This is a genomic window from Methyloceanibacter stevinii (genome assembly GCF_001723355.1).
Lineage (GTDB): Bacteria > Pseudomonadota > Alphaproteobacteria > Rhizobiales > Methyloligellaceae > Methyloceanibacter > Methyloceanibacter stevinii.
The window spans coordinates 452,501-506,982 of record NZ_LPWE01000011.1 but is presented as its reverse complement, the minus strand read 5'-3'; the positions used below and the strand labels follow the sequence as shown (position 1 = coordinate 506,982).

The window sequence follows — 54,482 nt, the reverse complement described above, 5'->3', positions numbered from 1 at the left end:
TTCGGTGGGACCTTCTGCGTCAAGTATCCGGATATCTCGACGAAGATGGTATCCGACAAGATCGCCAATCTCGAAATCACAGGCGCCGACACGGTGCTCGGCGGAGACTTGGGATGCCTTCTCAACATCGCGGGACGCCTGCGCCGTCTTGGTAGGTCCACGCGCGTATTTCACGCCGCCGAAGTCCTGGCCGGAATGGCCGATCGCGCCGGCATTGGAGAATCAGAGAGGCGTTGATGGAAGTCGAAAGCAGCGCCTTCCGCAAGCGCGCCGCGCAAGCGCTCGCCGATCGCAACCTTCAGAAGGCCATCGACGACCTTAAGAGCGGCTTCGTGGCGGCACGTGCGAGGAATGTGGCCGCGCTGCCTGAGTACGCCGCCATGCGTGAGGCGGCACGCAATATCCGGCAACACACGCTAGACCATCTCGACGTCTACCTGCGGCGCTATGAGCGCGAGGTCCTAGAGCGCGGCGGACAGGTGCATTGGGCGCGAACCGCCGGAGATGCGCGCCGTATCGTACGCGAGATATGCCGTAAGGCCGGTGCCAAGGTCGTCGCAAAGGGCAAGTCCATGGTCTCGGAAGAGATCGGATTGAACGACGCTCTTGAGGCGGACGGCTGCGAAGTGATCGAGACCGACGCGGGAGAATATATCCTACAGATCGCGCGGGAAGCGCCGAGCCATATCGTGGTGCCGACGATTCACAAGACGCTGGAGGACATATCCGATCTCTTCTACGATCACCACAAAGCCTACGGATATTCCGATCGCGTGTTTGATGCCGCGTCCTTGATCGCGCAAGTGCGCAGCATCATGCGAGACAAGTATTTCGCCGCCGATGTCGGCATCACCGGGGCAAACTTTCTTGTTGCCGAAACCGGTTCCAGTATCATCGTCACCAACGAGGGAAACGGCGATCTCACGTCCACGTTGGCGCGCGTCCACATCGTCACCGCGGGAATTGATAAAGTCGTCCCCACCCTGAACGATGCGACGGCTTTGCTGCGCGTATTGGCGCGCAGTGCCTTGGGGATGGACACGACCTCCTATACGACGTTCTCGACAGGGCCACGGCACTCCGACGACCTCGACGGCCCAGAGGAATACCATGTGATCCTGATCGACAACGGTCGAACCCGGATGCTTGAAGGCGACTTCCGGTCCATGCTGCGGTGTATCCGTTGCGGCGCCTGCATGAACCATTGTCCGGTCTATTTGTCAGTGGGCGGACAGGCCTATGGCTGGGTCTACCCCGGCCCGATGGGCGCCGTGTTGACGCCGATGATCGCCGGTCTCGACAAGGCGCTCGAACTCCCCCACGCCTGTACGCTCAACGGACGCTGCCAGCAGGTCTGTCCCGTCGACATTCCCTTGCCCGACATGCTGCGACGGCTGCGCGAAGAGCAGTGGGACCGAGGTCTCACCGACGGACGTGTCAGTTGGGGCGTTCGGCTGTGGGCTTGGCTCGCCGCGAGGCCATCCCTGTACCACGGCCTGACGCGTGTGATGGCTTCCGTACTCGGGCTGCTAGGACGTTCGAGAGGCAACTTTCGGCGCTTGCCTTTTGCGAAAAGTTGGACCGCCGGGCGTGACTTTCCAGCGCCCCAAGGTCCGACCTTTCTCGCGGCATGGTCCAAGAGAGCAAAGCAGTCATGAGCTCGTTGGACCGCGATATCGTCTATGCGCGCATTCGGCTGGCACTCGACAAGAGCGGGTCCAACCGGGGATCGCATGAAGCCCGGACCGGCGAATGCCAGCGCGCCCGACTGCGCCACGCCCTGCGATCCCTGGAGACCATGTCGCCGAGTTCATCGCCAAGGCTCGCGTCAATCTCTTTACGGTTGAACAGATCATCTCGCCGCAATTGCTCGTCCCTACCTTGGGGACGCTGCTCTCCGAGATGGAGGCGCCGGTAGAGCTCAGCATAGCGCCCGCCTTAGCTCAGTTGAACTGGCCGCGAGAGTGGCGCGTTCACGTCGGCGCGGCCGCAAGGTCGAGCAGCTCAGCGTGACGCTGGCATGCGCCGGGATCGTGGAGACCGGGAGCGTTGTATTCTCCTCAGGGCAGGACACGCCTACAACACTGAACTTTTTGCCGGACGTCCACGTCGTCGTTTTATACGCATCGACAATCGTGCCCTACCCCGAGGACCTTTGGCCGCGTCTGAAGTCCGCCGGGGGCTGGCCGCGCACCGTCAACTTCATAGCGGGGCCGTCGCGCACCGCCGACGTCGCCGGCACGATTGTCCGGCCGGCCCATGGGCCGAAGTCGGTGCATCTCATCATCGTCGGCGGCAACGAGTCGAACGGCGCCGTCTAACGCCCTTCGTCACCGGGGACGCAGTCTCCAAGCTGTTGTCCCGCGCGAAGGATCTTCTCGACAAGGTTCAGATCGCCGGCGTTCGCATTCGCTTTCCCGAGGGACAGATCGACGGCGATGAGTCCCAGCCACCGGTAGACCTCGCGCACGTCACCGTCGAACGCCGAAAGCCTTTCCAGTTGATTGATGATCGTTCGGGTGTCGCCGCGAGCGATTGGCCCCGTGAGCGCGTGTGCCGGTCCGCTGCTGACGACATTGTCCAAAGTCTCACGCATCAGCGGCTCCAACACACGGACGGCCTGTTCTTGCGGCAGACCAGCTCCTTCCAAACATCGGACTCCGGCCTCGACCAGGGCTGACATGTAGTTGCAAACGATTATCGCGCCCGTGTGATAAAGGAGCTTTTCCGTCGCATCGATCTCGAAGCACCAACCACCAAGGGCGCCAAATGCTTCCTTGACCCAGATTTTTGCCTCTTCGTCACCCTCGAGGCCGACGGGCGTCCCTGCGAAGCTTTCCACGGCACGACCGGCACTGCGGAAAGACTTCAACGGATGAGCCGAACAACACAGCGATCCTCGCTTCCTCAAATCATCGAATATGTTCGACGGCAGGGCACCGCTGCAATGGACTGCTATGGAGTCCTTTGCGGCAATTTCAGTTTGCGCCAACGCCTTCGCCACGTCGGGCAGCGCATCGTCCCGGGTCGTCACCAAATTCACGTCGGCCTTGGTCAAGCTGGCCAACCGTGAGACCGGAACGCCGGCGCCGATGAAATCGACTGCCTCCCGAGCTCTGGAGGCAGTGGCATTGAAAACGCACTGAATATCGCAAATCTTCGCGTGCGAGAGGAGGTATCCGAGCGTCCGCCCGACCACGCCGCCGCCAATGATATTCAAGGTCTGGCTCATTCGCTTGTCCCTGACACATGTCCCTGAGGAAAGAGAGTATCCTCAGAAGCGCGGAAGATTACTGGCCGCAGAGTCTATATTGGCCAAAGCGCCTGCTTCACAGGATCTCTGGTCTGTGTGGCCAACAAGCGCCCACCGTCCCGGTGGGCAGCGGCCACGGCGGTTGTTGGGCCCGCAAGGCATGTGCCCGATCCATGTCCGATGAAGGCACCGATAAACACCCATTCTCAGTTAGTTATGCCTCATGACGACCGTTGATGCTCGCCTGTCGCTGGAAAAAGTTGGGGGAACTTGGCAGAAGGCCAACGCTCCATATGGCATACCGCACTATTTGGACACGCATGGCGCCGGCCCAAGATCTGGACGTGTGGCGAGCCAGTTGTCGGCTCCCCGGGCCACGGCATCGTACACGGCGCGGCCGAGCGCCTCTCCGACTTCCGTATGCAGACCCGCAAAGGCAACCGTCTCTCCATGGCCCTCCATTGGCGCGGCCAAGGCAATGCAGTCCGTGCCCGTCCCCGTCGCAACGCCTTCCGGCAGCGACCAGCGCGCCTCCATCACGGCGGCCGTTCGCGCTTGGGCGGCGATGGTCAACGCCTCCACGAGCGCTGCTTCGGTAAGCCCCGCGGACACACGCACGGCAATATTGATCGTCCCCAAGCGCGCAGGTCCCGGGGGCTGCCGGTAGGGTTGCCTGCAACCGACGCGCCGAATTGGAGAACCCGACCGTGGCCAAGCAATCTGCCGTGACCTCGCCGGCGCGTGTTTGAACCAGATCGAAGGATCGAACAGCGCGCGACGTTAGCAGAGCCGGCGCATCGGACAGTCCCGCCGTTGCGAGTGCGTGCTCCAACCACGCATTGGCGTCGATCCTTTTTGGCAGATCGTGATCGCGGACTTCGCGAAACACGATCCGATGCGCGGCTGCAAATCCCGGGCGATTGAGGGTCCAGCTCAGCACCCGATGGGGGCCGTCCAACTCGGCAATCAGCCATGGCGCATCATAGGTTACCTTCACGGCGCCGCCTCCGCGCGTGCGATCGGCTGGATGACCAGGCCCTCGGGGGTTTCGCTTCGCCAGGCGGTAATGCCGAAGACGTCGCGGAGGCGCGCGGGCGACAAAACGTCTCCCGGAGGCCCATCGGCCACCAGGCGGCCGGCGTCCAGCATGACAAGCCTTGTGCAGAACCGCGCCGCGATACCCAAATCGTGGAGCGAAGCCATCACGGCATGTCCCTGCCCGGCGAGCGCATGGAAGACCTCCATCGTCGCGATTTGGTGCGCGGGATCGAGACCGGCGATCGGCTCGTCGGCCAAGAGCAGCGGCGTCTCCTGCGCCAGGGCGCGGGCGAGAAGCACGCGCGCCTGTTCGCCGCCGGAAAGGCGGGTGGCAATGCGGTGACGAAATCCGTCCAGGTCCATTTGCGCAAGCGCGGCGGACACGGCACGCACATCTTCATGAGAGTCTGCGAACCAACGCGCTCCATGAGGGATGCGGCCGAGCGCGACCAGGGTCTCCACCGAAACCGGCCAGGCAATTTCGCGGGCTTGCGGCAGCCAGGCCGCGTGCCGCGACCGGGCCTCCGTCGGGAGCGCGGCAAGTGTCGATCGTCCCTCATGCGGCAAAAGACCGAGCGCGCCGCGCATCAACGTGGTTTTGCCGGCACCGTTCGGCCCCACGAGACCAACCACTTCGCCAGCCGCAACCGCTAGCGAGACGGCGTCGACGACCTTGCGGTCTCCGCGAAACACCGTCAGATATTCAAGGCCAAGGAGCATCAGGCCTGATCCCTCCTTGTCCGATAGACCAGATGCAAGAACAGGGGCGCTCCGACAATGGCCGTGAGTACGCCGAGCTTGAGGTCGCGCCCAGGCATGATCAGACGCGCGGCAATATCGGCGGCAAGCACCATGGCCGCGCCCCCAAGCGCCGAGGCGAGGAGAAGCCTTCCGGGCCGCGCACCAACGGCGCCGCGCAAGAGATGCGGCACCACCAGACCGACAAAACCGACCGTGCCGGCTACCGCCGTGGCGGCTCCCACCATCGCCGCCACACCAGCAACCAGTGTCACGCGTAGACGCACCAAACGCGTGCCAAGGGCTTCCGCGGCGTCCTCACCGAGCGTCAGCGTATCGAGCCCGCGCCCAAGCGGCAGCAGCAGGACCAAGCCGATCAGAATGAAGGGTAGCGCCAGCGCCACATGGGTGAAGGAACGGTCAGCAAGCGACCCCATCATCCAAAAGACAATCTCCGTGGCGGCGAAAGGATTGGGCGAGAGATTCAGCACGAGGGCCGTGAGAGCACCGGCCAGGGCAGAGATTGCTATGCCTGCCAGGATCAGCGTCAAGGACCCGCCGCGCAAGCCAGCAAGCGAAAACAGGAGCGTGACCGATATGCCCGCACCTGCCAGCGCGGAAAGCGGCAAGGCGAGCGCATAGGCCGCGGTCAGTCCGGTTTGAATGGCGATCACCGCACCGAGCGCCGCCGATCCGCTCACGCCGATCAGACCAGGTTCGGCGAGGGGGTTGCGCAAATAGCCCTGCATCGCCGCGCCGCATAGGCCAAGGCTTGCACCGACCATGACCCCCAGCAGCGCCCGCGGTAGCCGTATCTCCCGCATCACCAAAGAGAGCGGTCCGGAGTCTCCCCAGATCAGCGCGGAAAGGCTCAGCTGGACCGGAATTTTCGCCGGCCCGACGACCAGCGAAACCACGAAGAGCCCCAAGACCAATAGAACCAGCCCGATGATGAGCCCATGATAACGGATCACGGGGCCACCACGTCCTCTTGGCGCGCCTCCACAAGCTCTTTGATCGCGTTGAGGACATGCGGCGTTCCGCAAATCCAATCGCGATCGGTGAGCGGGCTGGTCGACGCGCGCTCGCGCAGTGCAAGAACTGCTGGATGGTGCAGGACTTCTTCCGACCGGGAAGCGCCCGGATAGGGCTGCGGAAGCACTACAACATCGGGGTCGAGAAGGACAAGCCGCTCAAGCGGCAGCAGTCCGCCAACGGGCAAGCCGGCTTCCTTAGCCACGTTGTCGAACCCCGCGGCATCGAGAATAGCCCCGGCCAAACTTTCCGGACCGGACGTATATCCGTTCGCAGAATAAATAGCGGCCCTTGGCCGTGTGGTGAGCGCATCTCTCAACGCCGCCAGATCTGCATCGAACTTGGCCACAAGTTCGGCCGCCGCCGCTTCGCGTCCGAGAAGCTTGCCCATCTCCGTCAATCGCTTGCGCACGTCGTCAAGCGAATAGGCCGGCGCCATCGTCACCACGGGAATGCCAAGCCGCCTCAACATTGCGACCGTTGCCGTGGAGGTAAACTGACCCGCGATCACGAGGTCTGGATCGAGAAGGAAGATTTCTTCGGCCAGGCCATGGTTGACGGGATAGCGCTCCGCCTCCTCCGCCATCGCCGAGGCCCGCTCGTCCCGAGCGAGATAAGACACCGAGACGAGTTGGTCCTCCTCAGCCAGAAGCATGGCCAGCTGATCGGTGCAGAGATTCATCGACACGACGCGTGCCGGTGCGGCGTGGCCCGTGGCGACAGGAGCAATTCCCAGAATTGCCCCTGCCAGGACAAGGCCACGCAGCACTGTCATCCTTAGAACGTTCCCTGCAGGCCGGCAAAGAACACGCGGCCACGCCCCGCGTATCCCAGCACCTCCGAATACCCCGTATCGAAGAGGTTATCGATACGCCCGGTGACGGTCACGTTCGGAAGCAGCTCATGCTGCGCCGTCAGATTCAGCAACGCATAGTCCTTGAGCTGGATCCGCTCCGGATTTGAGGGGTCCACGATACCCGCCGCGGTGTAGTCGAAGTCGAAATTGTCGGCCACGGCTCGCAGTTGTGCCCCAATCAGAGTTTTATCGTTCGGCAATTGGTAAAATGCACGGACACCAACCTCATTCCGCGGACGCCGCACCTCGATTTCGCCATCCGGATCGTGGGCATCGAGATAGGTGTAGTCCACACCGAGCCGGATGCCGTTATCCAAGCGCATCTCGGCCGAGACCTCGAGCCCCTGACGTTCGCTGGTGCCATCTTCATTGATCGGGGTAGACGCGAACGTCACCGGGTCATAAATCGTGGAAATTTCGTCGGTCAGGTCGGAATGGAAGTAGGTGACATCGAGGACCACCCGATCCTGCCAGAGACGCTGCTCAAGCCCGATATCGTAACCGATGCTCTCCTCGGGCGTCAGGTTTGGATTGCCGATGAACGTCGCCGGGTCGTAACCGAACTGCTCGTAGAACGTTGGGTTCTGCACGGCCGTGCCGGCGGACGTATGCAGCCGGCTGGTCTGGTTCGGCAGAAGATAGGACAAGCCTACGGACCATGTATCCGTGTCTTCGAAATCGTCATTCTCGTCGTGACGTCCCGTTGCCTGAATGGTGAGGTTATCGTCGAAGAAGCTGCCGCGATACTCCAACACATATCCATAGAGTTGACGCGACTCTTTCTGGAGCTGCGAGGGACTGTAGACGAGCTGAGCATCGTTATTCTTGAACGTCTCATACTCGCTTTCGATCTGGGTACTGACGAGATGATTCGCGCTCTCAACATCCGCATTATCGAGCGCCACTGTCCCCCGATAATGCAGCTGCTGCCGGGTCGATGTCGTGTCGAAGGTTTTTGCACCGTTGTCGATGTCGATGGTATCGATATCGGCGAGACCGAAGAAGAATTCGCTCCGGAAGCGCTTGTTCCAGGCGTCCATCGTTGCGTACGCGGACGCAAAGTTATTGGTGACGTCGGTCTCGAGGTTCGCATCGGTCACCAAGTCGGCAACCGTCGCCGCACCGTAGTTGAATTGATCGTACTCCGAATTGCGGTCGATCCGCCGAAAGGTCGTCCCGATTACAATATCGTCGTTTACGTCGAACTCGGCGCGCGCGTTGAGCGTGCCGATCGCGTTGCCATCGGCCCCGTCGCTCGGTCCACCGGAAAAATTGTAGCCATCCGTGTTCCGCTGCGCGCCGGAAACCGTCAGCCGCGCATAGTCGTTGGCGTAGTTGAGGGATAGATTCCCGCCGATGCTCTCTTCAGAGCCCAACTCGCCCTCGCCATACGCGTGAAAGCCCGGTTCCGTCGCGGTCTTGGTAATGACGTTGACCACACCGCCGATCGCGTTGGACCCAAAGATTGAGGATTGCGGTCCGCGGAGCACCTCGACGCGTTCAATGCCATCGGACAACATGTTCGCGAAGTCGTATTCGCCGCTCGTGGGATCGGCGACCTTGATGCCGTCGATCAGCACCAGCGTGTGGTTGCCCTCTGAGCCGCGAATGCGAACTTGTGTCAAGCCGCCGACGCCGCCCGTTTGACTGACCTCGACACCGGGCAGCGCCCGCAGCCCTTCCGACGTATGCCGAATCTGTTGCTCTTGCAGATCCTTCGACTCGACCACCGTGACCGAGCGGCCGTAGCGCTCGGCCTCGATCGGCGTCAGACCGCCGCCAACGATGATCGCGTCGAGCTGAAATGGCTCAAAATCTTGCGCCCTTGCGCTATCGGGCAGCGCAGCACCCGCGGCCAAAACGGTCGCACCAAAGGCCCATATAGAATGTCTCATCGAACACCCCCCCGTGTTCCGCGCAGCACTGAAGCCGCGCGGCAGACTATGTAAATGTCATTGGAGGGGGAGACCCCCAGCCGCAGACGGTTGCATTGCGCCACCACTACGGAGGAGTCCGCCGTTCACGCGCGCGCCGCACGGAAACCGGGTGTGCTGTCCTGGCCGGTCTCCTGACTTGCGTGTCGTTGCGAGCGCTGGCCTTCCCGAGATCCCTTCGGTCTCTCAGTGGCGTATTCAGCGCCGCTCTTCGCTTACAGTTGCGGGCGCAGTCGCGGATTCGGCGCAAAGTAGCGCCCCACCGCGTTCCCTTTTCATCGGACGGAGAACCGCCCGAACCAGAACGATTTTAATTTTCGATCAAAGACCTCAGGCTTGCCAAGAACAAAACTATCGTGTGGGTGATCTTCAGCGCACATGTTGCAAATTTGCAACGCTAAGGCCTGCGGGTTTTTCCTCTTTAGAAGCGTATGGACTGTGAGAAGGAGTAGCTCGAATTCGTCAGCCCCTTTGGAGCGGCGGGGAATCGCCCGGCGCCGCGCACCGCGGACATAGCGGCCCGATCCAACGCGGAATTTCCCGAGGACCGGGCCACAGACGCGCTCAAAAGCCGTCCGCTGGTGGCCACGCGCAAATGCACAATTGTCGTACCGTGCGCATTCCCGGCAGGCCTGCGCTTTCGCGCATTGATGCGGGCGCGGATGCGAGCCCCCCAGCTGGCGATGAGGCTGCGCGCGCTCGACTTGGAGACTGTTGCCGGCCGCGACCTGGTCTTGCTCCGGCCGGCGCTTTCGCTTTCTTGCTTGGCGCCAGCGGCGCGCTGGCTTTGACTGCCCCTGCCGGTCGCACTCTCTTTTGTGCTCTGTCCTGACGAGGATTTGCGCTTCGAGGGCGCCCCCGACGGCTCGTTTCGACTGGCGCTGCCAGCAGGCGTCGGCTCTGGTCTCGAAGCGCGTGTCTTGGGTTGCTTGTCTACGTGCTCTTGCGTCTTGCGTTCTGGCCGCTTCGCCGGGGGCTGCTTTGGTTGGGGCTCCGGGCCGCTGAGCTTCTTCTCCGGCGCGCTTCGCTTCTGTTCCGGCACGCTCGGTGTCTTGTCCGGCACGCTTGGCTCGGAGACTTTGCTCGGTGCCGGTAGAGGAACGGGCGCGGCCGTCTCCGTCTTCGGCGCCTCTAGCCGTTCTTGAGTATCGGAGGGCACCTCATTGGGCGCCTCACGTTCGGGCTCGGTATTCGTGTCCGCCTTCTCGGACGGGAGAGGTTCAGGCTCAGCGGTTTCAGCCGGTTCCGATGCGGCCGGGGGAGATTCAGGCTCAGAGGTTTCGGCCGGTTCCGTCTCGGCCGGCGGCACTTTACTCCGGCGTTCTACCTCCTGTTCGGAGCTGTCTTGCGGCTCTGGAACGGCCGCAGGCGGCTCCTCCACAACAGGTTCCGGAGGCTTCTCCCATTCGGCCACCATCCCCGACAGCGCGCTGGACGCCGCCGCGACCGATACGACGACGTCTCCGGCATCTCCCGCGGACTCATCGCTCGGCGCCTCGGAATAGAAGCCAAACACCACCAGATGCAGAACGACGGCGATGGCCACGAAGACCGTCGCCTCAAGCAGCCGCTTCATTTGCGAACCGTCACCAATTGGATGTCGCGCAGACCAAGCGCGGCGAGCTTCGGAAGCAGCGCTGCCAATTTCGATCCGTTGACAGACTTATCCGCTCGCAACACGGCGATGGGGCGCGTGTCATCGCTGCAAGGTCCACCGCACTGGTCGCGCAGTGCATCGTGCAGACCGGCCAGCACAGCCTCATAGCCCACCGCCTCGCGAAAGCCGAGCCGCCCATCGGCGCCGAGATAGAGCACAAGCGTGCCGTCGGCGAGATCCGTTTCGTCCGCGCTCGGAGCCGCAACTTCGAAGGGCGGCGGTGGCGCGATCTGGGCCGTGAGCAGGAAGAATATCAAGAGGAGAAAAACGACGTTGATCATCGGCAAGATGTTCTCCCGTCGCGCGCGGTGCGTAGCTTCTCGGAATCGCACCGCCCTACTCCAACAATACGAAGTTGGAGAATCCCCCTGCTTTGAGCAGTTCCATCGTCTCGATCACCCGTTGAAGCTCGGCATCGTCGCGGGCGCGCAAGATGATCGTGTCGCTGGGCTTCTCCGTCAGTGCTTGCAACCCCCCGACGATCTGGCCGGTTGAGACCGGTTCGCCATTCAGCCTGAGCGTGGTTGGGGCAATGTCCACCAGTCGCGGCGGCCCCCGATAGGCGCTTTGGCCGCCCCCAAGTTTGAGCGGCATGGCCATGTCGTGCCCGAACTGAGCCGCTAGCATGAAGAAGATGAGAAGCAAGAACACCACGTCGATCATCGGCGTCATGTTGGGAGATCGACGGCGTCTTGCTTCGCCGAACGAAAGCCTGGTCACGCCGCAACCTCTTCTTCGCCGCAGGCACTTTCGGCCTCCTGGTCCGGGGCGCGCAGGAGGATAACCGTCGCCGCCGTCCTCATGTCATGACGAACGGCGTCGACAATGCTCTCGAACCAGACCAGCGCGATCATGGCCACGATCGCGACGGCCATGCCTGCGGCCGTGGTCAGAAGCGCCTCCCATATACCCCCCGCCAAGACAGCTGGATCGGCCCGCGTACCGGCATCCTCAAGCGTCTGAAAGGCCTCGATCATGCCAAGGACGGTGCCGAGCAGTCCGAGAAGCGGTGCTAGCGTGGCGATCAGTTCCAGGACGCGGAGCCCACTTCTCGCGCTGGTGAGCAGCCGCGTGCCGACACGGTCCGTCTCAGCCTCGGCTGCCGGTCCATCCAATGCCGGATCCTCCGATGCATGCATGGCAGCCGCGGCGAGCCGTGCGCGAAGCGAGCGGCGTTTGTCCACGAGCGCCAGCGCCTGATCGTGGTCTCCATGACGCCAAAGTCCAGCCGCCCGCGCACTCAACCCGCCGCCGCTGAACGCCCCTTGCAGAAGGAAGCTCCAGACCTTCCACAAGATCAGCGCCACGGTCACGACCGAGAGAGCTGCAATGACCCAAAGTGCAGGCCCGCCCTTGTTGAGGAAATCGCTGAGAACCGTAACAGCGTGCTCAAGCGAGATATCGAGTCCCGGCAACATGCTATGCGCCCTCGCCGCAACGCGACTGGGTCGTCATGCGCGGCGTTCGCTCCAAGCGCCCCCTTCGAAGGGATGGGTAAAGGGAGCAAACGCAGCGTTGGGGTGTCGCTGCCGCACGGAAAGACGCAGCCATGGTCGGCCCTTTGATTGAGGACGAGGGCCGAACAGTCACATGGAAGCAGAGGCAAGACGCCACGCAACCACCGCCGGACTACCCCGCCCGAAGATGTTGAACGCCGTCGTGGCAGGTCTCCTGGCTCGCGGTTTTGCCTGACGTCCGCCTTCCCGAATCTATCGAAGATTCAGTGGCTCGATTGGACGGCAGAAGGCCGCTTACAGTTGCGGGGGCAGCTCCGGCTTGGCGCAAGCGCACCGGATTCCCTCTTAGCTCCGGCACCGCGTCGATGCCGTAGAACCGCGACGAACGCGAGTATGGGGGGCACGCCTGTAGCCGTCAACGGAGACGTGCCGTCTCCCAAGAGCACAAATACCGGCACAAACCCGGCTCTTCGAAGCGCGGACCGGGCTGTGACTTCGCCGGCCGGATACCATACCCACGCCATACCAATGATGCCAAAGGTACATCACTTTGGTCGCTTAAGCGGCTCAGCGCTGACAGAACATATCAGGAACTCATTGGTCAGTCTCCAAAGACCGACAGCGGCGACATCGAAACCAGAGCGGCGGGGTGCAATTCACTGCCGCTTGCTCGCGCGGAATGGTCTGGTAATGCGCCAACTGCTAGTCGAGCAGATCAATCGCAAAATCTTACAGTGAAATACGAGTGCTTATCTCGGCGCCCGTGCGCGCTCAAATCTGTGCTCGAAGTTGCGCTTCGACTGGTCCGACTTTTTGCCGCTGACTATGCAGGAATGACGACCCTGGGCCGGCCAGCTATTCCAATTCGGTGACCGGTCGCGAATATACGTTCTCGCGCGCGCCCCAGTCGGCAACGAGCGATGCATCGGGAATCGAAGGGGGTAGAATTGTGCCGTGATGACGACGGAGGCGCTGCGATGACGTTCACACTGACACGCAAGCAATTATATGAGCTGGTCTGGTCGGAGCCTAAGCAGCGGCTCGCAGCTCAGATCGGTATTTCCGACGTGGCCCTAGCAAAGCATTGCCGAAAGCTGGGTATTCCCGTGCCGGAAAGAGGCTATTGGAACAAGCTTCAGGCGGGGAAGCCCGTCATCCGTGCCCAGCTTCCGGAACGCGACCTGGTGACAATCAACCGCGTGACGATCTCCGGCGAACTTTCGGACGAATTGCGTGCTCGTCTCACCAGCGAGCCCGGCAACACAGGCGAGGAGGAGAGTATCGAGGTCCTGGCGGAGCGGCTGCGGAACAGGCTCGGCAAAGTCGCAGTGCCGCGGGATTTTTCGCGTGCCCACCGTTCGATAGAAGCGCTGCTACGGAAGGACGAAAAGCTCCGGGAAGAGTGCGCCCAGCGGCCGTATTTCTGGAACAAGCCGCGCTTTGATGAACCTTTCGAGAGAAGGCGTTTGCGGTTCCTGAACGGGCTATTCCTGGCCTTTGAAAAGGTAGGTGCACGTCCGTGGTTACGCGGGAATGAGGCTCGGCAACTAGGTGTTCAGCTTGGAGATATCAGTCTCGATTTTCAGCTCGATGAACCGAGTAAGCTTCGGTTGCAGCGTCGGCCACTTGCAAGGAAGGCCAAGAATCCCCAGTCCCTATGTCTTGCCATCACGAACACACGCACCCCGACACCCGGCATGGTAATGGATTGGCAGGACGAAGATGGCCGGCCTCTTGAGAAGCAACTCGTGGAAATTATCGTCGGCATGGCAGTTGCTGGCGAGCAGCTTCACCGGCAGTGGCTCAAAGAGCTAGCCGAGTGGGAGCGCAAGAGAAAGGAAGAAGAACGCAAGGAAGAGATCAGACGGAAGGCGGATGCGGAGAAGCGTGAGCGGGAGCGAATCGCAACTCTGGAAAAGGCGCGCATCGATGGCCTCATTCGAGATGCCGCTTGCTGGCGGGATGCCGCGAACATTCGGGAGTATGTCGAAGCTGTTCGAATGGCAGCATCCACGGGCGACACAATCAACGTTGAGGCTTGGGCGGAATGGGCTCTGTCGGAAGCGGATAAGCTTGACCCTGTCGCCTCAGGCCACGCGATTGAACGCGACGACCAGACCGACCGACGGTCCACCCCTGAGGCGCAGACTCAACGAATGGAGAATAGCGGAGATCCGCTCGATCCCCGCAGCTAGAGATCGCGCCCAGAAGCGTTCGGGACGCCTCCACAAGGCTCACACTTCATAGACGAAATAACCTCTTTGGGGCGCCAAAAGTAAATATTACTGCATAACATTGGTTGCGGGGAGCGGATTTGAACCGCTGACCTCAAGGTTATGAGCCTTGCGAGCTACCAGACTGCTCCACCCCGCACCACAAAGTATAAACAATAACTATTCTTAATCAAGCATAAGCTTTAACTTTACTTGAAAGCGCACTTTGGTTCGGTTTATCAATCTCAGTCTTACTGGCACAACTCAGTCGATCCGATTTCCTGAAACCACTCCCACAGTTCCAGCAACAGTGCTTCGTCCTCACCGGTGAGCACGCGGCTGGCCCCATCGAACCAGTCGAGGAACCAGTATTCGATGCGGTGACAAGAAAGGTCCGGCCCTGCAAAGAAGCGGAACTCGTCGCTAGGCCCGCCCCAGGAAAGTTGCCAGCGAAAATACGCCTCTCGCTGGTTATCAAACGTACCGGCCTCAACGAAGTCGAATGCGAGGCCGTATTCGGAGAGACAGCGAGATCATCCAAAGTGTCGTCGCCTGTTTGCCACGCCTTCCAAAGGCGTCTTAGCTCCTCAAGCCTCCCTCGCAAATGCCCATCGACTCGCCTCTCGCAAGTCATATCTCTTGTACTCACACTCATATCTCTGCCTCCTTGAAAAGCGGGTTGCGCATGCAACCCGACTAGCCAAGCGGCAATGAGCGGGGTGAGGCTGTCACAGGCCGAAATGCGGCGGAGGTGGTGCGGGCCGGGAGCGTAAGCGAACTACACGGCCCGCCGCTTTTTGCCCCAAGGGCTTGGCCTTGACGGCCAGGGGCGCAGCCCCGAAAGAAGAAGAAGGAAAAGGTCAGCGGCAAAGCTGGCAGCTTACGCGCGAGGGATCGTCACCCGAATGGGCCGAGACGCGCGCAGCGGCTCGGTGAGCCAAGGCGAATAGAACCCGGTCCGGCCAAGGCCGGACGCGCCCACGCATCAAACCCATCAGCAAAATTGACAAGGTGTACATTACAGTGATACACTTGTAGACAATGATAAGAAGCTTCAGAAGCAGGGCGCTAAAGCGATTTTTTGAGCGAGGCGAAGACAGGCAGATAAAGCCGGATCACCGTGAGGCACTGCGCGATGTCCTCGCGCGGCTCGACGCCTCCTCAGCTCCTGAAGACATGAACCTGCCCGGCTTTCGGCTGCACCGTCTCAGAGGCGACTATGCGGGCTTCTGGGCGGTAACGGTCCGGGCAAACTGGCGCGTGACTTTCCGCTTCGAAGACGGCGACGCGACTGACGTCGATTACCTCGATTACCATTGAAGGAGACCAAGAGAATGATAATGCATAATCCCCCCCATCCGGGCGAAACGATCAGGCGCCAATGTCTGGAACCCCTCGGCCTGTCTGTGACCGCCGCCGCCGAAGGGCTCGGCGTTTCCCGCAACACGCTCTCGATGGTCCTGAACGGCAGGGCCGGCATTTCACCGGATATGGCGATCCGCCTCTCTAAAGGCTTCGGAGGCTCCCCCGAAAGCTGGCTGCGTCAGCAGATGCAGTATGACCTCTGGCAGGCGGAGCAGCGGGCAAGTGCGATCCAGGTTTCCAAGTTTGAAGCTGCTTAGGTGTCACCCGACTCTGCTCTCATGCTGAAGTTGCGAGCTCCGGCATGTACTGCGCAACAAGCGCTTTGGTGAGCTGCTCGCCGCGCCGGCTGAGCTTATCTATCCATTCATCAGACATGGCCGAAAAATCTGTCGGATAGGAATAGGCCTCCTCGCGCGCGACTAGATCGTCAGGAGCGTGGGCAAGTCGCGCATCGTCCTGGCCGAGATAGGGCAGTAGAAAGCCCTTAAGCCTGCCGGCCGCCTTAAGATCAAACAGGCGGTTCATCGATGCGTTCTGGGCCCGGTCGAATATGCAAGAGAACGCGCTTTCCAGTCGGGCAATCAAGAACTGGCTCGGCGGATCAAACCGTAAGCCATATCCGGCACGGCAACATATAATGGTATCGACTTCGGCGACGTTCAGGCTGACCGAAGGATCGCGATCCGGCCACAGAGGTGCCAACCCTAAGTTATCATAGACGCCGCCATCGGTCAGGATCACGCGCTCCTCTCTGCGCGAGCCATCGCGCTTGTTAAAGGGCAGCGTTTCATCGATTGCGGGCAGCAGCATCGGATAGGCGGCAGATGCCGAAACCGCATGGGCGAGTGAAATCTCCGTGCTCGCCACTTCTCCCAATCGCCACGAGCCAGTGCTTGCCCGTGAAAAATAGAATGCAGAGCCCGTCCTAAGATCCGCAGCGTTCACGATCAACAGAGGCTTGGACCGCGGCAAATCCCGAAGGCGTCGATGCTTGTAAATGTCTTCTTCGAAAACGCGTTGTAGAATGGTGGTTCGGCTGGCGAACCGCGTCAGCGGAGCGCCGCTGCGAATTCGCCAACCGCTACGATGCTCGGACGACACCATAAATGACAGTGCCCAGACCAAGGCCGATAGCACCGAAAAAAATATGCTAGTTGTCGCCAGTAGCAGCCAGCAGCAGAGCGCCTTTAAGCCCTCATTCGTCGTGAATATCTTCCAGAGAGCACGCCGAAGCAAACCTTCAGACAACAGGCTACGTACACGGGCCTCAAAGTCGCCAAAAGACTCGTCCCTCGCAGCGAACAGCGCACCGATCACACTGCCGCCCGAGACTGTCGAGATGACGCTGACGTGGTCGAGAATGCCAAGCTCGTTCAGTGCGCGAAGGCAGCCAAGATGAAACGCAATTGCGCGCGAGCCGCCACCTGACAGGGCCAATCCGATCTTAGGCTTCGTCATGCGTTCGCACCCGCCGGCGTAGGCTCGGTTCCAGCATCGGGTGTAATGGGAGCGGCTTCGCTGTTGGCCAGGATGACGCTGAGGCTATCGTCTGCCGCGATCAGCATGAGAGCCGGCAACGTCTCCATATCGAAAAGCGTGGAAAGCCAATCAATCTGAACCAGATCTATAGCGCTCGGCAGCGGAGCCGATCTTGGCGGATGCGAGTGCCACTCACCGACATAGCGCACCTGCCCCCGCGTCCGCTCCCACACGTTATCGAGGGCGTCTTGAACGCCTTGCGTCCCGCGGGTGAAGCCGTGCCTCGTCTCGACACTGTCAGGCGGCGCCGGGAGAGCCTCGATGACGTGGATGCGCTTGCTGGGGATATCGACGGTTCCAAGAAGCACGCCCCCCGTCTCCACGGGAAGTCGTTCAGCACGCAAGACCAGGATGCGATCTAGCAATCCGGAGTCGATCGTCACCATCCAGGCCATGGCAGAGAAGGACAAAACAGGTTCGGGTGCATAGGTGTGCGCCGTGACATTGCCCCCATCATGGAGCTTCCAGATTCTGATAGCGCCGGCATCCTCGTCTAGCGCACTCCCTACCCCGGTCGCAATCAGACCGCTAAGGACGGTAACGTTCGCAGGAGATGTAAGATTAGTGATGGCGCGGCAAGCACCGGTATAGGCGTAGTCGCCACCAGAGCTTTCCAGATGATCTGCAAATTCCTCCTTCCTTACCAACCATCCCAGATACTGAGCCTCGAGATCCCGAAGGCTAAGGTTGCGGTCCGCAGGTTCCGACAAAAGGACTCCTGCATCGCCTAAGGGATTAAAGAAGATGGAGATCCGCCTCGCCTGTGAGGGGTTATCCGAAAGAAAACGTTCGGCGAGAATGGACGCGGTAGCGTCGATGATAACCTCCGCTTCTGCTAATGCCTCACGGATCTTCTCTCCGACCTCGCCCTGAGCCAGGACGTTGTCTGTGATCGCGTCAGCATTGTCGGGGTCCCCGTCCAGCGTATCGGAGAGGGCTTTGGCAAGGAGGTTCGCCTTGAACTTTGTAGCTTCGGGTGCTCTGAAGATGTGCCTGCCGATGTTGTGCGGCAGCAGAATATCGGGGTCGATCACCGTCCAGCGAAAACGGCCTTCACGGATGAGGCAATCCGAGACGTGCGAGCCGATCGAGCCTGCTCCGACCAACACCGCTTTTCGGTCATCTGCTTTCTTGCGGCCGGCTAGCTGTGTCGCGAGATCCCGATCGAATTCGAGATGCACCTCTGCAGCTTGCATGGATATTGCGCGAACGGCTTCGGCTTCGACAGGGCTCTGCGCGACAGCCTTCACGTAACCAATTTCACTACCTTCATCTGCATCCCGCTGCTCCATAGCGACGCCGAGAGCGACAGCAATCTCGCCGACGGATCTATCGTACACAAACGCCCGAAGATCGGTTCCCTCCTGCTGCTCCCCCGACGGGCCGACAATCGGCATATCAAGGATGACGGCGAAGCGGGCGTGATAGCCCAGCCATTTCCTTGCCCGAACAAGCCTGAGAATTCCTCTGCAAGGTTCTCGAGAAGCTTGATGCCGCGCTCTTCCAGCATGGCGGCCAGGCTGGCGAGATTGTCTGGCGCGAACTGGAGACGCCGCATGTGCTCCGGAGCAACGCGGTAAGCCGTCATGAAAAATGGTTCAAGAGCGTGGCCCGGCGCTGCGCCATCCCGCGTTCGTCTAACACGTATCGTCGAGCGATGGGTGTCGTCGTGTACGCCAACGAGTCTATGTCCATCCGAACCATCGAGAACGGCGCGCGAAACGATGAAGCTGAGAGGGCTACCAAAGAAAACCGGATCAAGTGGCTGTCGAGCGTCATGCAAGCGACCTTCCGCTGCGCGCTTGAACCATGACAGAATCCGCTGAATGAGCTCGGCGGGAGTCCATGTGAGCCGAGCCTCCAGCCAGTTTCGATCATCAATACAAATGGCGCGCGGCATACCCTCTATGGCGAGCTGCTGATGCTCCGTATCCGGGAAATCATCCCGCAGCATGAAAATTAGGGGCATCGACTCCGTATGCCTGAAAAGGACGCCCACCCGTTCCACGCGTCTGATCGAATAGGCGCTGTCTTGCGGACGCCCGGTGCGAAAATCCAGGACGATCAGCTCCCATTCCGACTTGCGGTAAAGTTCCGACACGCCGGCAATGTGCGCGCCGTAAGTTCCAACGAAGGAAGCGAGGGCTTTAGCACCGGGTACTTCCAAGGCCTCCGCCCCCACTGGATCGCCAAAGGCCTGCAGCCAATCCTCTACGCTCATCAACCGGCCCTTGTCGTTGAGGCGGCCGCAACGGTGCTGACCATCGGAGCAGCAAGGTCGAAGGCGATTCCGCGCTCAGTGACCTTATAGGCGAAGCGCTCCGGCTTTTCGGTGGAGGGATGCTCCATCGTCACCGTGAACTCGCCGTTCTTCTCGCCGGAAATGCGCTTGTGATAATTCGCAGCCTGCCGGTGGGGAGGCTGGTTGCTCTTGTCAGCCTCAGAGCCCTTGGAAGGGATCGGGCAGCTCGGCGAAATAATATCACCGCCTTGATTCCGGCGGTCTTCGAAGAGCCACGCCACCTCGGGCACGGGCTTGGTTTCGTCTTCACCGCACTCGTGACTCAAAGCAAGGTAGGAGCAGTGATGCGGCAACTTCATCAGATCCCAAAGCAGCCGGTGCTCGTTTCCATGCTTGCGCGTGGTCTGGACGATCAATGAGAGGGTGTCGTAGTTGACGTCCGAGGCCAGGAACAAATGGGTCTCGCGCCCGCCTCGAGGAAAGTCGCCTGCATGACGATGGAGTCTTCGTTACGCGAGATGACCGTGTTTTCGTCCTGGCGCCAGCCGAAGGGGCAATGGACGAAAAACTCCGCGCGCTCGGGGCCATCCTTGCTGTAACCGGGTACCAGGCTGCCAGCATCGACGATGAGGTGCTTGCGGCTTTCGAAATCGAGGCCCTGATCCTCAAGCCATTTCCGGAGCCGTTCGGGGCGGGAGAAAACACGAATGCCTTTGCCTTCGCGCAGCCGGTGCCGCGCTTCGGCCCTGACGAGCCGCGCATCGCCGACAAGATTTTCCTCCAGGATGGCGGCGGCCGGGACCCACAGCTCGTCAATCTTGATGCGGCCGTCGCCTGATAGAGGGCAGCGTGCCGCAGCCAGAAGAATTCACCTAAGCCCTTGCAGTGATCGGTATCGGTGTGAGTGATGCAGAGGACATCGAAATAGTCCCTCCCGGCCTTCTTGAGATCCTTGCGAAGCTCTTCGGGAAGATCGCAGCGCTTGTCTGCGGCATCGTCGACGTTCCTCATGGCGGCATAATCGACGAGGATCTTCCGCCCGTCGGCGAGATCGATGCAAAGGGTGTCGGCATTGCCGAGAGGAAAGGCATGAATGCGAGCTGTCATATTCGTCTCCAGTATATTTTGGCGCCGGGCCTTCCAGCCAGCGGCGGAACAGTATTCTTGACTGAGGTATTAAAAGTTCGGTACTCTGAACATTACATAGCGAGTCGAATTCGGTAGTCAAGGACAAATTGTTCTGACTAGCGAACCGACCGAAAAGCAAAGAAGGGCTGAAGGATGACCACCGCTCTGGGGGAGAAATTACAGAGCTGCGCAAGGGAAAAAAGCTGACACTGGACCAGCTCGCGGTACGAACCGGCTCCAGCAAGAGCTACATTTGGGAGCTTGAGAACAGGACGCCACCGCGACCATCGGCAGAGAAGCTATCTGCCATCGCGACCGAACTCGGGGTCACGATGGATTATCTGCTGGGTAAAGATCAAACCATCACGGAAACTGACGCCACAGATGAGATGTTTTTTCGCAAGTACCGAGAGATGGATCCTGATGTGAAGAAGAAAATCCGCCGCATGATCGAGTTGTGGGAGGATGAATGAGCAAACCGTTTGGGCCGGAGCGATGGGCCAACGATATCTCGATTATCTTACGGACGGTCCTCGGGGCTGATCGCTTTCCCATAGATGTGAAAGCCGTCGCGCGGGAAATCTCCGCCCAAAAGTTTCCCGCGGATCCGATTACGATGATCCGCGGCGATGCTCTTAACCGCTTTGAAGGCGCTCTGGTGCCCGCGCCGGCGGGTAGAACCGGATGGGGCATCCTCTACAATAACGACATCAAGTCGAACGGGCGGATCAACTTCACGCTCGCTCACGAATTCGGTCACTACCTGCTTCATCGATTCGCATACCCCAAGGGCCTTCGGTGCAGCAGCGAAGACATGAGAAACTGGAAGTCGGAATTCGGTCAGCTAGAGCAGCAAGCAAACACATTTGCCGCGACGCTCTTAATGCCCCTTGACGATTTCAGGGGCCAGATCGGGGCGCGTGACCGTCCCACGCTCGATGAACTTGGAAACTGCGCCGATCGATATGAGGTTTCGCTTATCGCCGCGACACTCCGCTGGCTCCATTTCTGCGACCGGCGCGCAATGCTCGTTCTTTCTAGAGATGGATTTATCCTTTGGGCGCGTCCAAGCGAGCCGGCTCTGAAATCCGGGCTCTACTATCGGACACGCAACGCACCACCGATTGAGCTCCCTTCCCAATCGCTTGCAATGCGCCGCCAGAGCTGTGGGACTTCTTACGCCGAGCACGACGAGCAAGTCTGGCTGGGACAGGCCTGCTCCGAGAACGTGATAGTTTCCGACAACTACGACTGCACGATCTCACTTCTGCATTTCGACGATGCGGCATTTGAGGCGCGCTGGAGTGGACGCGCCGCCGCAATGCAGTAACATCGAGCTTCTTCATGCAGATATCGTTTGCAGACGATGGTTAGGCCGCGCCCTAAGCGGGCGCGGCCCAGAAAGCAGCTAGCATGCTGCTTTAAGATTGGGGCTCTCGTCGCCATGATCCAAGTCGTCAGAGTTTGAGAGGCGAATAGGCTTTGGCAACCACCCGGAACCGGCGATTTCCCGCTCGGCAAGAGCGGCAAGCTCGGCCTTCTTCATTTTCGACCAACCGGGAGCCAGCGTGACGGCCTTCGCCTCGGCAATCGCTGCCCCGATGGCTTTGCCGCTGATGCGGCCAAAGAAGTTGTCCGCCGTGGGCGTAAAATGCCCGGCCATCTCTATGCCAAGAGCCTCGGCTACCGCCGATGCATGAAGTAGCTCGGATGCACCCTCTGCCATGCCTTTGCTTTGCACGGCATCGATGCTACGCGCTGCAATGACGGCCAGGATCTGCAAGAGAACCTCATGGGACTGCTCCAGGCACCAGCCCCAAAGCCCACCCGGGTTTTGCGGTAGCTTTGCGAGCCAGGACTCGCGCACTGTTTCCAGCTCATTCAGGTCAATGCAGCCATCGGCATCATAGAGGCTCTGACCAATGGCAGGAACGGATGCGCTGAGCTCCAGACAGCTATGGCCTCTGGCATAGGTGTAGAACGAACCAAGTGCCAAGGCATGGACAACGACCACCAGGGCCACATCCGGACGCTTGGCCAGCTCTGCGCTGATTGCAGCCGACTTCCGGGCAGACAGGTCTTCAACCAACCGGGCCGAAAGTTTGACCGCAGGCTCGTCCGCATCATGATCGACGTCGGAGCTACCAGCGTCTTCTGCAGGTGCATCTTCCGGGCGCACCAGTCCGCGCTCGATGCGGATATCACCGCCATGACCAACGCTGACAATAGCCCCGGCTAGTTCCAGTACATCATCGGTCCAGCGGAGCGCCTTAGCCGTAAGATCATCGATCCGGCTGTCGATTGCATCAAGCCTTTCGATCTGATCCTCGTCATCGGTGTCCACGATGCCATCGTATTCGGCTGTGAGAGCGTCCAACTCGGCCTGATCTTCATCGGAAAGTTCAGCCGGCTCTGCATAACGCCGCTCGAACGTCGCCAGGCGCCCGTAATCGAGTTCGGATACGATTTCGACCCAGCGCCAGCCTTCTTCGGTGACGGCACTTGCCGCAATGCGCAGCTTGTCCAGAACCAGCCGGTCCAGCAATTCCGGATCAAGGACGTAGCCGCTATCTTCCGCCTCGAAGAGATCGCGGCGAACAGGCCCGCCAAGCTCGATGTAGGTGTCAAGGCCGACAAGGCGCACGCGCTTATCGCTCGACGGAATCTCATCCTCAGTGAGGAGCCGTTTTACGGTACGTGGGTAGCGTTCCCAATCCGGCAGTTCGGACCAGATGCGCTCCTGCGCAGCGTGGTCGTCGCTGATCGCGAAAGCCTGCACGAGCTCAAGGTTGATCTCACCTTTGCGATAAGCATCCAGGATGACGGGGCTGACCCGGCCCAAACGCAAGCGCTGTGCGACGAGCTTTTCGGAAACGCCAAACCGCGCCGCAATGTCGGCAATGGCGCTGCCTCCGTCCATCAGATCACGGAAAGCCTCGAACTGATCGGCGGGATGCATTGCCAGGCGCACGATGTTCTCGGCCAGACTGAGCTCCGTAGCATCAAGCTCTTCGTCCGCGAGCCTGCAGGCCACCGGATAGTCCTTGCCGATGGCGCCGCTTTTCAGGAGCGCTTTCAAGGCCAGGTAGCGCCGCCTGCCCGCGACGACCTCATACTTGCCGCGTTTGCCCTTGCGGACGACAAGCGATTGCAGGAGCCCGTGCGCTTTGATGGAAGCGGCAAGTTCGTCGATGCCCTCCGATGCGCCGGTACGGCGGACATTGCCGTCCCAGGGCGTAAGCTTGGCCAGCGGGATATGCTGGATAGCGGTTTCGTTCGATTTGTTTGTCATGATGTCTCTCCTTTCTTTGAGCGGTTTCTCATTGACGCGCAAAAAGGAGGGACGGGCGGACACGCCGCTCAGTCACCGGAGCAGTAGTGCGAAGGGGAACGGCCCCGCCCGTTGACGGGGCGGCACGCGCGTCCAAAAAAGCGGCTATGGAATGAGAGGCCGCGAAGAACGGAGAGTGAGTGAGGATCGGACGAGGAGGAAGCGTCCAGATTCAATGCCAACGTGCCGGCCGCCACCCGGCGGCCGTGGCTTCGGCCTCATCGCAGAACCAGCGTTCGTCGGCGGCGGTGTCAATTTGCGTCCGGTCGTAAACTGGCGACCAGGGCGTGTGATAGATGTGCTCACCATTGCTGTTGATGTTGCCCTTGATGGGACAGCCCGGACGAGGCGAAGCATCGGCGGCACGCTGCCAGCGGTCTTTTCGGTACTCCCAGGGCGGTTCGGCAGAACCTTGCCAGATGCCGGTCCGCGCCTTGCGGGCTTCACGCTCCATGGCAAGATAGCTGTCCGAGTATTCGAGGAAGGCCCATGCAAGACCGTCCCGGATCATACGCGCATTGAGACTGTCGCCCTCGGCCGTGCATACCGCCAATGGCCGGTTATAAGGATCATGTTCTCTGGCCAGGCATCGGATGCGCTTGTCGCCTACCAACTTTGCGAGGTGCGCGGTCGCCTCATTGCCGCACGACCAGCTTCGCCCGTCGTCCTTCTTGCATGTCTGCGACGCCTCAGGCGCGTCGATGCCATAGAGGCGAATCCTGACCGGTCCCAGTTCGAGCGTATCGCCGTCCGTGACTTGCGCTCGTCCGGAAATCTCGGCCACGCCGCTGTCGCCGAGACAGATCCCGGATGCGTCGTCAAAACACTCGCGCGCAAGGCTCGGCGAAGGGAGAACAAGAACGCCAATGGCAAGCAAAGTCTTGCCCGCCGGGATCCCCCAGGGATGCGCCCGCTTCAAAACAGCCTCAACAGCTTCAGCACGACGATGGCAGGAAGAGCCAGAAGCGCGGCCAATACGAGCACTTGCCTGAACCGCAGCAAAGCTCTCTCGCGAAACGGCATTCGAGCCACCACCGCGCGGCGCTCCTGCTCCGCGGCCTCTTCGTAGTTGTTCCAGGCGCGATAGCCCATCGACCCTGATCTCCCTCGCGTGCAGAGTAACCTCATTGCTGCCGAATCACGACCTCATCGTTCATGTCCGCGATCACGATCGCGGCTCCTCTGGCGTCTGCTGCGTTGCCTTAGCCGCGCAATCGCCGAACCCAGCCTTTCCTCTTTCGAAGGGTCCGGCTGTGCCGCCTTCTCAAAGTCGGGGCGCAGACGTTTGTCACCAATCCGTGGCTCTTTCCGGCGCGTCTTTTTCCATTCGCGAATACGTTGCTCGGTCAGTTCACGGCCCAGCTCTCGATCCCGTTCACGCTGCTGGCGTAGCTTGTCGGCTTCCATTTCCGCTTCGCGGTGTAGCTTTCGAAGGCCCGCGAGTTCCACGAGACGCCGTTTTTCAATCGCCTCGATCTTGATTCCGTAACGCGCATTGAGCCTGTTTTTTGTCTGAGACTTGGCCTCGGCATAGTTGCCGCTCATATCGCTACGATCCTTCCGATGCGCTTCGACCTGCCGCACCCGTTCGGCCTTGTGCCGTTCGCGGACACTCCGGGATAGCTTTCGGGCTAGCCTGGACAGAAACGCCTTGTGCTTGGTCCGCAGGCGCCGCCGCTCGACATGGTGCCTGAGCCGCATGGAAGCCCGCAGCCGCTCATACTTGGCCTGCACTTCGGCGGCTGCGGCGCGCGCGTTGAGCCTGAGCTCTGCGCGAACCCGCTTCCCCTCGGCCACGAACTTGCCGGAGAGGAAGCGCTCCTCCCGCGTGCGGCTCGCGCGCTCGCCCTTGAGCCGCTTTTCAGCGCGCGGTCCTTATCCATTTGGTCGCGCTCGAACTGCGCCCAGGCGGCCGTCTCAGGCCGGCCGGAGCGAACCGCGCGCTCGAGGTTGAGATCGATAACCTGGGCGTTGAACTCCCGCCGGGTCTTGCCGCGGTCAATGGCCGGATAGTCGATTAAGCGTCCGGCGCCGTTTAGGACGCGCTTTGATGCCGGGCGCTTCACCCGGTCGTTGATATGCTGGGCGCGAGGCCCCTCATGGATGGTTGGTTCCCGATCAATCCCTTGCGCCTGCAGGGTCCGCCGATCGATCCGAACGTCGTGCCCCGACCGTTCGAGCGCCTGATTGCCGATCTGTTCCCAGCGCTCCCGTATCCATTCAACTGCCTTCGGCCCGGGCAGTCCCGCCCTCTCACGGTCACGGGCCGAATCCGACAAGCGCAAGACGCGCTTGCCGCTATCCATATCGCGGTCATGTACCGCGATATGGGCATGGGGATTGTGGCTGTCTTTTCCGCGAAAGTGGATGGCTGCATACCATGGTATGCGGGCATCCCCAGCGAGGTCTTCCATGAAGTCCCGGACCAGCCGGCTCCGTTCGTCCTCGCTGAGTTCGCGCGGCAAAGCCAGACGAATTTTGTCAATGACGCGGGCGTTTTTGCGCGACGCCCGCTCGGCGCGATCAAGCCAGTTGCGCGCCGCCTGCGGCTCTGCCGGCATTTCATTGACGAGGATGACGGGCTTTGCCTCGGCCCGGCTGATATAGAGTATGTGGGCGCCCGCGGTCCCCGCAGCATGCGTGCTGCGGCCGATACTCCTGAGGTTGCAGCTATAGATCGCCACCGGGGCCCCCTTACTCGACACAACAATCACCACCGGCAATTGCGGAGCACCAAGATTGGGAGCCCCTCTCCGCAATTTGCCGTCGGCCGGACCAGCCGGCCGAATGCGCAAAGACGTGTACGCGACGTCTTTGCGCTCGCCGCCAGGCGAAACGGGACGCCCGAGCGGCAGGGCAGAGCCCTTCGGAGCGGACACCGCAGCCCGTCACGGCTGTGAGAGTGACTAGGCCAAGCGGCTATGAGCGCCCACGCCCCGGTCCGCCTCGACGGCGGCAAGGGGCGTACCAGAAGGGGGTCGCCCTGCGGCGGGGGAAAGCCTTCCCCCAACCGAGCAGCGCACGGGTTTGAGAAGCAAACCCAAAAGTGCGCCCTACATACAACCTATAGTTTACATAATATCTCTGGGGAGGTCTATCTGAGTGCCATCGTATGCACCCGGAAAAAGACAGCGGAGCCTGCCAAATGCTCTGAAATCGCCACCTATCGCCCTGCGGTGCCTGCTGCTCTCAGGCCCTGCGGCCGCGCTAACTCATGATTGTACGGACCTCGTTAGCCGCAGCTTCGGAATAGCGCGATTCTGGTGGGGAAGAACAGTTCAACTGGGCGGATAGCGCCTGCGGTCCACAGAGCCGTGGCGCTGTTACCTATGCACCTGGACCGAGATCAAGCTCGCGAAGGCGTTTCAGCAGCGCGTCATACACTGGGCCAAAGCTCTGGCCTTCCAGGAAGTCTACAACCGGCGTGTCCCTGGGCGGATCCTGTTTCACCTCGCCGCGGTAGGGATTGCCCCAAGAGCGTTGATGCCGCACGTACGGAACGCCGTGATCAGGCACGACCAGTGTCCAGTATTCGTCATTCTCGCCGAGCGGCCCGGTTTCGCGGTGGTGCAACTCATACTCATGCGTCATGTGCCGAACGTAGGGTCCGGAAGTGCCGCCGACAAGCCCAGGCAACCGCCTCACAGGCCTTTCTCGTCGGCAATGCTCTTATAGGGGTAGAGGATGCGCTCGCCGCGCGTATCGATGCGGATCTCGTTGCCGTCTTCGTCCACCAATGTCAGGTAAAGCGTGGCCCATTTGGCGCGATAGGCTTCGTAGCGTTCCAGCTCGCGCACGATGTCGAAAAGCCCCTGGCGCAGCTCGCGCATCGACATGGGTGCGCCGTCCCTTCCGCGGAGCTTTATCTTGTAGGCCGATCCTGCATTCTTCCGGCTGCCGCCGTTTCCTCGTTCCTTCATCTCCCCCATGATGCCGGGCCGATTGCTCACGCAAAAGAAAATGCGCCCCGGAGGGCGCATTTCGCTGAGGATAAGATTGGAAGGAGAGCGCTTACGCGCTCTCCGCGTGCGATCGCTCCTGCGTGTCCTTCGACGGGACGCGAAGGATGATGCGGCCGCCTGACATCGGGCAACGCTACTCGACATTGCGTAATCGCCACCAAAGGCGTTACCGACTGGCCGGCAAAGCGATTGCCTCGACGGGCAATAGCAATGGACTGACCATGACGGCAAGAACGCTGACTGAGTTGCCGGCATCCCGAACCATGACGAGTGCCGAGGCCGAAATCTCGCCGCATGATCATGCCTGTATCAGCAAGGCGGGGGCGACATTGAGGGTAACCAAATGCGCACCGTCTCTTGTGTCTCTCTATTCCTAACGTTCTTGCTGACTTTCGCAGTATCAGGCCCAGCCAACGCTCAGGTGGCCGCGCCCGCATCGGCGCTCCCGGAACTGGCTGCGCCCTATGACCCCACCGGCTACGCAAAGGACTATGCCGAAGAGTCGAAGGAGATCGTCCTGCTCGTCGCAGGAGAAGGATTTCCGGGAATTCACGAGTTGTACTTTGAACAGAGCATGAAAAAGCGCGGCATTCGCTACAAAGTCCTCCACGAGCCGAGGATTTCGCCCGTCTACTGCATGGCGTTTGTCAACGGCGAGCTTATGGCCTTCAACTCCTTCGGCGATGTGCCCGACTACCGCGTGCCGTTTACCCGGATGGCTGACCTGGTCGCGCTCACGAGAAACTACCTGGAGGACCACTACCCCGGCTATTTGACCAGGTAGTCGGCACCGATGAGAACGGCAACGACCGCCTCGGCTCGGCCAGCTAGATCGGCAGCGTCTGGCCGCGCAAAAAATGCGCCCCGGAGGGCGCATTTCGCAGAGGATAGGATTGGAAGGAGAGCGCTTACGCGCTCTCCGCCTGCGGTTGCTCTGACGGCTGCTCTTGCGTGTCCTCGGACGGGACACGAAGGACGATGCGTCCGCCACCCATCGGGAACAGGTCGAGCTGAAGCGTGAGGCCTTTCTGGTCTTCGTGCTCCCAGGCCGCGCCGACGCGGGTCCAGAAGGACTTGTCCTCGCCGCGCTCGGCCACGTGGTAAGCGACCAGTGCGGGCGGCTTCGGTTCGCGAGTTTTCTCAGTGCGGGATTTGTTTGTGTAGCGTGCCATGTCGTTTCTCCTTTTGTTACGGGTTGGCTCGAACGCTTTCCCTACGGACCGGGCGCTTCAGCCGTCCGGGTCAAGGAGGGTTCCCGCCGAGGGTCCGCGACAGCGGAAACGGCGGGATGCCTTGATCCCGCGCGGCGCGCCCGGTCACGTTTGCGTTCAGATGAGCCAAGCCGGCGAGAAGGAGGGATGCCGGCAACGGGACCAAAATCCTGCCCGCACGGTTACGCGAATCTTCTTCCGCCGGGACTACTGTCGTATGCAGCCGCCGCGGCTCCCGGACATTACCAGGACCTTGTTATCGAGCTGCTCGATTGTGAAAGTCGTGCCGAGGCCCTCAATGCCTCCATTGACCAATGACTGGACCAACGGGTCGTCCGGATTCAGCTCCCGCCCGTCAACAACGAAGTTGACGACCTGCACACGATCGGAGACTTCCGTAAGCGCTGCACCGTCAAGACTCCACCGCCCCTCGGTGCGGCTTCTCACCTCAAAGGTGTTGTCGCCAACAGGCATAATCATCTCCATCAGCGACTGGCGACGACCGCCTTCCTGGTAGAGGATTCGCTCATTGGCTTTGCCGCCCTCACCCATTGACGATGAGCAATACCATTCGCCCAGAAGCAGCCCTTCCGAGTCTTCGTTGCAGCCGGTCAGGATGAGAGTCGCGCCAAGCGCCAAAGCAACTATGGGAGTCCTCATTACATTCTCCATGGATGTTGCGTGAATGCCCTGTCGTCGAAGCCGCTACCTTCCCCGGTCAAACGCCTGCTTGGCGCGGCCGCGCATCAGTGCTTTGCCGCGATCTTTCTCCATACCGGCCTTCGCTTTATCGAGCCGCTCGCGCAGATGGTTGATGCGGTTCTCATTCGCCTGGTCGAGCGTCTGACGGAGCTTGAGCATTTGCGGCCCCTTCGGCGTGAGGTTGCGCTCAACCTTCGGCCTGGGTCGCGCCTCGATGCGCTTCTCGAGCTCGGCCTTGGTGGCCGCGCCGCTTGCGGCTTTTCCGAACTGATCTGATTTGCTCATCCGCCCCTCTCCCTCATGACGGCCTGTAGCCATACACATAGGCCCAACTGCCGTCCGCATATTGCGGGTATACGGATAATTCCTTCGGCACGTCCTCCCGGACGACCCGCGCCCATTTGGAGCCGAACCACGTGCGATCCGCACACGATCGCCGGGCGGGTGATAGGGATTTGGGAGGTAGCGTCCGGCCATGTCCCGGCACCCGAAATAGGGCCGCTTGTCCGCATAGACGGGCGGCAGGTCCTTACCGGAGATAAAGAGGATTTGCTTATCGTCTGGCATAGCGAGGATCTCGTCCTCCGTCATGAGCTTGCGGCCATGCTTGGAGCGCGTTTCTGCATTCCGGCTGTGGTGTGCCATGTCGAGCATCGCCGAAAATGGATCGTCGCCGCTGAATGCGCGCTTTAGCGCCTGCATCTTTTGATGCCTGGCGGCTTCTTCCAGCCGCGGATCGATGTATTCCAGCGTTTCGGTGCCGAGCATGCCGGACACGGTGCGTGCCGTTTCATAGTCGCGAACGCCGACGAACTGGCGCATCTGCGCCGAGCCGAGAAAGCCCTGCAGCCCCGGCGGGCCGTAATTGCGGATGATCTGTCCGACATCCTGGAACAGCGCCCAGGGACGGATGCCGGCGCCGCGCCCATAGGTGAAAGCCCGGAGCAGCGAGTCGAAAGCGCCAAGCTGACCCGCCTCATCGACCAGCATCATGATGCGCGGCGCCTCGGGCCTGCGCGATTTCCAGAGAATGCTGCCGGTGAAAAGCAGTCTCAGGACCGGCCCGAGCTGCGCGAGGTACTCCGCCGGAACGATCAGGAACAGCTTGCCCACCTGAGCGGGGGAGCAGAGTTGTTCCAGCGAGAAGTCGGACGCCTCAAGATGGCTTAGCAGGACCGGATCGTCGAGGAATCCGAGTTGAGCATAGATCTCGCCCATGACGGAGCCGAACTCACGCGGGCTGTCCTGCTGCTTGGTCGCGATCTCGCCAGCGGTTCGCCGTATATCGTCGAAGTCTGAAGCCAGCATAGCCTCGAGATAGTCCGGCCAGTGAGGATCACCGGTTTCGATCATGTTTACGATCGAGGCGAGCTTGGCAGGCTCGTCGCGCCGCGAAGTTCGACGTCGAATTTCAGGAAAGCCTCGACCCAGCTTGCAGCCCGCTGCTCGAAATATTTGCTTTCGGCGGTTCCGGTGAGCGGAATCAGCGCACGGGCGACGAATTTGCAATCGGCATGGAAGGTGGGCTGGCTTGCATCCAGCAGGTCCAGCGGATTGCAGCCATGCTGCGGCAGGCCATGCAGCCCGAAGGGATTCCAGTACCAAGCAAACTCACGGTGAGAGGCATGGACATGCCAGGAGATTGCCGAAAGCTCGCCTCTGGGATCGAGAACAATCATGCGCTGGCCCGGCGTGTTGCAAACGACATAGCCCAGCAGATCGCGCAGCTTGCCTGAGCCCGCGCCGCCAATGGTGAGCATGGGCGCGTCGCTATCGAGGAAGAGAGGTTGCCTGCCGAAGAACCCAATCTGCGGGCCTTTGCGGCGATACAGCCCGGCGTGCCGCAGGTCCCAGCCGTCGGCCCAGCCGGCGCTGCCGAAGCGGAAGTGCTCGTTGAATGCGGAGGACGCCATAATCGCCACTCCGCCCGGCTAAACGAATTTCAGCGCGAGCGTCATCCCCCCGGAAACGACAAGGGCGACGGTGCCGGCGCGGGCCGTAAAGAAGATGATGCACCCCAATAGGATCAGCCAGGCGAACTTGCAGAAATCGACGAAATCCGCGCCGTAATGCGCGGCCGTGAAGTGGGCGATCCACTCCACGGTCCGATCGTATATCTCGGGCAGAAGCAGAAAGGTAATCAGGGCGGCAAGCGAATTGGCCAACCCTACAAGTGAGCCTCGCCAGAGGTCGCTGCCCCCGCCTGATCTCTTCGAGAAGACGCCGCCTTTGCGTGCGGGAAACGGTTCATTCATGGCGCCAACACCCCAACTAACGCGAACCGGGACCGGGCCTGCGGCTGCACAGCTTTGGTGTCTTACTCTCTCCGCTCAGCGCGGGCACAAAGGGTTCCGTTGCCTCCAGCGCGAGCACCAGGAGCACAAGAGAGAATAGCAGCAATAGACCCCTAAATCGCCAGAGTCATCCAGGCCAAGAAGCATAGACCTTCTTAGGTTTCACCGCCCGGAGGCGGATAGATAACTCAAATACGACGGTTTTAAAGATAAGTTATACTTAAAACACGGTCAAGTACGTTTAGGCCAAATATCTACCTGTAGTAGCGGCGCGTGATTGCCTTGTCGGGTCTCAAGCGCGGACAGCGCGCGCGGCGGCATCATCGGCACACTGAAGACTTCACGGACAGATTGAGTGTCAAAGCCGACGAAGCACCCTCACGGGCATGACAGCAACGCCTCGCCTTCAATGCGCGCGACACGGGCCACGTGGCGCGTTTACGCATGAACGGAACGACGGCCGAGGAGGCGCATGCGTCAATCCTTCTGGCAGTACAGGAAGGCGCGATATGGTGGACGCAGATCGATGGGCTGCCCGCTACCGGTATTCGTAGACGTCACATTGAAAGGCGCGATATCAACTGTGGCTGCGTGCGTATGATTGCCGGCGGTGCTGGTTCTGCCGTTGCTTGAATATGACAGGCTGCCCGTCCGTAGATTCATGGTCGCGGAAAGAGGATTGTCATTGGCATCCGAAGTCCCGCTACAAGGACTTCCAAACTTGCAGCTACCGGTGACAATACTGTTCGAACCACCGCCAGGAACGATTCCTGAATACGTATGATTGTGATTGCCCGCCGCGCGAACATTCACGGCGGTGTTGGGCGGGTTAACCGTGCTTCTGTGACTGTGCGCAGGCAATTGCCCGACCGTCAGCCTCCGACGCGCCGCGCGCCCGGCTCATTCACATGGTCACGATCGCCACGGTGCTGCAGAACAGCCGCAGGCTGGAGCGTGGTCACAGCGATCCGATGGAGAACACGTTCCTGTCGTTCGGAACCTTCCGCGCCGTGCTGGTCGAGCATCTTTTCGATTACCCCGCCTGAATACCCATGCATGCCCGCTTTTTGACAGCGGAGCCTGATCACTTTGCCAGGGCGCAGGAGCGGACGGCACACATGGGACGACTTCGCCTCTCCGCTAGGGTCCTCGAAAGACCTGATGGATAGAGGTGGGCGTTAAAGGTCTGGGTCAAAGGGGCTTTCACCAGACTTGCATTTCATAGTCATCCAGGAACTCAGAATTTTAGTACTGGTTCTACATTTCCCGCCAACGTTATTGCATCCGTCCCATAGGGTTATTGATCCGCATGAGCCCGGGCAACCGCTAGAGCAAGAGCTATCAAAATCCCAATGTCCGTTAAAACTATATGTGCAACTTTTGCTGCCATTGACGATCGTACCGTCGTCACAGGTGAAAGTGAGTGAACCGCTATAGTCCGGAGAAGCGGAAGTGACCGTATGGGTTGCCCCGTGCGGAACAGTGACCATATCTCCGGCTGTTCCTCCGTATATGGTGCTTAAAGCTTGATAGCAGTGATTCTGGCTGGGTCCTTTCCAGCTCACAAAATTGTCCGTGCAGTCACTACCCGCCGAAATCGTAGTGACATTCCATTGGTCGCTGATCCCGCCAATTGTCACGGTTGCGCTATGAAGCGTGACATTGCTGGCTGAACTGGTCAGGCGCAGCTCCAAAGTCTGCCCATTGGCAATGGTGTCGTCAGCGGACGTCCAACTTCCCCCGTCAATGCGGTATTCGGGGCTGCCGGCGCCGGTGATGGAGATATTGGCCGGGGCATCAATCCCAGTGATGGCCACGCTGTTGGAGATGACTAGCGTATCTACGACCCGATCCGTGACATCGGCAAAGGTGAACGTGTCCGGTACCGTATCGACATCTATAGTGGTGACGTCCCATTGATCGCTGAGCTCCCCAACCGTGATGGTTGCGCTGCTCATTGCGCCCGCCGTTGCATCACTGGTCAGGCGGATCTCTAAGGTCTGGCCATCTTCGATCGTACCATCGGCGGAAGTCCAGGGTCCGCTGTCAATGCGGTATTCCGGGTTGCCGTCCCCGCTGACGGAGATATCGACGACCGTATTGATTCCGTTGATGGTGACGGTATTCGAGGTGATTTGGGTACTGGCTTCCTGATCCGCCATGTCGGCAAAGGCGAAAGCGTCGGGTTCGGTATCTTGCGGAACTGTGATGACGTTCCACTCGTCTGTTACACCGCCGATATCGACGATGGCCGCTAGCGCAGTACCGAAGGAAGCGCTGGAGGTTAGGCGCACTTCAAGTGTCTGACCTGCTTCGATATGGCCGCTTGTTACCCAACTGCCGCCATCAATGCGGATTTCGGCATTCCCCTCCCCGGAGACACTCACACCGGTGGGTGCGTCGATGCCGCCAACCATTATTCCGTTGGAAAGTATGAGCGTATCGAGATCGGCATCCGTCACGTCATTGAAGCTGAAAGCGTCCGGCACGGTATCGCCGACACCGCTGTAAGTCCCGGTAACGCCCAGAATGGTCACGCCGTAAGCGATGTTTGCCGCAATGAAATCAGGATCGTCGTTGTCCCGGTCAGCGTCGAGGTAACATTCCCCGGTGTCATCGTCCTCGCACCGGGGTTGCTTAAAAGGGAGCCAGGTCGTTGCGCCCCCGTCACAAAACTCCCAGGGCGGATCGCCGCCGCTGACATAACGGATCGCGCCGTCTTTGCCGGAGGTGCAGGAATCTGAATCATTGGCGATCTGTACCGAGCCCCCATTGACCAGATTGTTTCCCGAGAGATTGAGATCCTTCGTCGCGGTGTGATCGCCGAGGTTGTCCACTGCTTCTGCCGATTGCCACACACTGCCGTCGCAAATGAGTAGGATCTCTGTCCCGTCCTGTTCCGGGCTCGCGTTCACCCGCGTGGCACCGGCGGGCAGGTCCGCGCAGGAATCGCCGGGCGCGGAGTCGTGCCCCTCGAGCTGCGCCATGGCCGGGACGCTCGTAAAGATGAAGACGAAGGCGAGGAAGGCAGGAAGAAAGCGCTTAATCATTGGCGGCCTCCGTTTCTGTGGAGGCGTTCAGGCGGTCCGTTACTCCTTCAGAGCCGAGATCGGTAATCGTGCCGCCATAGGCGATATCGCCGGATACGGTCAGGCCGGATTTATCCAGCACCGCAACGGGCTGATCATCGACGATGAAAACGAAGGCGCCTACGGCGTGATCCGTTTCAATCCGGACCGGCAGCGGCGCTGACGACGATTCGTCCGCGCCTTGGGCCAAGGCGGGCCCGGCGGCGAAGGCCGGAAGACAAAGCAGTGACAAAAGAACAAAGCGCATGGAACTCTCCCCCAAACAGCAGTTGAAAAACAATCGGCCACCGAGAGCGTTGGCTCTGGTGACCGGGAGTTAGAAACCGCTGCACTATGAGAACGGCGCGGCGATCTTTAGCCGCGAGCCTGGCTGCACCGAAGTGCGAGCAAAGGCGGAAGCCTGTACATGCACCGCCGCCTCCCGGTCCATAACCGAGAAGCGACATCTCTGGCGCGCTTCGCCAAATTCAGGAAGACACACCAATAACGGCTGATGCCAGCCGCATAATGCTAGGGGTTTCTAAGCCCCGACTGAAATCATTCAGCCAATACTATTGTAGATCATCTGTTTTTATATTGGAAGGAAATAAGTATATATCAGCGCCAGCACGAATATATTCTTCACTTTTTTGACTTAAGTTCCGATATTACGGTAAAATATACTGATAGTACATATAGGGGTCGCATGGGGGAAACACCGGAAACAGCAATAGACTTACAGGCCGCGTTCTTCGCGGCTGTGCGCCGTCAGGATTTCGACGACCTTCAGAACGAACTGGCCGGGCGCGAGACGGGCCGACTGGAGCGGTTTCTGAGCCCGGACGAGCGGGAACGCATCAGAGACGGCAAGTCCAAAGGAGAACGCCACGCCGACGCCATGACGCGCTTGCAATGGATGCTGTCGAACAACGCCGAGTACGCCGCCCTCTACAACGACACCTTCGATAAATTGCGTGAAGCCGAGCAAGCGGCGGAACGCGCCCTTGAAAAAGCCCGTCGTGCCCTGGCGAAAGCGGAGCACGACTTGCAGACAACGCTCGACAGCGCCGCGCGCTGCAGGACGGCACGCGCGTGTTCAGAGATGAGAAGGGCAAGGTCTGGACCGAGCACGGCGAAGAAGTAAGCGAGCCCGATGCCGCCAGCATCGCGTGGACCGGGAACGAACCGAGCCACGAGCAGTACCTATCTGACAAAGCAGCGGTGCAGCATCTCGGCGGAACGATCACCGACATCGAACGCTATCAGGTTGATACGCTGGGCCGCATTCGGGACCGCATGAGCGATCAAGACAACCCACCTTCCGCCGACGAGATAGAAAAGTTCAAGACCGAGATTATGGAAGAGATGCCGGAAAGCGTTGAGATCATGCTTGCCGACGACAACGCCAAACTAAACGCCTCTCCAACTGCTGCCGTAACGATCCCGAAGCTCTAGCCTCAGTCACTGTACTTGAAGGAACCGCACGCCTTCGTCAGGACTGCAATGATTACGCCTGCGGGGTGGACATCCGAAAATTTCTTCATCGCATCCACAACCGGCAGGAAACCTGAATCGTGGTTCTTCGATATCCATTGGTCCACACACCGAGCCTGCGGAGGCTTGTTCTGCGTGGCGATCACTCCAGCCATCATGGCAGCGGTTGAGATGTAGTTGTCACGGGTGGTCTGCGGGTATTCCAGAAAGCGCTTGCTAGTGAGAGCTTCGCCTTCTGCAGCTACACCTGCGCTCGATAGACCGCATACAATCGTACACACACTTGAAAACAACTGTAGTTTTCTGCTCAACATAAACGATCGTTATTGAAGAGGAGAGAAAATATCGCAGAAATGAGAAATGAATACTTGAAAACCGGCGGGAAACGGACGCCTTATGGGACAAGCAATGACGCCTCAGTCGTCTCGGCAAAAAGGATCGATTTTGGCGAGGTGACGACATGACGTACCTCTATTTTCCAGACATCAAAGCTCCCGGGCGCCGCATCGGATATGCGCGGGTTTCCACCCAGGACCAAAAGCTCCGTATGCAGCTTGATGCGCTGAAGGCCGCGCAGTGCGATCTGATTTTCAGGGATCACGGGATCTCGGGCGGGAAAGCCAAACGCCCCGGCCTCGATAAGGCACTCAGGACCTTGGAAGCGGGTGATGTTCTGGTGGTCCTCAAGCTCGACCGGCTGGGCCGCTCAGTCCAGCACCTCTCGGACCTGCTGGTACGCTTTCGAAATGAGGGGATCCATTTTTGCTCGCTCGCCGAGGGCATCAACACGGCAACGCCCGGCGGCAAGCTCGTCTATCACCTCTTCGCCGCCTTTGCCGAATTCCAGCGCGATATCATCCAGGAAAACACTGTGCTCGGCCTGGAGGCCGCACGCGAACGCGGGAACAAGCCCGGCAGACCTTACGCCCTGTCCATAGGCGACATCCTCAACGGCCATGCGCTAGTTGCTCAGGAAGGCTTGTCCATCCGCGCCGTCGCCGAACGCTACAACGTCTCGCACGCCACCATGACGCGGGGGTTTAAACGCGTGGGGCTTGCTCAGGTGCACTGAGCGTTCGGCGCAAGTTCCGTGAAACGGTGAAAAGCGGAAGCACGCGCCGGGCCGACGGACGGCTCTTTGCTCTCTCTGTGATGCGTCCCTCTAAACAGGCTTGGCTGCACTCCTTACCCGCCATCTCTTTTCTCCTGTCCATTCCGCGTCCCACGCGGCCTTGTCCATGACCATTTCCGCGTCCTCGCCGGCTCGTATGGCCGCAAGCGCTAAGGCGCTCCTCCTCTGACGTTACGGCCTCCACTTTCGTGGTCGGTGCGGCCCGCCGGATCGAAGCCGCAGGGCAACGGCCATCAAGGCCGCGGCGGTCGCGGCTGGAAGAACAAGCGGAGGAAGACGATGAGAGCCCTGACCCACAACGAGTTAGCCCGCATGACGAGAACCGAACTGACGGCGATACTGCACAGCATTGCAGCGCTGCTTCCGGACCTGCCGGAAGGCTCGCAGGAACTGCGGATCGCGCATTACAATCTGCGAATAGTCCGCACAGCCCTGGCGCCAAAGCCGGGCTTTGGCCCGCGATAGCACGGCATGAGCGCTCCTCGCCCCCGACTTTGGGTCGAGCATCCCGTGCCGGATGAAAACTCCTACGACCATTTGACCGCGCATCCGTTACCGTCGGCGATCTCGCCAGGCTCAACCCGCAACTCGAGGATCCTTCTTCATCGAGCGCTCGGAACCCGCCGCCGGCGTAATGAACATTGTCGTGACCTCCGAGTCTGGACACTGCGAGTGCCACAGGCCGCGGGGAACGACGACGGCCGAACCCGCCTCGGCCGTGAACCGCATCGGTCCACCTTCGGCCAGCACGGTGATGTGGGTCTTGCCTGCGAGGATGTGCAGAAACTCGTCGCCCGCCGGATGACGCTCCCAGGCCGTCTGGCCGCTGAAACGGACCAGTCCTATGAGGCTGCCGTTGCAGAGGCCCAGTACCGTGATGGCCTCCATGGCCTCGTCCTCACCTATATCCGGTGTGACCTGAAGCAGCGGCAACGCTTTCGCTATCTCCGAGACCTTCAGTGCCGTCATGACGTCTTCCCCTATGCTGTTGTTTTGTGTTGTGGCTCACGGCATGCCCGGCCCGAGGCCTTAAGGCTCCAGGTGCAGACCCCTTGTTCTGCGGCGGGCAAACATCACGAGCAGGAACGCCAAGAAAAACATGCCGAGACCGAAGACAAACCCCGAACCGTATCCGGCCTTGGCCGCGATCATTGTCGCCACACTCGCCGCTCCGATTTCGCCGACGACATTGGCGCTCTTAAAAAGGGTAACGTCCGTCCCCGTCTGGTTCCCGCTGCTTGAAAACCGCATGGCAATTGTGAATACGGCGACCGCGGCAAGCGCCAGCCCGATGCCCCCTAGCGCGCTTGCGACTGCAACGGTCGGCAACGTCGGCGTCGCGTAGCCGAACGCGAACGCCAGCATGATGAGTAGCGCCGTCGCGCAAATCACAAGGCCGATCATTGCCGTTCGCCACGTCCCGATCTTCATAAGGAGCCAGGAACCGCCGCCGCATCCCGGCAGGATCATGGCCAGGCTCCCGACCGTGGCAACAACGCCGATCTTGTCGAGCGACCAACCGGCGTCCACCAGAAACAGCTTCGTGAGGGAGGTTTCGGTGATGTGCGCGGATGCATAGAGGCCCGCGACCGCGAGGACGGCGAAAAAATGCGGCCGCTTGATCCCGCGCAGGAGCGATGCTTTGGCGGCACTCTCCTCATACACCGCCGGCCCCTCACGCCTGACGAGCACGGGGACCGCGCAGACTCCCAGCACGGCGACAAGCACCGATACCGTCGCGGTGTATCCCAGCCCGTCGACCACGAGCAGTGTCCCTGCCCCGCCGAGCATCACACCGGCCATCATGCCGCCGACAGACAGTGCATTGACGCCGACGAGCGCGCCTCCCCGCAGCTTCTCCGCGGCGAGCCCATCCGTGGCGATATCCTGGGTGGCGCTGACGAGCGACGCGAGAAGCAATAGCGACATGGGAAGGAGCGCCGCGTCGGGACCGATCGGCGCAACGGCGAGCCCTGCCATCGCCAGAACCATCAGACATTGCATGGAGAGCAGCCAGGTGCGGCGCCGGCCGATGCGCACCGACCAGCGCGAGTCCACCAGAGGCGCCCAGAGGAACTTAAATGCCCAAGGCAGGCCCAGCGCCGGCACCCAGGCGATCAACTCCAACGGCGCCTTCGCGTCACGCAACATGGCTGGGAAGGCCTGGAAGATGAAACCGAGCGGGATGCCTTGGGCGAAGTACAGCAGGCCTATCATAGCGATCAGCAGCGCCTGATCCCGTGCCGGGGAACCGCCCGCCAGGGCCGCTCCCCCTTCCGTGGCCTGTGATGCTAAGGATTGGGGCATTGCATTCACTCAAAAGGCGCGAGAGTGAGCCACGGCTCAGAACGTCATCCGGCCACGTACACCGTAGGTGCGCGGATCGCCAATGCTGCCGATTTCCGCACCGTTTGGTCCGCTGAGGCCGAAGGCATTCACGACGTATCTCTGGTCGGTGAGGTTGTGGACGAACACCGACGCGTCGAAGCTTCCCCAGCGATAGCCGGCCGTCAGATCGACCAACGTGTAGGTATCCTGCTCAGCCGTGTTCGCATCATCGAGATAGTAGCTGCCGGTCGTCCGGGCTCTCGCCAAGCCGTAGAGCCCCGACGCGGCCTGGTACTCGATACCGTACGTGGCCGTGAACTCCGGCGTGAAGCTGATCGTGTTCCCACTGAAATCCCCGAGCACCGTATCGAAGGAGTCGTACTTTGCATTCGTGTAGCCGAAGGCACCGAACAGCTTGACGCCTGCGTCAACTGATAGGCCGCGTCGATCTCGGCGCCGTAGGATCGCGCCGTGTCGGCATTGCTGATGCCGAACGTCGTGGGGCTGAGCTGAGTCAGGTCTTGATAGTCGTGGAACTTCGAATAGAAGATCGAGCCATTGACCTCCAGCGTTCCGGCAAAGCTCAGCGTCTTTACGCCGACCTCGAAATTGTCAGACGTCTCTTCCCCATACTCGAACGAATACGGGTCGAACGCATAGGTGCGGGCATTGAAGCCTCCCGGCTTGAAGGCCCGTGCATATTTTCCGAAATACGAGATGTTCGGATTGCTGCTGTAGACCACCGACACCGACGGCAGAACTTCGCCGAACTCCTCCTCGCCCCGCGTGATAAAGGGCGGCGCGAACTCGTTGCTGCCCTCTCGTCCTGCCCAGGCATAGCGAATGCCGCCGAGGACCCTGATCGCGGTGGTGACGGGAGCGGATACTTCGCCATACGCCGCGAAATCGCGAGAGTCGGTCTCCGCCAATGTCGGCGCACCCGCAGGTGTGCCGTCATTGAAGAGGAAGCCGCCTTCGTAGTCCATCGTCGTATGCGCAAAGAACATTCCGCCGGACCAGCCCAGCTGCGACGGATCGGTATTGGATGCGACGCGGAACTCTTGCGTGAAGGAGTTTACATCTTCGAGGCCGACGCCGAGGAAGTCGGCGTAAAGGGGGCCATATTGAATGGCGTCCGCGAGATAGTCCCACGTCGACTGTCGGTAGGCTGTCACCGACATGAAGTCGAAAGCCTCAAGGTCCGCCTTGACCCGTAATGATTGGAGGTCCTGGGTGATGTCATCATGGCCGGGACGATCGAAGTTGACCACGAAGGGATCGGGATTGGTCAAAGGCATGTAGATGTACGGGTCTGCCTGATCCCGGAAATCTTCACGCTGATACTGGTAGTCGATGGTGACGTTCTCCCACGGCTTCGCCGTTAACCGGACGCGTCCACCAAGCGCGGACTTGTCGCCATAGGGATCGCCGCCGAAGGCAATGTTGTCGTAGAACCCATCGCGGCCCATCCAGACCCCGTCGGCCGAGAGGTACAGAACGTCCTTGAAGATGGGCGTCGAAATGCCTGCCGTGAGTTCGTGCGCATCGTAGTTGCCGTACGAACCATCGATATAGGCGGACGCGGTCTCGGTCGGATCGGGCGAGCGTATGTCGATGACGCCGCCCGCCATGCTCATGCCGTACCCGGTGTTCTGAGGGCCCTTCTCGATGGCAATGCTGCCGATGTTGTTGAACACGGTGACGCGGCCCAGTGTCGTTAGCGACGGCACGTCATCAATATAGTAGGCAACGCTCGGCAGTATCTCGGGTGCGGACTGGTAGCTTTGCTCCCGAACACCGCGCACACTCAAATTGGTCATTCGGTTGCCACCGCCGTCGAAGGCGGTGAAGTTGGGCGCGCTTCCGCTGAGATCGCGCAGCGTCCAAATTTGCTCACTCTGCAGCTGAGACTGATCAACGATCGTTGCCGAGCCCGGGAAATCCCGAAGGAGATCGAAATTGCTTGTGAGCGTTGTGTCAGCGGTCGCGAGTTCACTCTCCGGCGTGGTCAAGGCGACCGGCGCCTCGGCAGGAACCGGACTCGGCGCCGGCCGCCGCGAGCTTGCCGCTACGGACCGGCTCGGTCCTGGGGCGGGCTTACGGTTCTGTACCGGCGGAGGATCTTCGGGTGCTTCGACGACCATCGAATCCAAGACTACCGACGAGTCGTCGTCGCTCGTCGTCTGCGAAGCGTCTTGCCCCGTTTCGGCTTCAAGGGAATCGGACGCGGCGGTCGAGCCGGCGCCCTCGGTCTCGGCTGTTGCAGCATCCGAGGAGACGGCTGAGCCGTCATCCTCGGCTTGTGCCTGTGCCATGCTGGGCAGCATTAGAAGGCAGGCAGGCGCAACCAAATACAGTGGCGCGCGACGGCCACCGCGAAAAACTTCTGACATTACGTCCCCCGAAAACTCGTCGTTCTTTGTTGCGCCTAGTCGAGCATTTCGGGCGAAAGAACCGCAACGGTCGTCGTATTCGGATTCGCGACTGAAACATTCGCGAAACGATCGTTTGCGCGGCACGGTGCTTGAGTTTTGGAATTGTTCGACAAGCCGGCGCGCGGAGCCTCGTCTCCGGATTACGACGACAGCAATCAGACAGGTCGCTTTCTGCCCAACATCAGCGCGCTTGGCGGTATCCCGAACCGCTGCCGAAACGCCGCGGAGAAGTGCGCGGGCTGATAACCGCATGCATAGGCCGCCTGGGCGACGTTGACGTCGCCGTTCTGCAAAAGAAGATGGGCGTGCTCGAGGCGGCGGTTCTTCACAAAGGCGTATACGGATGAACCAAAAAGCTCCTTGAAGCCCATGCCGAGCTTTCGGGCATTTAGTCCGACCGCCCGGGCAAGCGCGGGAACGGTGGGTGGGTTCTCGAGATTCTCGATCAGGATGGCGCGGGCTTCGTAGAGCCGCCTGATGTCCTTGGACGGCAGCCCGCTGGACCCCTCGCCTCTCTGCCCGGCTTCGTCCAGCCGGACGCAGGCATCCAAGACCACGGAAACCAGCTCCATGGCCTTACCGGTCAGATACAGCCGCCGCGCCGCGCCGCTGAGCGGGCAGCCAAGCATCTGCCAAGCCAGTGTCGAACCGATCGTGCCTTCGATACGCCGGGCCGACGGCGTCGCCATTTCGATCGTGGCCAGCCATTCGGGGCCAACGGTCTCGCTCAGGGCTTCCGGTAGAACCCGCACGAAGGCGGCGAGCATTGTGCCGTCACGCAACGGCAGATGCTGCGCATCGATTTCCTCATCGAGGAGAATTTTGCAGATCGCGTTCTTTGGTCCGTCGAACCATTCTTGCCGGCCGTGCCGGTCGCTGACGGTCGCCACGGCGCCCTGGGCCATGGCCCCGCACCACAAGCCGGTCGGGACGGTATTCGTCCAGTCTTCTCCCACCTTGTGGTCGCTCTTCGATAGAGAGACCTCCAGGCCAGTGGATTGAATGCACTCGATCACAGCTGATTCTTTTTCGCAAAGCCCGTCGTTGCTGGGGCATCGTATAAGTCTACTGACCACCGAACCATGCGAGAAATGAAATGTCCGCAGGACAATTGATGAGCAGAACTGAATGTTCTCGTTGCCGACGAAGTCCGACTACTCGGAACGTGGTGCAGGCGGCTATTGACCGCGCGCTGCGCGCGTCCATGATATCCGCGCTTAGATGAGGGACGGCGAAGATAGTCGTGCGCCGATGAAGCCGCGGTAGGCGGGCAATGCACAACACCGATATGAAATACGTCGTGGCAGGCATCGCCTCTTTTGTCCGGAACGCTCAAATCAAGCGGGCCCTCCAGGGGTGCGATCCGGAGCCGCGCCTTAATTTCTGGCGCGTTCTATATGGCGATTGCCTCGATATGGCGGTAATCGAGTGGTCGAAGCTGTTCGGCTCAGACAGCCGCCAGCCGGTTCACTGGAAGACTATTATTCACAAAGACGAACACGATAAGTTCCGGAAAGGACTGCTCGAGGCCATCGGAATTCCGGAAAGCGCCTGGCAGGATTACTGGAATCGCATGAAGGGCTATCGCGACAATCACGCGGCGCACTTCAACGAAGAATATCTGAGACCGAGAAACAAGCCCAGATACCCAGATTTGAGCGTCGCGCTGGAGGCTGCCTATTTTTATTATGACCGGCTGCTGCCGTTGATGTCGGATCGTGGCATCGCACACAGCTATCCCAAAGACATCCGCGAATACTCACAACGCTTCGGCGCACAGGCCCGACAGGTCGCGACGAAGGCGCTCGCCGCCACTGCTGACATGGAAGAGAGGGTGCGCTAGCCCCGCGCTGGCTCTGCAATGCGCAGTTCAGATGGCACAGTTGTTTCTGGCTGTGCCTACATAGGCTGAAGTGAATGCGCCATACTCAGGAGTAGTGACTTGAACTCCCGGATCGCCTTCGCGATCAACCGCAAATGGGCCCGAGCCCCGCGGGCACACAAGCCAAGCGGTGTGCATTCTTCGAGCCGGCAAGCGTCTCTCTTTTCGGGAGGTCAAAGTCTGGACGCTAAAGCTGTAAGCCTTCCAGGCCACCGTCGCTATTCTTTGTGGCGGGCGGCCGCTTTGGACGCATGACGTTGATGGCCGAGGTATCGAGCAAGTCCTTGATATGCGCGGCATAAAATTTCTGGATCATCTCGACGCTGGTTCGGCAGTTTTTTGCGAGGGCGTAGATATCGGCGCCCTCTATCAGACGCATACAGATATATGTGTGGCGCAGGCTGTAGGCGGTTCGTTTGTTCCCTTCCCGATCCAATTTCAGTTTTGAGCGACGCAGGATGCCATTGAACATCTTGATGTGATTGCCGGGGAACACGGGATCGGTCGCGTCGGGAAGGCTTGCCTCTGGTTCAAGAGAGTCTTCAGCCTTTGGCTGTTTGGGCACGGGCTTCGCCCGCTTGCGCAGACGTGGTAAGGCTGCACCGCGCCCGGCATGCTTTTGCAGAAACCGACGCCCCGTTTTCCACGCACTTCGATCTCGAGAATGCGCTGGTTGGTGGCCGCATCGTTCACCACGCTCACGTCGCGGTGCTGGAGGTTCCTGGCTTCGTCCGGGCGAAGGCCCGTGTTGGCCATGAAGAGGACGTAGTCGTGCAACTGCTCCGCGCTCCACTTATCCCGGTCGCGGACGGTTTTTGCGTGCTCGCGGGTGGCAGTATAGAGCTGTTTGTATTCGGCCGGGCTAAACCATGGCCGATGAACGATCTTGCCTTGCGTGCGATAGGGCGGAGAGAGATCAGGCAGGTGCGACAGCCAACCATGCCGGATAGCTGTCTTCAGAACCTGGCGCAAGGTCACAATCTCATCATGGAGCGTGCTGCGGGCAGGCGGTTTGCCCGTGGGGGACGTCGTCGCCCGGTGCATCCGATATTCCTGGACCTTGCCGGGTGTGACCCCCGAGAGGCCCAGTTTTCCGAAGAATGGACGAAGATGGAGGCGAAGGCGGATTTTGTGCCCCTTCACCCATGCCGGGCTGCGATGACCTTCCGTGATAATCTCGTACTCTTTTTCAAACTGGTCGGCAGCCTGATCGAACGTCTTTTCTGAGGTGAGAAGACCGGCGCGCGCCTTACCGCGTAAGCGAGATACCAGTCCTCGGCGAAATCTTTGGCTCTGGAAAGCTCTTCTTCCTTGGTCGATACACGGTACTGCGTGCCATCGATCGAGGCCGAACTCTGCCAATATCGCCCGGAACCGCGCTTATAGACCTGGACCAAACCACCGAGAATTTCGTGACGCGCCAACTGACTCACCTCCATACAACTCTCAGTGTAACACAGAGAATTGCGCAAGTCACTTTTGTGCTAGAGGTGTGCTAGGCGGTTTCGGGGTCTGGCGGGGGACCTCGATTCACCTAAATTACTGTATTTCTTAGGGAAATTGGTTGCGGGGGTAGGATTTGAACCTACGACCTTCAGGTTATGAGCCTGACGAGCTACCGGGCTGCTCCACCCCGCGTCAATTCAAGTGGCCTTTGGGAACAAAGGGCCGCCCCTAGGCTGCGAGGGCGCCTGGATGGGCCCGCCGCGAAGGGGGAGAACCTATAGAGAGGTTCGAAGATGTTTGAAAGCGCTAAACTTACGCGGCCCTTTCGGCCTGCGGCGCTGGCCCCTTAATAGGGGATTCACGACAGCTTTGTAAAGCCCGGCGTGCTCCAAGATCCGCGGCCCGCCGCCGGCCTCAAAACGCTTGCCTCAAACGCCCTTGGCCGGCTTGGCTTCGCCCTCCACCGGGACATCCGGGGGGCCCTCATCGACCCTTTTCCCCTGCCAGATGAAATAGATATTGCGGGAGTAGATGACCAGCCCCGTGGCCTGGCCGATGATGAAGACCGGATCCATGCGGTGGATGGCGTAGCTCAACAGCATGAGGCCGCCGAGGAAGCTGAAATACCAGAACGTCTCGGGCACGATGGACGCGCGCGCGCGCTCGGTGGCAATCCACTGAATCAGGAATCGCATCGAGAACATGAGCTGCGCGAAAAGGCCGATGCCAAGCCAAGTTAGTTCCGCGGCGGACTTGTCGGCCCACCATTGTGCGAGGCCCTCGAACATGGGCGTTACCCTCTCTGGCTTACAAGTTGAATATGCCGCTCGCCAGTCTTCGCGGCATCGCCGTGGACGTGCTCAGCCACGGGCGGGATATCGGTGCGCTTGCGCAGCCAACTTACGCCGACGAGATCGTAGATACCGATCAGCGCACGGCCCAAATTGGTGTATTTCGAGTGCCCTGCCAGTCGCGGGCGATCGTTGACCGGTGCGAAGCTCACCTGATGGCCATAGGTCAAGAAAAAGGCCGGAAGATAGCGGTGCATGCTGGTGAAGAAGGGCAGCTCGAGATAGGCGTCACGGTGATAGACCTTGATGCCGCACCCGGTGTCCGGGCAGCCGTCGTCCAGGACCTTGTCGCGGAGCCAGTTGGCGAAACGGGAGGCGAAGCGCTTGGAGCCCGTATCCTTGCGCGAGGCCCGCACGCCACCGACAAGAGCGGGCTCCGACCCGGCTCGCCGAGCTTCTCGAAAAAGTCCTGCGATGTCCGCCGGGTCGTTCTGCCCGTCCCCGTCCATGGTCGCCACCACCGGGAAACGCGCCGCCGTGATCGCCGTGCGCATCGAGGCGCTTTGGCCGGCCCGGCGCCCATGGCGCAAATAGCGCAGCGTCCCATGAGCCGGGATCAGAGCTTTGATTTCGGCCGCCGTCGCGTCGTCGCTGGCGTCGTCGACAACGATCACCTCCCCAAGAATGGGCTCGGGCACGGCGTCGTAGGTCTCCTCGATCAGACGACCAATATTGCCTTGCTCGTTGAACGCAGGAATGACAACGGAGATGCGGACGGCGCCGCCCGGCGCCAAATCGCCTGGCATATGATCCCCTACGGAACGCGAGTGGTGGTCGAAGCGACCATAGTGATGTTCAAGATTGACGTCCAGATGTAGGATGCACCACTCCTGACATAATTCTGTTAAATATTTCAGCCCTCTAGGGGTTGAGACGCTCGCCTAGCCCCTCCAGAGGAAGCCATCTTGTCCGCCCACGAAAAATCGCAAGCGACCGGGCCGTCCGGCGCGCCGTTTGGACCGCCTTTATCCGACCGGGGCTACGCCCTTCTGACGGTCCTGTGCCTCGGCATCCTGCTGGCTTTCCGGCTGCTGGCGCTCTATGCGTCCAAGATCGATTTCGTCATGGACGAGGCCCAGTACTGGACCTGGTCGCGCGACCTCGACTTCGGCTACTTCTCCAAGCCGCCATTGATCGCTTGGGTCATCCGGACCATGGGCGAGACCTGCGGCCTGTCGGAAGCCTGCACGCGGGCCGCCTCCCCGATCCTCTATACGCTGCGTCCGGGCTGCTCTTCGTCATTGCCCGCACGCTCTTCAATGCGCGCGTCGGGTTCTGGACGGCCATTGTCTTCGCGACCCTGCCGGGCGTCTCCTACGCCTCCGCGTTGATCACCACGGATGCACCGCTGATCTTCCTCTGGGTGCTGATGATGTTCTTCTGGGTCATGCTCGTGAAGCAGAAGAGCATGGGCTACGCCATTCTCTTGGGGCTCGCCATCGGCACGGGTCTGCTGGCCAAGCAGGCCATGATCTACGCAGTGCTGTGCATCGCCTGCCATGCCGTCGTGTCGCGCGAGGCGCGCGAGGCGCTCAAGGGCGGCCGCGCCATCGTGGCGGGGCTCATCGCCATCGCGCTGTTCTCACCGAACATCTTCTGGAATGCCGAGCACGGCTGGCCGACGGCCAAGCACACCGGCGACAACATGGGCTGGCGCGCACCCTATGTGCATCCGCTCGAGCTGTTGGAGTTCGTCGGGGCACAGTTCGCTCTGTTCGGACCGATCCTTTTTGCCGTCCTGATCCGCGCCGCGATCCGCTATGTCGGCCGCCCGGACGATCCCAACAAGACGCTGCTGCTCAGCTTCTCGCTGCCCATCCTCTTGGCGCTGGTGATCCAGGCCTTGCTGTCACGCGCGCACGGCAACTGGGCCGCCACCGCTTATCCCGCCGCGACGGTATTCGTCACGGCGATCCTGATCGAGCATGGGCGCCGCGTGCTGCTGGGGGTCTCCATGGCCCTGCATATTCTCGTCGCGGCCGTGATCGGGATTGCCCCAGCCTTCGCGCGGACCTGGACACCATTCGAGCAACTGACCTTCCTGCAGTCGTCGATCGCGTGGGAGGAGACGGCGGACGCGGTGCGCAAGCTTCTGTCAGAGGGGCGCTACGGTGCCGTCCTGGCGGACACGCGCGATATGACTGCCGAGCTGCTCTACTACATGCGGGACGTGGACACCCCAATCTATGCCTGGAAGCGCAGAGCCGATCCGCATCATCACTACCAGATGACGCGGCCCTTCGTGGCCGGAGTACCGGAGCCCATTCTGCTGGTCTCGGTGCACTCCTGCCGGCGCGGCATCATTGGAAAGTTCGACAACGTGACCGAACTTCCGCCGGTCCAGGTTCCCTTAGTGCGGAACCAGACCCGGACGCTTTATGCCTGCGTGCTGTCGGGCTACCACGGCGACGGCAAATAGGCGCGCTGGGCAGCGCAACCCGTGCACTAATGATGGCTGTGATCGACTTCGCCGGCGGCGTCCGCCTCGCCCGGCGCATCGGCCGGTCCCGTCCCGGCAGGCACGGAGACCTCGACCGCGCCGGCCTTTTCGAAGTCCAACGTCAGCGGCAGAGAGGCGCCCTTGGCGAGCGCGCCGTCGAGCCCCATGACCATGATGTGGGTACCGCCCGGCTTGAGGGTGACGCTTTCTCCAGCCGGAATGGCGAGACCATCTCCGAGCGGCCTCATCTTCATGACGCCCTCGTCGGTCATCTCCGTTTCGTGGATTTCGACCCGCGCGGCCTTGGGAGAGCTCGCGCCGCGCAGCACGTCGGCATCGTCCCCGATGTTCTGGATTTTCAGATAGGCTGCCGTAATGCGCCCTTCGCCGATCGTCGGGCGGACCCAGGCCTGGGACACGGAAATCCCGGTCCCTTGCTCGGCCCAAACGGCCAAGGCGACGAAGAGGAAAGCAGCTAGGGTAAGAGCAAGCGCGAGGACGATTTCTATCCGGTGTCTCGTCGCACGCCCCATCCTCGTCTCCAAATCCGTCATAGATATACAATCTCTAGTAGCTGAAATGAGCCGCAACCAGGGTTGTTCTTCTAGGCCCTTTTTGGCCTCGGGTGTTGTGCCGTGGTGTCACGTGCGGCGCTCCGTCGCTTTGCCAAGCGTCATTGAATCAAGTGCTTGCAGGCCCTGCCCTCGTACCGCAAGACGGGGACTCCAAACGGGAGCGTGAAGGAATCCGTTGAGCGGCGGCGCCTAGTGGCCTAGAAACCCTAGAAAGTCCGACGCGTCAATCTCAGGGCAACTTTTGCTGCTTAGCATGGGCGCGTACCGGTCTGTCTGGGCCGGAACCGCACCTGCCCGACCCCAGCGATTGGGACCGGGCGAGGGGGACTTCGCGACAGAGGGGATACCAGACTGGCCATCCGGGGGACATTTTTGGCAGCGGCAAGCGCTGTCATCCTAACCGCGCTGTGCCTCAGCGGCTGCACGGGACGTTCGCCCGGCGGTCTGCCCATGGCCGCAACCACGGACGAGCGCGAGTGCCTCGTCCGGGCCATGTATTTCGAGTCCAACCGCTCCAGTTACGACGGCAGCATGGCCGTCGGAACGGTGGTCATGAACCGGCTGGAGTCCGAACGCTTTCCCAACACGATCTGCGGTGTCGTCGGTCAGCACAAACAGTTCGCGCCGGGCGTCTGACCAAGCGGATGGATCCCAAGCAGATGAAAGTCGCGGTGTCGGCCAGCGATGCCGTCCTGAAGGGTGGGCGGCACCCGAAAGTCGGGCCGGCCATGCATTTCCACGCGGCCAGCTACAAGAATCCCTACCCCGCAAAATATATGACGGTCGCCGGCGGTAACGCCTTCTATCTCAAGCCGGGGCGGCGCTGGCAGCACGAATATACGGGTAGCATTTCGACGGCGAAGGCGAAGCCGGTGGAGAATCTGACCAAGCGCGCCTCCACGATCCTCGCCGGCGCGGCATCGGTCGTTCCCGGCGCGGCAGCCGCGGGCGTTCCATGCGAGGGCGCGGCAGATCCGGGCGCCATTTCGCTCGCTTGCGAAACAGAAGCCGCAGGCCGCTAAGGGCGGCAGCACGAAAAAAAGGCCGCCGCGAGCGCACCCGCGACGGCTTTCGATTCTTCCAAAGACGAACGCTGTAGCTACTCGCCCTTCAGCGCCTTCTCGAAATATTTGTGGACGACCTTGTCCTGATTCTCGAGCAGCCAGTCGATCGACGGCTGATAGGTCATGGCCTTGTTGATGGCCTGCCAGGTCGCCTTGCGGTGAATGTCGAACAGGATTTGGTGGTCGAGATCCTCGACGTCGACGATGCCCGGGTTGAGCCACACCGAAACGATGATGCCGAGCTCGTCCGCCTTGTCCTTCGGGATGTCGCCGGAGCGCACCGCGTCGAGCACACCCATGGCCGTGGCGTACTGCACGGTGCCCATGAGGATGTTCGTGTAGCGCGCGTCTCCACCGTGACCTTGCTCACGCAGATGGTCGGCGGACGCACCATAACGTCGGTGTTCAACAGCGCGAGCACGCGGCTGTGGCCCTTCACCTGATCTCCAAGGAGATTGGCGAAGGCGCTGCCCATGGGGCCGTCCATCTCGCCGATGGCCACTTCCGGCTCCGCGGCCGTGCCGGGCGGTCCGCCGGCGACAAGGCTCTCGCCCACTCTCATGACAATACGGTCAGACATAATCTGTCGCGTTCCTCGTTTGGTTTGTGGTGATTGCGCGCGGACTATGGCTGGGCCCAGCGCGGTTCGCAATGCCCCCTAACGGGTACAACGCCGCAGGCAGGATCCAACGCCGGCCTACTCGGTCATGTCCACGTAGCAAATGTACTTGTTGGAAACAAAGCCTTGCGGGCCCTCATAGGCGCGCTCGTCATTGATATCCCTCATGACGAACACGGCCCGCCACCCGCGCTCTGGAGAAGGGTTGATCGTCAGCACGAACTGCCCCGGCCGCAGCCGCAGTTTCTCCCGACACTTGCTCGACGGGCAACTGCGCAGAGACAGATAGTTGTCACCCTTCGGGTCGAGCTTGCAGACCGTGTAGACCTCGCCGTCGTAAGCGAGCCCCGGACCGGCCAGCAACACGGCCGGAACGAGGATCCCGGCAAAGCACGATGCATTCGGAAGGCGTTTCATTCGCGCCCCTCTTGTTCTTGTCAGGAACACAAGCCTAGCGCGCCTCGTCCCTCAGGACACTGAGCTGAGACAAAAAACAGGCAACCAAAAAACCGCCGCTGGGAAACCCATACGGCGGTCTTGTGAGACACGCAAAGCTGCCGGCTAGCGCCCGGCGAACGCTGTCATCAACTCCGGCAAGTCCTCCATAGGCGGGAACGCCTCATAGCTGTGCCGCGCAGGCGTTGACGCCCAGGCCAGCTTGTCTCGCGTCATGGTCTCGATAAAGGGCTCGGACCAGCTTGGGTCGTCAAACATCACCGACCTGACATTCACCACACCATCGAAACCGACAATCTTCGTGAACATCCAGCTGAGGCAATTCTGGCAAAAAAAAGTGCTCGAGCTCAGGCCCCTTGGCGCCGCCACGCACCACTACCCCGGCGGCGACCCGGAACGAATCGGCGGGCACGGTCGCCGTCAACGAATAGGCGCTCGCGCTCATGCGCTGGCACCCATGGCAATGACAAGCCGACGTGAGAAGCGGCGGCGCCGAGACTTCAACGCGGAGCTCCCCGCAACGGCAGCGTCCAACGCATGGCAGACTGGCGGGCTCATAAGGCTCTCCTCTCGAAACGAGAGCCAACAAACACAAAAAACCGCCGCTGGGAAACCCAGACGGCGGTTTGTTTGGTAGGCGCCCAACAACAGCGGGGCCAACAATCATGAAGAGGAGAATATCTCGATAAAGCTTCAAGAGGCAGCGCCTGCCATAGCGGCGCGCGCTCAGAAGACAACCAACCGTCCTTAGCAAGCCTGGCGACGACCTACTCTCCCAAGTCTTGAGACTTAGTACCATCGGCGCTGGAGCTTTTCACGGACGAGTTCGGGATGGGATCGGGTGTAGGCGCTCCGCCAAAATCACCAGGCCAGCAAAGAACGGTTAGCTATGAAAATCTGGTCTCAACTTACCCAGCCCTTCGACGCACGGTAGCGCATCGAAAAAGGATGGGTACTGACAATGAAAGCAATCAAGCCGATCGAGCGATTAGTACTGGTTAGCTTCACGCATTGCTGCGCTTCCACATCCAGCCTATCAACGTGGTGGTCTTCCACGGCTCTCAAGGGAGAACTAGTTTCGAGGTGGGCTTCCCGCTTAGATGCTTTCAGCGGTTATCCCTTCCGTACTTAGCTACCCTGCTGTGCCGCTGGCGCGACAACAGGTCCACCAGAGGTACGTCCATCCCGGTCCTCTCGTACTAGGGACAGATCCTCTCAATTCTCCTACACCCACGGCAGATAGGGACCGAACTGTCTCACGACGTTCTAAACCCAGCTCACGTACCACTTTAATCGGCGAACAGCCGAACCCTTGGGACCTGCTCCAGCCCCAGGATGTGATGAGCCGACATCGAGGTGCCAAACGATGCCGTCGATATGGACTCTTGGGCATCATCAGCCTGTTATCCCCGGCGTACCTTTTATCCGTTGAGCGATGGCCCTTCCACACGGGACCACCGGATCACTATGACCGACTTTCGTCTCTGCTCGAACTGTCGCTCTCGCAGTCAAGCGGGCTTATGCCATTGCACTCGTCAGCTGATTTCCGACCAGCTTGAGCCCACCTTCGTACGCCTCCGTTACTCTTTGGGAGGCGACCGCCCCAGTCAAACTACCCACCATACACTGTCCCGGGCCCGGATAACGGGTCGCGGTTAGATATCCATAATTACAAGGGTGGTATTTCAAGGTTGACTCCCCAGGAACTGCGCCCCTGGTTCAAAGTCTCCCACCTATCCTACACATGCAGTCACGAATACCAGTGTAAAGCTATAGTAAAGGTGCACGGGGTCTTTCCGTCTAACCGCAGGAACCCCGCATCTTCACGGGGAATTCAATTTCACTGAGTCTACGTTGGAGACAGTGGGGAAGTCGTTACGCCATTCGTGCAGGTCGGAACTTACCCGACAAGGAATTTCGCTACCTTAGGACCGTTATAGTTACGGCCGCCGTTTACCGGGGCTTCGATTCAGAGCTTGCACTCCTCCTCTTAACCTTCCGGCACCGGGCAGGCGTCAGACCCTATACGTCGTCTTGCGACTTCGCAGAGCCCTATGTTTTTAATAAACAGTCGCCACCCCCTGGCTTGTGCCCCCTACACCTGGTTGCCCAAGTGCAGGGCCCCCTTCTCCCGAAGTTACGGGGGTATTTTGCCGAGTTCCTTCAACGTAGTTCTCTCAAGCGCCTTGGTATGCTCTACCAGTCCACCTGTGTCGGTTTAGGGTACGGTCTCACGTGGGGGCTATTTCCTGGAACTCCTTCATTGCCCGATCAATCCGATAAGATCAGACAATATACGGAATTCGTCACACACCCACTGGCCCACGAATATTAACGTGGTTCCCATCGACTACGGCTTTCGCCCTCGCCTTAGGGGCCGGCTAACCCTGCGCTGATTAGCATTGCGCAGGAACCCTTGGACTTTCGGCGGAAGTGTCTCTCACACTTCTTGTCGTTACTCATGTCAGCATTCGCTCTTCCGATACCTCCAGAAACTCTCACGAGTTTCCTTCGCAGGCTTACGGAACGCTCCGCTACCGCGTGCATAGCACACCCGCAGCTTCGGTGAATGGCTTAAGCCCCGTTACATTGTCGGCGCAAGAACCCTTATTTAGACCAGTGAGCTGTTACGCTTTCTTTAAAGGATGGCTGCTTCTAAGCCAACCTCCTGGTTGTTTTGGGATTCTCACATCCTTTCACACTTAGCCATTACTTTGGGACCTTAGCTGGCGGTCAG

At 60.4% G+C, this 54,482-nt stretch carries 59 protein-coding genes, 2 tRNA genes, 2 rRNA genes, 6 pseudogenes and 2 riboswitches (2 of these 71 running past the window's edge); of the genes and pseudogenes, 23 read left to right on the top strand and 46 right to left on the bottom strand.

The window, feature by feature from the left end; genetic code table 11:
* The 3 genes from AUC70_RS09225 to AUC70_RS09210 form a co-directional block, all read left to right on the top strand.
* Window positions 1-237 carry the 3' end of a (Fe-S)-binding protein gene (locus tag AUC70_RS09225; RefSeq protein WP_206599347.1) on the top strand. Its footprint begins 558 nt before the window's first position, so only the last 237 of its 795 coding nucleotides appear in the window; its start codon lies off the left edge, out of view; it ends in the stop codon at window positions 235-237.
* A complete protein-coding gene (locus tag AUC70_RS09220; protein WP_069444535.1) occupies window positions 237-1,658 on the top strand; it encodes a LutB/LldF family L-lactate oxidation iron-sulfur protein in 1,422 nt (473 codons plus the stop codon). Before AUC70_RS09225 ends, AUC70_RS09220 begins: the two co-directional genes overlap by 1 nt.
* Window positions 1,659-1,964: 306 nt before the next feature.
* On the top strand, window positions 1,965-2,321 hold the full coding sequence (locus tag AUC70_RS09210) for a LutC/YkgG family protein (RefSeq protein WP_158007419.1): 357 nt from the start codon (window positions 1,965-1,967) through the stop codon (window positions 2,319-2,321).
* On the opposite strand, the pseudogene AUC70_RS09205 reads toward AUC70_RS09210, so the two are convergent.
* The 11 genes and pseudogenes from AUC70_RS09205 to AUC70_RS09160 all read right to left on the bottom strand — a co-directional run.
* Window positions 2,318-3,235: pseudogene (locus AUC70_RS09205) on the bottom strand (Rossmann-like and DUF2520 domain-containing protein); the annotation flags it as partial. The gene AUC70_RS09210 and the pseudogene AUC70_RS09205 sit on opposite strands and share 4 nt — an antisense overlap.
* 324 nt (window positions 3,236-3,559) lie before the next feature.
* Entirely contained in the window at window positions 3,560-3,946 is a 387-nt protein-coding gene (locus AUC70_RS18385; protein ID WP_280138240.1) for an adenosylcobinamide amidohydrolase, read from the bottom strand.
* Window positions 3,936-4,250, bottom strand: a pseudogene (locus tag AUC70_RS18850) (adenosylcobinamide amidohydrolase); the annotation flags it as partial. The pseudogene AUC70_RS18850 and the gene AUC70_RS18385, both read right to left, overlap by 11 nt.
* Window positions 4,247-5,011, bottom strand: coding sequence for an ABC transporter ATP-binding protein (locus tag AUC70_RS09195; RefSeq protein WP_206599345.1), 765 nt, complete (start codon window positions 5,009-5,011; stop codon window positions 4,247-4,249). The gene AUC70_RS09195 and the pseudogene AUC70_RS18850, both read right to left, overlap by 4 nt.
* On the bottom strand, window positions 5,011-6,003 hold the full coding sequence (locus tag AUC70_RS09190) for a FecCD family ABC transporter permease (protein ID WP_425283592.1): 993 nt from the start codon (window positions 6,001-6,003) through the stop codon (window positions 5,011-5,013). The genes AUC70_RS09195 and AUC70_RS09190 overlap by 1 nt, the downstream gene beginning before the upstream one ends.
* Entirely contained in the window at window positions 6,000-6,839 is an 840-nt protein-coding gene (locus tag AUC70_RS09185; protein ID WP_069444530.1) for an ABC transporter substrate-binding protein, read from the bottom strand. The genes AUC70_RS09190 and AUC70_RS09185 overlap by 4 nt, the downstream gene beginning before the upstream one ends.
* Before the next feature lie 2 nt (window positions 6,840-6,841).
* A complete protein-coding gene (locus tag AUC70_RS09180) occupies window positions 6,842-8,815 on the bottom strand; it encodes a TonB-dependent receptor plug domain-containing protein (protein WP_083241439.1) in 1,974 nt (657 codons plus the stop codon).
* 146 nt (window positions 8,816-8,961) lie between these two features.
* A riboswitch (cobalamin riboswitch) is annotated at window positions 8,962-9,173 on the bottom strand.
* A 102-nt stretch (window positions 9,174-9,275) separates the two neighbouring features.
* Complete coding sequence (tolA, locus tag AUC70_RS09175; RefSeq protein WP_069444528.1) at window positions 9,276-10,430, bottom strand: cell envelope integrity protein TolA; 1,155 nt, start codon at window positions 10,428-10,430, stop codon at window positions 9,276-9,278.
* Window positions 10,427-10,843 carry a biopolymer transporter ExbD gene (locus tag AUC70_RS09170; protein ID WP_280138238.1) on the bottom strand — a complete coding sequence of 139 codons (417 nt, stop codon included), beginning with the start codon at window positions 10,841-10,843 and terminating at the stop codon, window positions 10,427-10,429. The genes tolA and AUC70_RS09170 overlap by 4 nt, the downstream gene beginning before the upstream one ends.
* Before the next feature lie 4 nt (window positions 10,844-10,847).
* A complete protein-coding gene (locus AUC70_RS09165; RefSeq protein WP_206599344.1) occupies window positions 10,848-11,231 on the bottom strand; it encodes an ExbD/TolR family protein in 384 nt (127 codons plus the stop codon).
* Window positions 11,228-11,929, bottom strand: coding sequence for a MotA/TolQ/ExbB proton channel family protein (locus AUC70_RS09160; RefSeq protein ID WP_069444525.1), 702 nt, complete (start codon window positions 11,927-11,929; stop codon window positions 11,228-11,230). Before AUC70_RS09160 ends, AUC70_RS09165 begins: the two co-directional genes overlap by 4 nt.
* A gap of 226 nt (window positions 11,930-12,155) precedes the next feature.
* Window positions 12,156-12,364, bottom strand: a riboswitch (cobalamin riboswitch).
* Between the two features lie 581 nt (window positions 12,365-12,945).
* Here AUC70_RS09160 and AUC70_RS09155 point away from each other — a divergent pair.
* Complete coding sequence (locus AUC70_RS09155) at window positions 12,946-14,163, top strand: hypothetical protein (protein ID WP_069444524.1); 1,218 nt, start codon at window positions 12,946-12,948, stop codon at window positions 14,161-14,163.
* A gap of 101 nt (window positions 14,164-14,264) precedes the next feature.
* On the opposite strand, the gene AUC70_RS09150 is transcribed toward AUC70_RS09155, so the two are convergent.
* Window positions 14,265-14,341 (bottom strand) — tRNA-Met (locus AUC70_RS09150).
* An 881-nt stretch (window positions 14,342-15,222) separates the two neighbouring features.
* On the opposite strand from AUC70_RS09150, the gene AUC70_RS09145 reads away from it, so the two are divergent.
* Window positions 15,223-15,501 carry a type II toxin-antitoxin system RelE/ParE family toxin gene (locus tag AUC70_RS09145; RefSeq protein WP_069444523.1) on the top strand — a complete coding sequence of 93 codons (279 nt, stop codon included), beginning with the start codon at window positions 15,223-15,225 and terminating at the stop codon, window positions 15,499-15,501.
* A gap of 14 nt (window positions 15,502-15,515) precedes the next feature.
* Window positions 15,516-15,803: a HigA family addiction module antitoxin gene (locus AUC70_RS09140; protein WP_069444522.1), complete on the top strand. Its 288-nt coding sequence runs from the start codon at window positions 15,516-15,518 to the stop codon at window positions 15,801-15,803.
* 19 nt (window positions 15,804-15,822) lie between these two features.
* Here AUC70_RS09140 and AUC70_RS09135 read toward each other — a convergent pair whose 3' ends face one another.
* From AUC70_RS09135 to AUC70_RS17550, 4 genes are read right to left on the bottom strand one after another with little or no spacing between them, the layout of a single operon-like run.
* A complete protein-coding gene (locus tag AUC70_RS09135; protein WP_069444521.1) occupies window positions 15,823-17,004 on the bottom strand; it encodes a patatin-like phospholipase family protein in 1,182 nt (393 codons plus the stop codon).
* A complete protein-coding gene (locus AUC70_RS09130; protein ID WP_158007418.1) occupies window positions 17,001-18,377 on the bottom strand; it encodes an anti-phage 6A-MBL system cap2_3 protein in 1,377 nt (458 codons plus the stop codon). The genes AUC70_RS09135 and AUC70_RS09130 overlap by 4 nt, the downstream gene beginning before the upstream one ends.
* A complete protein-coding gene (locus tag AUC70_RS09125; RefSeq protein WP_069444519.1) occupies window positions 18,332-19,306 on the bottom strand; it encodes a hypothetical protein in 975 nt (324 codons plus the stop codon). The genes AUC70_RS09130 and AUC70_RS09125 overlap by 46 nt, the downstream gene beginning before the upstream one ends.
* Window positions 19,306-19,782 carry a hypothetical protein gene (locus AUC70_RS17550; protein WP_206599343.1) on the bottom strand — a complete coding sequence of 159 codons (477 nt, stop codon included), beginning with the start codon at window positions 19,780-19,782 and terminating at the stop codon, window positions 19,306-19,308. Before AUC70_RS17550 ends, AUC70_RS09125 begins: the two co-directional genes overlap by 1 nt.
* A 101-nt stretch (window positions 19,783-19,883) precedes the next feature.
* On the opposite strand from AUC70_RS17550, the gene AUC70_RS17545 reads away from it, so the two are divergent.
* The 5 genes and pseudogenes from AUC70_RS17545 (at window position 19,884) to AUC70_RS09110 (ending at window position 21,785) form a co-directional block, all read left to right on the top strand.
* A complete protein-coding gene (locus tag AUC70_RS17545) occupies window positions 19,884-20,165 on the top strand; it encodes a hypothetical protein (RefSeq protein WP_206599342.1) in 282 nt (93 codons plus the stop codon).
* 47 nt (window positions 20,166-20,212) lie between these two features.
* Entirely contained in the window at window positions 20,213-20,551 is a 339-nt protein-coding gene (locus AUC70_RS17540; protein WP_206599341.1) for a hypothetical protein, read from the top strand.
* A 50-nt stretch (window positions 20,552-20,601) separates the two neighbouring features.
* A pseudogene (locus AUC70_RS18600) lies at window positions 20,602-20,742 on the top strand (helix-turn-helix domain-containing protein); the annotation flags it as partial.
* Between the two features lie 45 nt (window positions 20,743-20,787).
* Entirely contained in the window at window positions 20,788-20,928 is a 141-nt protein-coding gene (locus AUC70_RS17995) for a hypothetical protein (RefSeq protein ID WP_244505559.1), read from the top strand.
* Window positions 20,925-21,785, top strand: a complete 861-nt coding sequence (locus AUC70_RS09110; protein WP_069444517.1) for an ImmA/IrrE family metallo-endopeptidase — start codon at window positions 20,925-20,927, stop codon at window positions 21,783-21,785. The genes AUC70_RS17995 and AUC70_RS09110 overlap by 4 nt, the downstream gene beginning before the upstream one ends.
* Window positions 21,786-21,863: 78 nt before the next feature.
* On the opposite strand, the gene AUC70_RS09105 is transcribed toward AUC70_RS09110, so the two are convergent.
* From AUC70_RS09105 to AUC70_RS09080, 7 genes are all read right to left on the bottom strand, one after another.
* Window positions 21,864-23,747: a ParB/RepB/Spo0J family partition protein gene (locus tag AUC70_RS09105; protein ID WP_141702052.1), complete on the bottom strand. Its 1,884-nt coding sequence runs from the start codon at window positions 23,745-23,747 to the stop codon at window positions 21,864-21,866.
* Window positions 23,748-23,958: 211 nt separating this feature from the next.
* Complete coding sequence (locus tag AUC70_RS09100; protein WP_244505558.1) at window positions 23,959-24,570, bottom strand: thermonuclease family protein; 612 nt, start codon at window positions 24,568-24,570, stop codon at window positions 23,959-23,961.
* A gap of 131 nt (window positions 24,571-24,701) precedes the next feature.
* Window positions 24,702-24,878 (bottom strand): hypothetical protein, encoded by a 177-nt coding sequence (locus AUC70_RS17165; protein WP_158007417.1) that lies wholly within the window; start codon window positions 24,876-24,878, stop codon window positions 24,702-24,704.
* Window positions 24,879-24,932: 54 nt separating this feature from the next.
* The gene (locus AUC70_RS09095) at window positions 24,933-25,331 is read right to left on the bottom strand and encodes a hypothetical protein (RefSeq protein ID WP_141702051.1); all 399 of its coding nucleotides are present in this window, start codon (window positions 25,329-25,331) and stop codon (window positions 24,933-24,935) included.
* An 86-nt stretch (window positions 25,332-25,417) separates the two neighbouring features.
* Window positions 25,418-26,470 carry a MobA/MobL family protein gene (locus tag AUC70_RS16305; RefSeq protein ID WP_141702050.1) on the bottom strand — a complete coding sequence of 351 codons (1,053 nt, stop codon included), beginning with the start codon at window positions 26,468-26,470 and terminating at the stop codon, window positions 25,418-25,420.
* Window positions 26,471-27,113: 643 nt separating this feature from the next.
* Window positions 27,114-27,431: a hypothetical protein gene (locus tag AUC70_RS09085; RefSeq protein WP_141702049.1), complete on the bottom strand. Its 318-nt coding sequence runs from the start codon at window positions 27,429-27,431 to the stop codon at window positions 27,114-27,116.
* Entirely contained in the window at window positions 27,428-27,622 is a 195-nt protein-coding gene (locus AUC70_RS09080) for a hypothetical protein (protein WP_244505557.1), read from the bottom strand. Before AUC70_RS09080 ends, AUC70_RS09085 begins: the two co-directional genes overlap by 4 nt.
* Before the next feature lie 547 nt (window positions 27,623-28,169).
* Here AUC70_RS09080 and AUC70_RS09075 point away from each other — a divergent pair.
* Window positions 28,170-28,532 (top strand): hypothetical protein, encoded by a 363-nt coding sequence (locus tag AUC70_RS09075; RefSeq protein WP_069444511.1) that lies wholly within the window; start codon window positions 28,170-28,172, stop codon window positions 28,530-28,532.
* Between the two features lie 124 nt (window positions 28,533-28,656).
* Here the strand turns inward: AUC70_RS09075 and AUC70_RS09070 are convergent, their stop codons facing one another.
* The 5 genes from AUC70_RS09070 to AUC70_RS09050 all read right to left on the bottom strand — a co-directional run bounded on the left by AUC70_RS09070 (window position 28,657) and on the right by AUC70_RS09050 (window position 31,916).
* Entirely contained in the window at window positions 28,657-28,920 is a 264-nt protein-coding gene (locus tag AUC70_RS09070) for a hypothetical protein (protein WP_069444510.1), read from the bottom strand.
* Window positions 28,921-29,166: 246 nt separating this feature from the next.
* Complete coding sequence (locus AUC70_RS09065; protein WP_141702048.1) at window positions 29,167-29,619, bottom strand: lipocalin family protein; 453 nt, start codon at window positions 29,617-29,619, stop codon at window positions 29,167-29,169.
* 45 nt (window positions 29,620-29,664) lie between these two features.
* Window positions 29,665-31,014 (bottom strand): type IV secretory system conjugative DNA transfer family protein, encoded by a 1,350-nt coding sequence (locus tag AUC70_RS17535; protein ID WP_069444508.1) that lies wholly within the window; start codon window positions 31,012-31,014, stop codon window positions 29,665-29,667.
* Window positions 31,015-31,016: 2 nt separating this feature from the next.
* A complete protein-coding gene (locus AUC70_RS18380) occupies window positions 31,017-31,574 on the bottom strand; it encodes a type IV secretory system conjugative DNA transfer family protein (protein WP_069444507.1) in 558 nt (185 codons plus the stop codon).
* Window positions 31,575-31,592: 18 nt separating this feature from the next.
* On the bottom strand, window positions 31,593-31,916 hold the full coding sequence (locus AUC70_RS09050) for a hypothetical protein (protein ID WP_141702047.1): 324 nt from the start codon (window positions 31,914-31,916) through the stop codon (window positions 31,593-31,595).
* A gap of 947 nt (window positions 31,917-32,863) precedes the next feature.
* On the opposite strand from AUC70_RS09050, the gene AUC70_RS17160 reads away from it, so the two are divergent.
* The gene (locus AUC70_RS17160) at window positions 32,864-33,001 is read left to right on the top strand and encodes a hypothetical protein (protein WP_158007416.1); all 138 of its coding nucleotides are present in this window, start codon (window positions 32,864-32,866) and stop codon (window positions 32,999-33,001) included.
* Between the two features lie 132 nt (window positions 33,002-33,133).
* Here the strand turns inward: AUC70_RS17160 and AUC70_RS09045 are convergent, their stop codons facing one another.
* Both AUC70_RS09045 and AUC70_RS09040 read right to left on the bottom strand, forming a co-directional pair.
* Window positions 33,134-35,005 carry an autotransporter outer membrane beta-barrel domain-containing protein gene (locus AUC70_RS09045; RefSeq protein WP_069444505.1) on the bottom strand — a complete coding sequence of 624 codons (1,872 nt, stop codon included), beginning with the start codon at window positions 35,003-35,005 and terminating at the stop codon, window positions 33,134-33,136.
* Entirely contained in the window at window positions 34,998-35,291 is a 294-nt protein-coding gene (locus AUC70_RS09040) for a hypothetical protein (RefSeq protein WP_069444504.1), read from the bottom strand. The genes AUC70_RS09045 and AUC70_RS09040 overlap by 8 nt, the downstream gene beginning before the upstream one ends.
* A gap of 438 nt (window positions 35,292-35,729) precedes the next feature.
* On the opposite strand from AUC70_RS09040, the gene AUC70_RS16780 reads away from it, so the two are divergent.
* Window positions 35,730-36,167, top strand: coding sequence for a hypothetical protein (locus AUC70_RS16780; RefSeq protein ID WP_141702046.1), 438 nt, complete (start codon window positions 35,730-35,732; stop codon window positions 36,165-36,167).
* Entirely contained in the window at window positions 36,116-36,478 is a 363-nt protein-coding gene (locus AUC70_RS09030; RefSeq protein WP_069444502.1) for a hypothetical protein, read from the top strand. The genes AUC70_RS16780 and AUC70_RS09030 overlap by 52 nt, the downstream gene beginning before the upstream one ends.
* A gap of 2 nt (window positions 36,479-36,480) precedes the next feature.
* On the opposite strand, the gene AUC70_RS09025 is transcribed toward AUC70_RS09030, so the two are convergent.
* Complete coding sequence (locus AUC70_RS09025) at window positions 36,481-36,831, bottom strand: hypothetical protein (RefSeq protein ID WP_069444501.1); 351 nt, start codon at window positions 36,829-36,831, stop codon at window positions 36,481-36,483.
* A gap of 146 nt (window positions 36,832-36,977) precedes the next feature.
* Between AUC70_RS09025 and AUC70_RS09020 the strand changes: the two genes are divergently transcribed.
* Window positions 36,978-37,589: a recombinase family protein gene (locus tag AUC70_RS09020; RefSeq protein WP_069444500.1), complete on the top strand. Its 612-nt coding sequence runs from the start codon at window positions 36,978-36,980 to the stop codon at window positions 37,587-37,589.
* 339 nt (window positions 37,590-37,928) lie between these two features.
* Window positions 37,929-38,114, top strand: a complete 186-nt coding sequence (locus tag AUC70_RS09015) for a hypothetical protein (protein ID WP_069444654.1) — start codon at window positions 37,929-37,931, stop codon at window positions 38,112-38,114.
* 111 nt (window positions 38,115-38,225) lie between these two features.
* Here AUC70_RS09015 and AUC70_RS09010 read toward each other — a convergent pair whose 3' ends face one another.
* The 5 genes and pseudogenes from AUC70_RS09010 to AUC70_RS08990 form a co-directional block, all read right to left on the bottom strand.
* A complete protein-coding gene (locus AUC70_RS09010) occupies window positions 38,226-38,618 on the bottom strand; it encodes a cupin domain-containing protein (RefSeq protein WP_083241434.1) in 393 nt (130 codons plus the stop codon).
* Between the two features lie 60 nt (window positions 38,619-38,678).
* A complete protein-coding gene (locus AUC70_RS09005) occupies window positions 38,679-39,956 on the bottom strand; it encodes an MFS transporter (RefSeq protein WP_083241433.1) in 1,278 nt (425 codons plus the stop codon).
* 36 nt (window positions 39,957-39,992) lie between these two features.
* The gene (locus tag AUC70_RS18375; protein WP_342022013.1) at window positions 39,993-40,391 is read right to left on the bottom strand and encodes a TonB-dependent receptor domain-containing protein; all 399 of its coding nucleotides are present in this window, start codon (window positions 40,389-40,391) and stop codon (window positions 39,993-39,995) included.
* Between the two features lie 53 nt (window positions 40,392-40,444).
* A pseudogene (locus tag AUC70_RS08995) lies at window positions 40,445-42,121 on the bottom strand (TonB-dependent receptor); the annotation flags it as partial.
* 446 nt (window positions 42,122-42,567) lie between these two features.
* The gene (locus tag AUC70_RS08990) at window positions 42,568-43,428 is read right to left on the bottom strand and encodes a helix-turn-helix transcriptional regulator (protein ID WP_069444495.1); all 861 of its coding nucleotides are present in this window, start codon (window positions 43,426-43,428) and stop codon (window positions 42,568-42,570) included.
* Between the two features lie 257 nt (window positions 43,429-43,685).
* Here AUC70_RS08990 and AUC70_RS08985 point away from each other — a divergent pair, with 257 nt between their 5' ends.
* Complete coding sequence (locus AUC70_RS08985) at window positions 43,686-44,255, top strand: hypothetical protein (RefSeq protein ID WP_069444494.1); 570 nt, start codon at window positions 43,686-43,688, stop codon at window positions 44,253-44,255.
* Window positions 44,256-44,481: 226 nt separating this feature from the next.
* Here the strand turns inward: AUC70_RS08985 and AUC70_RS17990 are convergent, their stop codons facing one another.
* A complete protein-coding gene (locus AUC70_RS17990) occupies window positions 44,482-44,859 on the bottom strand; it encodes a hypothetical protein (RefSeq protein ID WP_244505556.1) in 378 nt (125 codons plus the stop codon).
* 23 nt (window positions 44,860-44,882) lie between these two features.
* On the opposite strand from AUC70_RS17990, the gene AUC70_RS17985 reads away from it, so the two are divergent.
* Entirely contained in the window at window positions 44,883-45,521 is a 639-nt protein-coding gene (locus AUC70_RS17985) for a hypothetical protein (RefSeq protein WP_244505555.1), read from the top strand.
* Between the two features lie 334 nt (window positions 45,522-45,855).
* Here the strand turns inward: AUC70_RS17985 and AUC70_RS08975 are convergent.
* The 3 genes from AUC70_RS08975 to AUC70_RS08965 form a co-directional block, all read right to left on the bottom strand.
* Window positions 45,856-45,932, bottom strand: a tRNA-Met gene (locus AUC70_RS08975).
* Between the two features lie 236 nt (window positions 45,933-46,168).
* Entirely contained in the window at window positions 46,169-46,528 is a 360-nt protein-coding gene (locus AUC70_RS08970) for a lipid-A-disaccharide synthase N-terminal domain-containing protein (RefSeq protein ID WP_069444493.1), read from the bottom strand.
* 5 nt (window positions 46,529-46,533) lie between these two features.
* A complete protein-coding gene (locus tag AUC70_RS08965) occupies window positions 46,534-47,337 on the bottom strand; it encodes a glycosyltransferase family 2 protein (protein WP_069444492.1) in 804 nt (267 codons plus the stop codon).
* A gap of 159 nt (window positions 47,338-47,496) precedes the next feature.
* Between AUC70_RS08965 and AUC70_RS17980 the strand changes: the two genes are divergently transcribed.
* Together AUC70_RS17980 and AUC70_RS08960 are read left to right on the top strand one after the other, a co-directional pair.
* Window positions 47,497-47,922, top strand: a complete 426-nt coding sequence (locus tag AUC70_RS17980) for a hypothetical protein (protein ID WP_244505580.1) — start codon at window positions 47,497-47,499, stop codon at window positions 47,920-47,922.
* Complete coding sequence (locus AUC70_RS08960) at window positions 47,820-49,010, top strand: ArnT family glycosyltransferase (RefSeq protein WP_244505575.1); 1,191 nt, start codon at window positions 47,820-47,822, stop codon at window positions 49,008-49,010. The genes AUC70_RS17980 and AUC70_RS08960 overlap by 103 nt, the downstream gene beginning before the upstream one ends.
* Window positions 49,011-49,036: 26 nt before the next feature.
* Here AUC70_RS08960 and AUC70_RS08955 read toward each other — a convergent pair whose 3' ends face one another.
* The gene (locus AUC70_RS08955; protein WP_069444653.1) at window positions 49,037-49,564 is read right to left on the bottom strand and encodes a copper chaperone PCu(A)C; all 528 of its coding nucleotides are present in this window, start codon (window positions 49,562-49,564) and stop codon (window positions 49,037-49,039) included.
* Between the two features lie 414 nt (window positions 49,565-49,978).
* On the opposite strand from AUC70_RS08955, the gene AUC70_RS18595 reads away from it, so the two are divergent.
* Window positions 49,979-50,242 (top strand): cell wall hydrolase, encoded by a 264-nt coding sequence (locus AUC70_RS18595; protein WP_342022009.1) that lies wholly within the window; start codon window positions 49,979-49,981, stop codon window positions 50,240-50,242.
* 8 nt (window positions 50,243-50,250) lie between these two features.
* Window positions 50,251-50,628 (top strand): hypothetical protein, encoded by a 378-nt coding sequence (locus AUC70_RS18590; protein WP_069444489.1) that lies wholly within the window; start codon window positions 50,251-50,253, stop codon window positions 50,626-50,628.
* Between the two features lie 77 nt (window positions 50,629-50,705).
* On the opposite strand, the pseudogene AUC70_RS08940 reads toward AUC70_RS18590, so the two are convergent.
* From AUC70_RS08940 to AUC70_RS08920, 5 genes and pseudogenes are all read right to left on the bottom strand, one after another.
* Window positions 50,706-51,250: pseudogene (locus tag AUC70_RS08940) on the bottom strand (formaldehyde-activating enzyme).
* A 117-nt stretch (window positions 51,251-51,367) separates the two neighbouring features.
* The gene (locus tag AUC70_RS08935) at window positions 51,368-51,706 is read right to left on the bottom strand and encodes a hypothetical protein (RefSeq protein ID WP_069444488.1); all 339 of its coding nucleotides are present in this window, start codon (window positions 51,704-51,706) and stop codon (window positions 51,368-51,370) included.
* Window positions 51,707-51,850: 144 nt separating this feature from the next.
* Window positions 51,851-52,331 (bottom strand): annotated as a pseudogene (locus tag AUC70_RS08930) (GFA family protein).
* A gap of 168 nt (window positions 52,332-52,499) precedes the next feature.
* Window positions 52,500-52,614, bottom strand: a 5S ribosomal RNA gene (gene rrf / locus AUC70_RS08925).
* 98 nt (window positions 52,615-52,712) lie between these two features.
* Window positions 52,713-54,482 (bottom strand): 23S ribosomal RNA (locus tag AUC70_RS08920); it runs 966 nt beyond the window's last position.

What these genes read in the sequence shown, in the direction of transcription:
- AUC70_RS09220 (WP_069444535.1), top strand. Translation starts at nt 237, where the DNA reads ATGGAAGTCGAAAGCAGCGCCTTCCGCAAGCGCGCCGCGCAAGCGCTC.
- AUC70_RS09195 (WP_206599345.1), bottom strand. Translation starts at nt 5,011, where the DNA reads ATGCTCCTTGGCCTTGAATATCTGACGGTGTTTCGCGGAGACCGCAAG.
- AUC70_RS09185 (WP_069444530.1), bottom strand. Translation starts at nt 6,839, where the DNA reads ATGACAGTGCTGCGTGGCCTTGTCCTGGCAGGGGCAATTCTGGGAATT.
- AUC70_RS09180 (WP_083241439.1), bottom strand. Translation starts at nt 8,815, where the DNA reads ATGAGACATTCTATATGGGCCTTTGGTGCGACCGTTTTGGCCGCGGGT.
- tolA (WP_069444528.1), bottom strand. Translation starts at nt 10,430, where the DNA reads ATGAAGCGGCTGCTTGAGGCGACGGTCTTCGTGGCCATCGCCGTCGTT.
- AUC70_RS09160 (WP_069444525.1), bottom strand. Translation starts at nt 11,929, where the DNA reads ATGTTGCCGGGACTCGATATCTCGCTTGAGCACGCTGTTACGGTTCTC.
- AUC70_RS09155 (WP_069444524.1), top strand. Translation starts at nt 12,946, where the DNA reads ATGACGTTCACACTGACACGCAAGCAATTATATGAGCTGGTCTGGTCG.
- AUC70_RS09145 (WP_069444523.1), top strand. Translation starts at nt 15,223, where the DNA reads ATGATAAGAAGCTTCAGAAGCAGGGCGCTAAAGCGATTTTTTGAGCGA.
- AUC70_RS09140 (WP_069444522.1), top strand. Translation starts at nt 15,516, where the DNA reads ATGATAATGCATAATCCCCCCCATCCGGGCGAAACGATCAGGCGCCAA.
- AUC70_RS09135 (WP_069444521.1), bottom strand. Translation starts at nt 17,004, where the DNA reads ATGACGAAGCCTAAGATCGGATTGGCCCTGTCAGGTGGCGGCTCGCGC.
- AUC70_RS09130 (WP_158007418.1), bottom strand. Translation starts at nt 18,377, where the DNA reads ATGGAGCAGCGGGATGCAGATGAAGGTAGTGAAATTGGTTACGTGAAG.
- AUC70_RS09125 (WP_069444519.1), bottom strand. Translation starts at nt 19,306, where the DNA reads ATGAGCGTAGAGGATTGGCTGCAGGCCTTTGGCGATCCAGTGGGGGCG.
- AUC70_RS17545 (WP_206599342.1), top strand. Translation starts at nt 19,884, where the DNA reads ATGGACGAAAAACTCCGCGCGCTCGGGGCCATCCTTGCTGTAACCGGG.
- AUC70_RS17995 (WP_244505559.1), top strand. Translation starts at nt 20,788, where the DNA reads ATGGATTATCTGCTGGGTAAAGATCAAACCATCACGGAAACTGACGCC.
- AUC70_RS09110 (WP_069444517.1), top strand. Translation starts at nt 20,925, where the DNA reads ATGAGCAAACCGTTTGGGCCGGAGCGATGGGCCAACGATATCTCGATT.
- AUC70_RS09105 (WP_141702052.1), bottom strand. Translation starts at nt 23,747, where the DNA reads ATGACAAACAAATCGAACGAAACCGCTATCCAGCATATCCCGCTGGCC.
- AUC70_RS17165 (WP_158007417.1), bottom strand. Translation starts at nt 24,878, where the DNA reads ATGGGCTATCGCGCCTGGAACAACTACGAAGAGGCCGCGGAGCAGGAG.
- AUC70_RS09095 (WP_141702051.1), bottom strand. Translation starts at nt 25,331, where the DNA reads ATGAGCGGCAACTATGCCGAGGCCAAGTCTCAGACAAAAAACAGGCTC.
- AUC70_RS09080 (WP_244505557.1), bottom strand. Translation starts at nt 27,622, where the DNA reads ATGTCGATGCGCGAGCTGCGCCAGGGGCTTTTCGACATCGTGCGCGAG.
- AUC70_RS09070 (WP_069444510.1), bottom strand. Translation starts at nt 28,920, where the DNA reads ATGGCACGCTACACAAACAAATCCCGCACTGAGAAAACTCGCGAACCG.
- AUC70_RS09065 (WP_141702048.1), bottom strand. Translation starts at nt 29,619, where the DNA reads ATGAGGACTCCCATAGTTGCTTTGGCGCTTGGCGCGACTCTCATCCTG.
- AUC70_RS17535 (WP_069444508.1), bottom strand. Translation starts at nt 31,014, where the DNA reads ATGATCGAAACCGGTGATCCTCACTGGCCGGACTATCTCGAGGCTATG.
- AUC70_RS18380 (WP_069444507.1), bottom strand. Translation starts at nt 31,574, where the DNA reads ATGGCGTCCTCCGCATTCAACGAGCACTTCCGCTTCGGCAGCGCCGGC.
- AUC70_RS09050 (WP_141702047.1), bottom strand. Translation starts at nt 31,916, where the DNA reads ATGAATGAACCGTTTCCCGCACGCAAAGGCGGCGTCTTCTCGAAGAGA.
- AUC70_RS17160 (WP_158007416.1), top strand. Translation starts at nt 32,864, where the DNA reads ATGGTCACGATCGCCACGGTGCTGCAGAACAGCCGCAGGCTGGAGCGT.
- AUC70_RS09045 (WP_069444505.1), bottom strand. Translation starts at nt 35,005, where the DNA reads ATGATTAAGCGCTTTCTTCCTGCCTTCCTCGCCTTCGTCTTCATCTTT.
- AUC70_RS09040 (WP_069444504.1), bottom strand. Translation starts at nt 35,291, where the DNA reads ATGCGCTTTGTTCTTTTGTCACTGCTTTGTCTTCCGGCCTTCGCCGCC.
- AUC70_RS16780 (WP_141702046.1), top strand. Translation starts at nt 35,730, where the DNA reads ATGGGGGAAACACCGGAAACAGCAATAGACTTACAGGCCGCGTTCTTC.
- AUC70_RS09025 (WP_069444501.1), bottom strand. Translation starts at nt 36,831, where the DNA reads ATGTTGAGCAGAAAACTACAGTTGTTTTCAAGTGTGTGTACGATTGTA.
- AUC70_RS09020 (WP_069444500.1), top strand. Translation starts at nt 36,978, where the DNA reads ATGACGTACCTCTATTTTCCAGACATCAAAGCTCCCGGGCGCCGCATC.
- AUC70_RS09015 (WP_069444654.1), top strand. Translation starts at nt 37,929, where the DNA reads ATGAGAGCCCTGACCCACAACGAGTTAGCCCGCATGACGAGAACCGAA.
- AUC70_RS09010 (WP_083241434.1), bottom strand. Translation starts at nt 38,618, where the DNA reads ATGACGGCACTGAAGGTCTCGGAGATAGCGAAAGCGTTGCCGCTGCTT.
- AUC70_RS09005 (WP_083241433.1), bottom strand. Translation starts at nt 39,956, where the DNA reads ATGCCCCAATCCTTAGCATCACAGGCCACGGAAGGGGGAGCGGCCCTG.
- AUC70_RS08985 (WP_069444494.1), top strand. Translation starts at nt 43,686, where the DNA reads ATGCACAACACCGATATGAAATACGTCGTGGCAGGCATCGCCTCTTTT.
- AUC70_RS08970 (WP_069444493.1), bottom strand. Translation starts at nt 46,528, where the DNA reads ATGTTCGAGGGCCTCGCACAATGGTGGGCCGACAAGTCCGCCGCGGAA.
- AUC70_RS08965 (WP_069444492.1), bottom strand. Translation starts at nt 47,337, where the DNA reads ATGCCAGGCGATTTGGCGCCGGGCGGCGCCGTCCGCATCTCCGTTGTC.
- AUC70_RS08955 (WP_069444653.1), bottom strand. Translation starts at nt 49,564, where the DNA reads ATGGGGCGTGCGACGAGACACCGGATAGAAATCGTCCTCGCGCTTGCT.
- AUC70_RS18590 (WP_069444489.1), top strand. Translation starts at nt 50,251, where the DNA reads ATGGATCCCAAGCAGATGAAAGTCGCGGTGTCGGCCAGCGATGCCGTC.
- AUC70_RS08935 (WP_069444488.1), bottom strand. Translation starts at nt 51,706, where the DNA reads ATGAAACGCCTTCCGAATGCATCGTGCTTTGCCGGGATCCTCGTTCCG.